This window comes from Pseudomonas nabeulensis (genome assembly GCF_004682045.1).
Taxonomy (GTDB): Bacteria; Pseudomonadota; Gammaproteobacteria; order Pseudomonadales; family Pseudomonadaceae; genus Aquipseudomonas; species Aquipseudomonas nabeulensis.
Map to the genome: position 1 here is coordinate 1 of NZ_QUZT01000054.1, position 49,445 is coordinate 49,445.

The 49,445-nt window shown below is 59.9% G+C and carries 43 protein-coding genes; 22 read left to right on the top strand and 21 right to left on the bottom strand.

Features of this window, described 5'->3' with window-relative positions; all coding sequences use genetic code 11:
* Positions 1-115 precede the first annotated feature (115 nt).
* Positions 116-1,315 carry a tyrosine--tRNA ligase gene (gene tyrS, locus DYL61_RS23330; protein WP_135310282.1) on the bottom strand — a complete coding sequence of 400 codons (1,200 nt, stop codon included), beginning with the start codon at positions 1,313-1,315 and terminating at the stop codon, positions 116-118.
* Between the two features lie 208 nt (positions 1,316-1,523).
* On the opposite strand from tyrS, the gene DYL61_RS23340 reads away from it, so the two are divergent.
* Together DYL61_RS23340 and DYL61_RS23345 are read left to right on the top strand one after the other, a co-directional pair.
* The gene (locus tag DYL61_RS23340) at positions 1,524-2,942 is read left to right on the top strand and encodes a peptidoglycan DD-metalloendopeptidase family protein (RefSeq protein ID WP_135310283.1); all 1,419 of its coding nucleotides are present in this window, start codon (positions 1,524-1,526) and stop codon (positions 2,940-2,942) included.
* Between the two features lie 3 nt (positions 2,943-2,945).
* Positions 2,946-4,037 (top strand): anhydro-N-acetylmuramic acid kinase, encoded by a 1,092-nt coding sequence (locus DYL61_RS23345; RefSeq protein ID WP_135310284.1) that lies wholly within the window; start codon positions 2,946-2,948, stop codon positions 4,035-4,037.
* A gap of 65 nt (positions 4,038-4,102) precedes the next feature.
* Here DYL61_RS23345 and erpA read toward each other — a convergent pair whose 3' ends face one another.
* Positions 4,103-4,453, bottom strand: a complete 351-nt coding sequence (gene erpA / locus DYL61_RS23350) for an iron-sulfur cluster insertion protein ErpA (RefSeq protein WP_003176443.1) — start codon at positions 4,451-4,453, stop codon at positions 4,103-4,105.
* A gap of 165 nt (positions 4,454-4,618) precedes the next feature.
* Positions 4,619-5,653 (bottom strand): N-acetyl-gamma-glutamyl-phosphate reductase, encoded by a 1,035-nt coding sequence (gene argC / locus DYL61_RS23355; RefSeq protein ID WP_010206935.1) that lies wholly within the window; start codon positions 5,651-5,653, stop codon positions 4,619-4,621.
* Between the two features lie 135 nt (positions 5,654-5,788).
* On the opposite strand from argC, the gene hemJ reads away from it, so the two are divergent.
* The 6 genes from hemJ to coq7 all read left to right on the top strand — a co-directional run bounded on the left by hemJ (position 5,789) and on the right by coq7 (position 10,194).
* The gene (gene hemJ / locus DYL61_RS23360) at positions 5,789-6,217 is read left to right on the top strand and encodes a protoporphyrinogen oxidase HemJ (RefSeq protein WP_135310285.1); all 429 of its coding nucleotides are present in this window, start codon (positions 5,789-5,791) and stop codon (positions 6,215-6,217) included.
* Positions 6,218-6,241: 24 nt separating this feature from the next.
* Positions 6,242-7,204 carry an NAD(P)H-dependent flavin oxidoreductase gene (locus DYL61_RS23365; RefSeq protein ID WP_105698125.1) on the top strand — a complete coding sequence of 321 codons (963 nt, stop codon included), beginning with the start codon at positions 6,242-6,244 and terminating at the stop codon, positions 7,202-7,204.
* 69 nt (positions 7,205-7,273) lie between these two features.
* The gene (locus DYL61_RS23370) at positions 7,274-8,227 is read left to right on the top strand and encodes a DUF805 domain-containing protein (RefSeq protein WP_135310286.1); all 954 of its coding nucleotides are present in this window, start codon (positions 7,274-7,276) and stop codon (positions 8,225-8,227) included.
* Positions 8,228-8,287: 60 nt separating this feature from the next.
* Entirely contained in the window at positions 8,288-9,076 is a 789-nt protein-coding gene (locus DYL61_RS23375) for an SDR family NAD(P)-dependent oxidoreductase (RefSeq protein WP_135310287.1), read from the top strand.
* A 46-nt stretch (positions 9,077-9,122) separates the two neighbouring features.
* Complete coding sequence (locus DYL61_RS23380) at positions 9,123-9,461, top strand: histidine triad nucleotide-binding protein (protein ID WP_135310288.1); 339 nt, start codon at positions 9,123-9,125, stop codon at positions 9,459-9,461.
* Between the two features lie 85 nt (positions 9,462-9,546).
* Entirely contained in the window at positions 9,547-10,194 is a 648-nt protein-coding gene (gene coq7, locus DYL61_RS23385; protein WP_135310289.1) for a 2-polyprenyl-3-methyl-6-methoxy-1,4-benzoquinone monooxygenase, read from the top strand.
* A gap of 49 nt (positions 10,195-10,243) precedes the next feature.
* Here coq7 and DYL61_RS23390 read toward each other — a convergent pair whose 3' ends face one another.
* Positions 10,244-10,666: an OsmC family protein gene (locus DYL61_RS23390; protein WP_003194686.1), complete on the bottom strand. Its 423-nt coding sequence runs from the start codon at positions 10,664-10,666 to the stop codon at positions 10,244-10,246.
* A 246-nt stretch (positions 10,667-10,912) separates the two neighbouring features.
* On the opposite strand from DYL61_RS23390, the gene crp reads away from it, so the two are divergent.
* Entirely contained in the window at positions 10,913-11,557 is a 645-nt protein-coding gene (gene crp, locus DYL61_RS23395; RefSeq protein ID WP_105698129.1) for a cAMP-activated global transcriptional regulator CRP, read from the top strand.
* On the opposite strand, the gene DYL61_RS23400 is transcribed toward crp, so the two are convergent.
* The 12 genes from DYL61_RS23400 to DYL61_RS23455 form a co-directional block, all read right to left on the bottom strand.
* Positions 11,554-12,249 (bottom strand): lipoate--protein ligase family protein, encoded by a 696-nt coding sequence (locus tag DYL61_RS23400; protein ID WP_135310290.1) that lies wholly within the window; start codon positions 12,247-12,249, stop codon positions 11,554-11,556. The genes crp and DYL61_RS23400 overlap by 4 nt on opposite strands.
* Positions 12,250-12,409: 160 nt before the next feature.
* On the bottom strand, positions 12,410-13,246 hold the full coding sequence (gene trpC, locus DYL61_RS23405; protein ID WP_135310291.1) for an indole-3-glycerol phosphate synthase TrpC: 837 nt from the start codon (positions 13,244-13,246) through the stop codon (positions 12,410-12,412).
* Positions 13,243-14,292, bottom strand: a complete 1,050-nt coding sequence (gene trpD / locus DYL61_RS23410) for an anthranilate phosphoribosyltransferase (protein WP_105698132.1) — start codon at positions 14,290-14,292, stop codon at positions 13,243-13,245. Before trpD ends, trpC begins: the two co-directional genes overlap by 4 nt.
* Before the next feature lie 9 nt (positions 14,293-14,301).
* Entirely contained in the window at positions 14,302-14,895 is a 594-nt protein-coding gene (locus tag DYL61_RS23415; protein WP_135310292.1) for an aminodeoxychorismate/anthranilate synthase component II, read from the bottom strand.
* Between the two features lie 10 nt (positions 14,896-14,905).
* Positions 14,906-16,387, bottom strand: coding sequence for an anthranilate synthase component I (gene trpE, locus DYL61_RS23420; protein WP_135310293.1), 1,482 nt, complete (start codon positions 16,385-16,387; stop codon positions 14,906-14,908).
* A gap of 67 nt (positions 16,388-16,454) precedes the next feature.
* The gene (locus tag DYL61_RS23425; RefSeq protein ID WP_135310294.1) at positions 16,455-17,273 is read right to left on the bottom strand and encodes a phosphoglycolate phosphatase; all 819 of its coding nucleotides are present in this window, start codon (positions 17,271-17,273) and stop codon (positions 16,455-16,457) included.
* On the bottom strand, positions 17,270-17,944 hold the full coding sequence (gene rpe / locus DYL61_RS23430) for a ribulose-phosphate 3-epimerase (protein WP_105698136.1): 675 nt from the start codon (positions 17,942-17,944) through the stop codon (positions 17,270-17,272). The genes DYL61_RS23425 and rpe overlap by 4 nt, the downstream gene beginning before the upstream one ends.
* 84 nt (positions 17,945-18,028) lie before the next feature.
* Positions 18,029-19,177, bottom strand: coding sequence for an iron-containing alcohol dehydrogenase (locus DYL61_RS23435; protein ID WP_135310295.1), 1,149 nt, complete (start codon positions 19,175-19,177; stop codon positions 18,029-18,031).
* Between the two features lie 201 nt (positions 19,178-19,378).
* The gene (locus DYL61_RS23440) at positions 19,379-20,203 is read right to left on the bottom strand and encodes an ABC transporter permease (RefSeq protein ID WP_135310296.1); all 825 of its coding nucleotides are present in this window, start codon (positions 20,201-20,203) and stop codon (positions 19,379-19,381) included.
* 12 nt (positions 20,204-20,215) lie between these two features.
* Complete coding sequence (locus DYL61_RS23445) at positions 20,216-21,463, bottom strand: ABC transporter permease (RefSeq protein ID WP_135310297.1); 1,248 nt, start codon at positions 21,461-21,463, stop codon at positions 20,216-20,218.
* A 152-nt stretch (positions 21,464-21,615) separates the two neighbouring features.
* Positions 21,616-22,656, bottom strand: coding sequence for an ABC transporter substrate-binding protein (locus tag DYL61_RS23450; RefSeq protein ID WP_135310298.1), 1,041 nt, complete (start codon positions 22,654-22,656; stop codon positions 21,616-21,618).
* Between the two features lie 44 nt (positions 22,657-22,700).
* On the bottom strand, positions 22,701-23,813 hold the full coding sequence (locus tag DYL61_RS23455; protein WP_058424775.1) for an ABC transporter ATP-binding protein: 1,113 nt from the start codon (positions 23,811-23,813) through the stop codon (positions 22,701-22,703).
* Between the two features lie 318 nt (positions 23,814-24,131).
* Between DYL61_RS23455 and DYL61_RS23460 the strand changes: the two genes are divergently transcribed.
* Entirely contained in the window at positions 24,132-28,790 is a 4,659-nt protein-coding gene (locus DYL61_RS23460; RefSeq protein ID WP_135310299.1) for a dermonecrotic toxin domain-containing protein, read from the top strand.
* A gap of 18 nt (positions 28,791-28,808) precedes the next feature.
* Here the strand turns inward: DYL61_RS23460 and DYL61_RS23465 are convergent, their stop codons facing one another.
* Both DYL61_RS23465 and DYL61_RS23470 read right to left on the bottom strand, forming a co-directional pair.
* Complete coding sequence (locus DYL61_RS23465; protein WP_135310300.1) at positions 28,809-29,438, bottom strand: response regulator; 630 nt, start codon at positions 29,436-29,438, stop codon at positions 28,809-28,811.
* Positions 29,439-29,456: 18 nt separating this feature from the next.
* Positions 29,457-31,451, bottom strand: coding sequence for a sensor histidine kinase (locus DYL61_RS23470; protein WP_135310301.1), 1,995 nt, complete (start codon positions 31,449-31,451; stop codon positions 29,457-29,459).
* Between the two features lie 77 nt (positions 31,452-31,528).
* Between DYL61_RS23470 and DYL61_RS23475 the strand changes: the two genes are divergently transcribed.
* Entirely contained in the window at positions 31,529-32,503 is a 975-nt protein-coding gene (locus DYL61_RS23475; protein ID WP_135310302.1) for a DUF3530 family protein, read from the top strand.
* 147 nt (positions 32,504-32,650) lie between these two features.
* Here the strand turns inward: DYL61_RS23475 and DYL61_RS23480 are convergent, their stop codons facing one another.
* The 3 genes from DYL61_RS23480 to DYL61_RS23490 are packed head-to-tail and all read right to left on the bottom strand — an operon-like array spanning position 32,651 to position 35,116.
* Positions 32,651-33,418 (bottom strand): TerB family tellurite resistance protein, encoded by a 768-nt coding sequence (locus DYL61_RS23480; protein WP_135310303.1) that lies wholly within the window; start codon positions 33,416-33,418, stop codon positions 32,651-32,653.
* A 1-nt stretch (position 33,419) separates the two neighbouring features.
* Positions 33,420-34,094, bottom strand: coding sequence for an N-acetylmuramate alpha-1-phosphate uridylyltransferase MurU (gene murU / locus DYL61_RS23485; protein WP_135310304.1), 675 nt, complete (start codon positions 34,092-34,094; stop codon positions 33,420-33,422).
* Entirely contained in the window at positions 34,091-35,116 is a 1,026-nt protein-coding gene (locus DYL61_RS23490) for an aminoglycoside phosphotransferase family protein (RefSeq protein WP_135310305.1), read from the bottom strand. Before DYL61_RS23490 ends, murU begins: the two co-directional genes overlap by 4 nt.
* Positions 35,117-35,246: 130 nt before the next feature.
* Here DYL61_RS23490 and DYL61_RS23495 point away from each other — a divergent pair, with 130 nt between their 5' ends.
* From DYL61_RS23495 to DYL61_RS23545, 11 genes are all read left to right on the top strand, one after another.
* Entirely contained in the window at positions 35,247-38,060 is a 2,814-nt protein-coding gene (locus DYL61_RS23495) for an LPS-assembly protein LptD (protein ID WP_135310306.1), read from the top strand.
* On the top strand, positions 38,041-39,375 hold the full coding sequence (locus DYL61_RS23500) for a peptidylprolyl isomerase (RefSeq protein WP_135310307.1): 1,335 nt from the start codon (positions 38,041-38,043) through the stop codon (positions 39,373-39,375). The genes DYL61_RS23495 and DYL61_RS23500 overlap by 20 nt, the downstream gene beginning before the upstream one ends.
* Positions 39,372-40,361, top strand: a complete 990-nt coding sequence (gene pdxA / locus DYL61_RS23505) for a 4-hydroxythreonine-4-phosphate dehydrogenase PdxA (protein ID WP_135310308.1) — start codon at positions 39,372-39,374, stop codon at positions 40,359-40,361. The genes DYL61_RS23500 and pdxA overlap by 4 nt, the downstream gene beginning before the upstream one ends.
* Entirely contained in the window at positions 40,358-41,170 is an 813-nt protein-coding gene (gene rsmA, locus DYL61_RS23510; RefSeq protein ID WP_105698150.1) for a 16S rRNA (adenine(1518)-N(6)/adenine(1519)-N(6))-dimethyltransferase RsmA, read from the top strand. Before pdxA ends, rsmA begins: the two co-directional genes overlap by 4 nt.
* Positions 41,171-41,267: 97 nt before the next feature.
* Entirely contained in the window at positions 41,268-41,648 is a 381-nt protein-coding gene (gene apaG, locus DYL61_RS23515) for a Co2+/Mg2+ efflux protein ApaG (protein WP_061434361.1), read from the top strand.
* Positions 41,648-42,496: a symmetrical bis(5'-nucleosyl)-tetraphosphatase gene (locus tag DYL61_RS23520; protein WP_135310309.1), complete on the top strand. Its 849-nt coding sequence runs from the start codon at positions 41,648-41,650 to the stop codon at positions 42,494-42,496. The genes apaG and DYL61_RS23520 overlap by 1 nt, the downstream gene beginning before the upstream one ends.
* A gap of 8 nt (positions 42,497-42,504) precedes the next feature.
* Positions 42,505-42,834: a thiosulfate sulfurtransferase GlpE gene (gene glpE / locus DYL61_RS23525; protein WP_135310310.1), complete on the top strand. Its 330-nt coding sequence runs from the start codon at positions 42,505-42,507 to the stop codon at positions 42,832-42,834.
* 285 nt (positions 42,835-43,119) lie between these two features.
* Positions 43,120-45,042, top strand: a complete 1,923-nt coding sequence (locus DYL61_RS23530) for a PrkA family serine protein kinase (protein ID WP_105698153.1) — start codon at positions 43,120-43,122, stop codon at positions 45,040-45,042.
* A 114-nt stretch (positions 45,043-45,156) separates the two neighbouring features.
* Positions 45,157-46,428 carry a YeaH/YhbH family protein gene (locus DYL61_RS23535; RefSeq protein ID WP_105698154.1) on the top strand — a complete coding sequence of 424 codons (1,272 nt, stop codon included), beginning with the start codon at positions 45,157-45,159 and terminating at the stop codon, positions 46,426-46,428.
* Positions 46,425-47,990 carry a SpoVR family protein gene (locus DYL61_RS23540; protein WP_135310311.1) on the top strand — a complete coding sequence of 522 codons (1,566 nt, stop codon included), beginning with the start codon at positions 46,425-46,427 and terminating at the stop codon, positions 47,988-47,990. Before DYL61_RS23535 ends, DYL61_RS23540 begins: the two co-directional genes overlap by 4 nt.
* Positions 47,991-48,053: 63 nt before the next feature.
* Positions 48,054-49,283, top strand: a complete 1,230-nt coding sequence (locus DYL61_RS23545; RefSeq protein ID WP_135310312.1) for a multifunctional CCA addition/repair protein — start codon at positions 48,054-48,056, stop codon at positions 49,281-49,283.
* Positions 49,284-49,445: the final 162 nt, after the last annotated feature.

The window sequence follows — 49,445 nt, forward strand, 5'->3', positions numbered from 1 at the left end:
AAACAACTCATTGTCGAAAACTGCGTAACTCATTGTTTACCAAGGAGTTTTCCGTTTCGACTGCGCCGGAAGTGGGGCGAATTATAGACAGTTACAATTCGCCGTCAACACTTATTTACTCGGATTTAAGCGTAATACGCGCAAACGCCTTTTTCCCTGCCTGGTACACATGCGTAGCGCCCAGTTCGCATATAAAGGTGCGATCAACAACCTCACCATCTACACGCACGCCGCCAGACCCAAGAAGGTCGCGAGCAACCGCAGAGTTCTTCACCAAACCGGCCTTATTAAGAACAGCAGCAATCGGCATCGCCTCGGCCGCAGCCAATTCAATCTCCGGCAAGTCATCCGGCAGCTCGCCGTCCTTCATACGATTGCCCGCAGCGCGGTGAGCGCTGGCCGCAGCCTCTTCACCATGGAAGCGCGCAACAATCTCTTCAGCCAGCTTAATCTTCACGTCACGCGGATTGGCGCCGGCCTCGACATCCGCACGCAGCGCATTGATTTCGTCCATCGAGCGGAAGCTCAACAGCTCGAAGTAACGCCACATCAATGCATCAGGAATGGAAACCAGCTTGCCGTACATGACACCCGGCGCCTCCTGGATCCCCACGTAGTTACCCAAAGACTTGGACATCTTCTTGACGCCATCCAACCCTTCCAGCAGAGGCATGGTCAGAATGCACTGGGCTTCTTGCCCATACGCACGCTGCAGCTCACGACCCATCAGCAGGTTGAACTTCTGATCAGTACCGCCCAGCTCAACATCCGCACGCAGAGCCACCGAGTCATAACCCTGAACCAATGGGTAGAGGAACTCGTGAATCGCGATTGGCTGATTGGTGGAGTAGCGCTTATCGAAGTCATCGCGCTCAAGCATACGAGCCACGGTGTACTGGGACGTCAGGCGAATAAAGTCCGCCGGCCCCATCTTATCCATCCAGGTGGAGTTAAACGCCACTTCGGTCTTGGCCGGATCGAGGATCTTGAACACCTGCGTCTTGTAGGTCTCAGCGTTATCGAGCACTTGCTCGCGAGTCAAAGGCGGACGCGTAGCACTTTTGCCGCTCGGATCACCGATCATCCCGGTGAAGTCACCTATAAGGAAGATGACCTGATGCCCCAACTCCTGGAACTGACGCAGCTTATTAATAAGCACGGTATGACCCAGGTGCAGATCCGGCGCCGTCGGATCAAAGCCGGCTTTAATACGTAGGGGTTGGCCACGCTTGAGCTTTTCGACCAGCTCCGCCTCGACCAACAATTCTTCCGCACCACGTTTTATCAGCGCTAGCTGCTCTTCAACCGACTTCATAACAGACCCGCAAGGCTCAGATTCAAAAGGGAACCAACCATACAAGATCAGGGACTAATTACAAGTTTTGCCCTGCGCACGGACACCGTTCAGCAAGCCCAGCGTTCGCGAGCTTGCACCACAGATGATTTGGTTATATTTTATACAGTTATTTCATCTTCATCATGTCATTCATCTTTTCCATTTCATCTTCAAAGTCAAAATTACTATGACCACAGAACCGTCTAAAGCGCCGCCGCTTTACCCGAAGACCCACTTGCTCGCCGCAAGTGGTATCGCCGCCCTTCTCAGCCTGGCACTCCTGGTATTCCCTTCCAGTGACGTAGAGGCCAAACGAACATCCCTGAGCCTTGACCTGGAAAGTCCAGTTGAACAACTGACACAAGATCAAGACGCTTCCGACGCGCAACAAGCCACAAATGCGCCAACCGAATCACCCTTCGCCCAGATAGAAAGCAGCCCCGAAGACACCCGGCAAGCAGCACAAGATCAATCTGCGCCTGCTGCCGACGTGGCCAAGAGCCCTCTGCACCGCGAAGTGATAGTGGCCAAGGGCGACACACTGTCGACACTGTTCGAAAAGGTCGGACTGCCCGCCACGACCGTTAACGATGTGCTGGCCAGTGACAAGCAAGCCAAACAATTCACTCAACTCAAGCATGGTCAAAAACTTGAGTTCGAATTCACCCCCGACGGCCAACTGAACAACCTGCACAGCAATCTCAACGATCTCGAGAGCATCACGCTGACCAAAGGCGCGAAGGGGTTCGCCTTCAACCGTGTCACCACCAAGCCGGTGATGCGTTCCGCCTATGCACACGGCGTGATCAACAGCTCCCTGTCGCAATCCGCAGCTCGCGCCGGCTTGTCCCACAGCATGACGATGGACATGGCCAGCGTGTTCGGCTACGACATCGACTTCGCCCAGGACATCCGTCAAGGCGACGAATTCGATGTGATCTACGAACAGAAAGTCGCCAACGGCAAAGTCGTCGGCACCGGCGCCATCCTGTCCGCTCGTTTCACCAACCGCGGCAAGACCTACACCGCCGTGCGCTACACCAACAAACAAGGCAACAGCAGCTACTACACCGCCGACGGCAATAGCATGCGTAAAGCCTTTATCCGCACCCCGGTCGATTTCGCGCGTATTAGCTCGCGTTTCTCCATGGGTCGCAAGCATCCAATTCTGAACAAAATCCGCGCCCACAAAGGCGTCGACTATGCAGCGCCTCGCGGTACGCCAATCAAGGCCGCCGGTGACGGCAAAGTCCTGTTGGCCGGGCGTCGCGGCGGCTACGGCAACACCGTGATCATCCAGCACGGCAACACCTACCGCACGCTGTATGGCCACATGCAAGGCTTCGCCAAAGGCGTGAAGACCGGCGGCACCGTGAAACAAGGCCAGGTCATCGGCTACATCGGCACCACCGGCCTGTCCACCGGCCCGCACTTGCACTATGAGTTCCAGGTGAATGGCGTACACGTCGACCCACTGGGTCAGAAACTGCCGATGGCCGACCCAATCGCCAAGGCCGAGCGTGCACGCTTCATGCAACAGAGCCAACCGCTGATGGCGCGCATGGATCAAGAGCGCACCACCCTGCTGGCTTCGGCGAAGCGTTAAGCCATGCCGCTCTATATAGGTGTGATGTCCGGTACCAGCCTCGATGGCCTGGACATCGCCCTGATCGAACAGAACCCGGCGATCAAGCTGATCGCCACTCACTACATCCCCATGCCAGAGACCCTGCGCACCGAACTGCTTGCCCTGTGCGCCAGCGGCCCCGATGAGATCGCCCGCTCGGCAATCGCCCAACACAACTGGGTCAGCCTTGCGGCACAAGGCATTCACGCCTTGCTTGCTCAACAAGACCTCAAGCCCCAGGACATCCGCGCGATTGGCAGCCACGGCCAGACCATCCGCCACGAACCTGCCCGGGGCTTCACTGTGCAGATCGGCAATCCAGCCCTGCTGACCGAGCTGACAGGCATCACCGTGGTCAGCGACTTCCGCAGCCGCGATGTTGCCGCCGGCGGTCAAGGCGCCCCCCTGGTTCCCGCCTTTCACGAAGCATTGTTTGGCGAAAGCACCGGTAACCGTGCCGTATTGAACGTCGGAGGTTTCAGCAACCTCAGCCTGATCGAGACCGGCAAGCCTGTCGCTGGATTCGACTGTGGCCCAGGCAATGTCCTGCTCGATGCCTGGATTCACCAACAACGCGGCGAACACTTTGATCGCGATGGCCAGTGGGCCGCCAGCGGCAGGGTTGAACCCCTGCTGCTCAACGCTTTACTCAGTGACCCGTTCTTCGAAACAAAAGGCCCAAAGAGCACCGGACGCGAAGTCTTTAACCTGCATTGGCTAACGCAACACCTTGGCCGCTTGCCAGCGTTCGCCCCGCAGGACATCCAGGCGACTCTGCTCGAATTAACCGCAAAGACTGTCATCGAGTCCCTGCAAACAGCCCAACCCCAGACTGAAACACTGCTGGTCTGCGGCGGCGGTGCGCACAACGCCGCGCTGATGCATCGCTTAGCGGCGCTGCTGCCAGCAACCCACGTCAGCAGCACCTCAACCTACGGCGTAGACCCCGACTGGGTCGAGGCCATGGCTTTCGCCTGGCTGGCCCATTGCTGCCTCGAAGGCATCGCCGCCAACCGCCCTAGCGTCACCGGCGCACGCGGGCTTCGGATATTGGGCGCGATCTACCCGGCTTAAGTCCCAGACAGCAAAACGCCGCTTGCCCTATCAAGGTCAAGCGGCGTTTTTGTACCTACAACCGATCAGATCGAGAACGAAGACCCGCAACCACAGGTGGTGGTGGCATTTGGGTTCTTGATCACGAAGCGCGAACCTTCCAGACCTTCCTGGTAATCCACCTCGGCACCCGCCAGGTATTGGAAACTCATCGGGTCCACGACCAGGCTCACGCCCTCGCGCTCGACGATGGTGTCGTCGTCGGCCACATCTTCATCGAAGGTAAAACCGTACTGAAACCCTGAACAACCGCCGCCCGTAACGAATACGCGCAGCTTCAAGCGATCATTACCCTCTTCATCGACCAGGCTCTTCACCTTGTGCGCAGCACCGTGGGTGAATTGCAAAGCCGTGGGGGTGAAGGATTCAACGCTCATGCTGATTATCTCCCGGCGTATCGCCGCCATATGCGTAATGGCGGGCATTATCCGCTTCTCCTAGAAAAGCGGTCAACTATTGTTACGGTATATCAATCTGCGCAGCGGCCATTAAAAACGCAAAAGGCCCGATCAACGGGCCTTTTACCTAGCCATCCAACAGCGTTAAGGCAGCATGCCCGCGTGGGACAGACCCAGCTTCTCATCCAGGCCAAACAGGATGTTCATATTCTGCACCGCCTGGCCCGACGCGCCCTTGACCAGGTTATCGATCACCGACAACACCACCACCAGATCGCCATCCTGCGGACGGTGCACCGCAATACGGCACACGTTGGCGCCACGCACACTGCGAGTTTCCGGGTGGCTACCGGCCGGCATCACGTCGACGAACGGTTCGTTGGCGTAGCGCTTTTCGAACAACGCTTGCAGGTCGACCGAACGGTCAACCACGGTGGCGTACAGCGTGGAGTGAATGCCACGGATCATCGGTGTCAGGTGCGGCACGAAGGTCAGACCGACGTCCTTACCGGCGGCACGACGCAGCCCTTGGCGGATTTCCGGCAAGTGACGATGCCCTTTTACGGCATAGGCCTTCATGCTTTCCGACGTCTCGGAGTACAGCGAACCGACTGCCGCGCCGCGACCGGCACCGCTGACACCCGACTTGCAGTCCGCGATCAGGCGCGAAGCATCTGCCAAGCCTGCTTCCAGCAATGGCAGGAAACCCAATTGAGTAGCCGTTGGATAGCAACCCGGCACGGCGATCAAACGCGCTTGCTTGATCTGCTCACGATTGACTTCCGGCAGGCCGTAGACCGCCTCCTCCAACAACTCCGGCGCACCGTGTGGTTGGCCGTACCACTTGGCCCATTCATCGGCATCTTGCAGGCGGAAGTCCGCCGACAGGTCGATGACCTTGGTGCCGGCGGCCAGCAACTCGCCGGCCAGCGCGTGGGCAACACCGTGAGGCGTGGCAAAGAACACCACATCGCAGGCACCCAGGGTCTTGATGTCCGGAACGCTGAATGCCAGGCCGTCGTAGTGGCCTCGCAGGTTCGGGTACATATCGGCCACGGCTAGCCCGGCCTCGGATCGGGAAGTGATGACCACCACCTCTGCTTGCGGATGCTGTGCCAACAGACGCAGCAATTCGACACCGGTGTAACCCGTGCCGCCGACGATACCGACCTTGACCATAAACCTGCCCTCAACGAACCCACTGGAAAGCCGTCGATAATAGGGGCCGTATCGTCCTGCGACAACCGTCAACGTGACGTACGGGCGCATGAGCCACTACTATCTCGGCTACCGTGAACCTGGGAATAACTAAAAATGCTTTATCTATGGGTCAAAGCCTTCCATATCATCAGCATCGTCTGCTGGTTTGCCGGGCTGTTCTACCTGCCGCGCCTGTTCGTCTACCACGCACAAAGCGAGGACACGGTCAGCAAGGAACGCTTCAGCATCATGGAGCGCAAGCTGTACCGCGGCATCATGGGGCCGGCGATGATTGCCGCGCTGATTTTCGGCGGCTGGCTGATCTACCTGAACCCGAGCATCTTTCAATCGGGCGGCTGGATCCACGCCAAGCTGACCCTGGTGGTGCTGCTGATCGGCTATCACCACATGTGCGGCGCGCAGGTAAAACGCTTCGCCCGTGGCGAAAACACCCGCAGCCATGTCTTTTATCGCTGGTTCAATGAAGTCCCGGTTCTGATATTGCTGGCTATCGTAATTTTGGTCGTGGTCAAACCGTTCTAACTTCAATCACACGGGGTACCTCCAATGTCGCTGCCCGCTTTGCTTGAACAACGTCTGCGCCTGCCTGTGGTGGCTGCGCCGATGTTCCTGATTTCCAACCCACAACTGGTCCTGGCGTGCTGTCGCAATGGGGTGGTCGGGAGTTTCCCGGCGCTCAACCAGCGCGAAAGCAGTGGCTTCAAGGCCTGGCTGGAAGAAATCGAAGCGGGCCTGGCGCAGCTGGACAACCCCGCGCCCTATGCTGTGAACCTGATCGTGCACAACAGCAACCCACGGCTTGAGGCCGACCTGGCGATTTGCGTCGAGCACAAGGTGCCTATCGTTATCACCAGCCTGGGGGCCGTCAAGGAATTGGTCGATGCCGTGCACAGCTACGGCGGACTGGTGTTTCATGACGTCACCACTCGGCGCCACGCCGAGAAAGCCGCCGAGGCGGGTGTAGACGGCTTGATCGCCGTGGCCGCCGGCGCCGGTGGCCATGCGGGTACGTGGAGCCCTTTCGCACTGATCGCCGAGATCCGCCAATTCTTCGACAAAACCCTGCTACTGGCCGGTTGCCTCAACCACGGGCACGAGATCCTTGCCGCCCAACTGCTGGGCGCCGACCTGGCCTACTTCGGCACACGGTTTATCGGCACCGCCGAAAGCCATGCCCCGGATGCGTATAAAGAGATGCTGCTCACATCGCGCGCCGCCGACATCGTGCACACTCCTGCTGTTTCCGGCGTGCCGGCCAGCTTTATGCGCCAAAGCCTGGAAAATGCCGGCTTCGACCTCGCCGCCCTGCAAGGCAAAGGCGAAGTCAACTTCGGTTCCAAGCTCAAGCCACTGAGCGACGAAGCCAAGGCCTGGAAGACTGTATGGTCCGCCGGCCAGGGTGTCGGCGAGATTGATGACTTGCCGAGCGTCGATGAACTCGTTGCCCGCCTGGATGCCGAATACCGCAAGGCACGCGAACAGGCGGTACACTTGCGCTGGCCACGCTGACCCCAACGCCAGGCCTGCCCTTTTAGCAGGCCTGCACCACCTCCCAGATTAAGTGACAAGGATGCCCGCATGAGCGACAGCCGTTTCAAGATTGTGTTTGATGGAGCCTTGCTCCCGGGGGTCGAAAGCACCACTGCCAAACTGAACCTCGCGGAACTGTTCAAGAGTGACGTCGAGGCGATCGAGAAGCTCTTTACCGGCCGCCCGGTCGCGCTTAAACGCGATCTGTCCCGTCCGGATGCCGAAACTTACCTGTCCGCACTGAAAAACGCCGGTGTGGACGCACGTATCGAAGCCGAACAACCCGTGGCTTTCAGCCTTGCCGAAACCCACGAAACCAGTTCCAACGCCGCCCAACCTGCGAGTTCCCCTTATGCACCCCCACGCTCGGTTGTCGGGGATGACCTGCCGGAGTATTCGACGCTCAACGTCTTCACGATCAACGGTCGTATCGGGCGCCTGCGCTACCTGGCCTGGACACTGGTATTGACCGTCGCGATGCTCGTCGCAGGCGGCATCATTGCCACAGCGGGCTTCGCAGTCGCCACTGCCTCGCCAACAGCCGGCATGATTCTCGGCTCACTGCTCGGTCTGGCGCTGTGCATTGCGATCGTCGTGGTCAGCGTGCAAATCGGCGTGCAACGCCTGCACGACCTGGGTTGGTCTGGCTGGCTGTATCTGCTGAACCTGGTTCCTCTGGTAAACAGCATTTTCCCACTGCTGTTGCTGGTACTGCCGGGCAACCCAGGTGCCAATCAATACGGCGCACCACCCCCGCGCAACTCCACTGCGGTAAAAGTGCTCGCTTCCCTGTGGCTGGCGTTTATTCCACTGATGCTCATTATCGTGGTTACCCTGGGCATGAACGGCTACCTGAATCAGCTCGAGGCCAACGTAGACAGCAGCTACGAAAGCAGCTCCCTCACCTCTGACGACGACACCGAGCAAAGCACGACCGTCTATGAAGACGACGCGCAAAGTGCTGACGAGGCGGCCGAACCTGTAGACTCTCCAGAACAGTAAAGAAACGTGCGCCGCCTGTGATGCCCCATCACAGGCGGCGGCGTTGCGATGGAGAAAGGCATGACCCGTTACGCTCTGATCACCGGTGCCTCCAGCGGCATTGGCTTGGCCATGGCCGAAGCACTGGCCCGCCGCGGCCGCAGCTTGATTCTGGTGGCCCGCCAGCGTGATCAGTTGGAAAGCATTGCAATCGAATTGACTCAACGCTTCGGCGTCGAGGTGCTTTTTCGTGCCTGCGACCTGGGCGAGCCGCTGCGCTTGTCCGGGTTCCTGCTGGAACTTGAAGAAGGCGAGCGGCAAATCGACCTGCTGGTCAATTGCGCCGGCATCGGCACCAGCGGGCCGTTCCTCGCTCAGGACTGGATGACTGAACAAGACCTGATCGAAGTCAACATCCTGGCCCTGACCCGCATGTGTCATGCCATTGGCAACACAATGGCCCTGCACGGCGGAGGGCAGATCCTGAACGTGGCATCCGTCGCGGCATTCCAGCCGGGCCCGTGGATGAGCAGCTACTACGCCAGCAAGGCCTATGTGCTGCACTTCTCCGAAGGTTTGCGCGAAGAATTGAAAAGCTGTGGCATCAAGGTCTCGGTACTCTGCCCTGGCCCGACGCGCACAGCGTTCTTCGGCACCGCCCAAATGGACACCGCCAAGCTCGCGCGCAGCGACAAGCTGATGAGCCCCGAGGAAGTGGCGCTCCACACCGTACGCGCCCTGGAAAAAAACAAAGCCATCATCATTCCCGGTCGCCGTAACCGCTGGATCACCTTCAGCCCGCGTTTCAGCCCACGCTGGCTGACCCGCAAGATCGCCGGTGCCATCAACAAGGCCTATTGCCCACGCTGAGCGCCTGAGTACACTCACCCTGCACTTTCATAATGGAGAAACAGCTGTGGATACTCTGTTCACCAAAATCATCAACCGGGAAATACCTGCGGATATCATCTACGAAGATGACCAGATTCTGGCCTTCAAGGACATCCACCCGGCAGCGCCCGTGCATTTTCTGGTCATTCCGAAGAAACATATCGCTACCCTCAATGACCTGACCGAAGAAGATAAAGCCCTGGCCGGCCATATCTTGTTCACGGCCCAGCGTTTGGCGCTGGAGCAAGGTTGTGAAGAGGGTTTCCGTTTGGTGATGAACTGCAATCCGAAAGGCGGCCAGACCGTTTATCACATCCATATGCATGTGCTGGGTCAGCGTCAGATGAACTGGCCGCCGGGCTGATGCCCTGGGGGCAAATTGACTCAGCGCAAACGCTTCACCTTCTCTTGCGGTAAACTGGCCGCCGAGATTCTTCCCGGAGGTCAGCATGACTACCCAACGTCACTACTCGCCAATTGACCGTCTGTTGCTGCAAGCCGATATGGCCATGCGCACGCTGCTGCCGTTCAGCGGCCAGCCGTATCGCCCCTCGCCCGCCATCGTGCAGCCCGAAGTACAGATGAACGAGACCGACACCCGCCACGTCGCCGGTTTGATGCGCATCAACCATACCGGTGAAGTCTGTGCCCAGGCGCTGTACCAAGGCCAGGCGCTGACCGCCAAGCTGCCGCAGGTGCGTGCGGCGATGGAGCATGCCGCCGAGGAAGAGATTGACCACCTGGCCTGGTGCGAACAACGCATCCGCCAACTGGGCAGCCACCCGAGCGTACTGAACCCACTGTTCTATGGTTTGTCGTTCGGTATTGGCGCGGCTGCCGGCCTGATCAGCGACAAGGTCAGCCTGGGGTTTGTCGCCGCCACCGAGCATCAAGTGTGCAAGCACCTGGATGAGCACTTGGAACAACTGCCGGCCGAGGACGAAAAGTCCCGGGCGATTCTTGAGCAGATGCGCATCGACGAGGAGCATCACGCCGAAAGTGCACTGGATGCCGGTGGTTTCCGCTTCCCGGCACCGGTGAGGTTCGGCATGAGCGTGCTGGCCAAGGTCATGACCAAAAGCACTTACCGCATCTAAAAAAAGGGCGCTTTGAAAGCGCCCTTTTTTTTGGCCAACGGTTTATCGATCAGCCCAACTCGATGATCTCGTAATCATGGGTGATGACCACACCGGCAGCGCCCAGCATGATCGACGCCGAGCAGTACTTCTCAGCCGACAGCTCGATGGCACGCTTGACCTGGGCTTCTTTCAGCGCCCGCCCCTTCACCACGAAATGCATGTGGATCTTGGTAAACACCTTCGGATCTTCTGTAGCGCGTTCGGCTTCGAGGAATGCCTCGCAGCTTTCGACCGCCTGGCGGGATTTTTTCAGGATGCTGACCACGTCGAAATTGCTGCAACCGCCTACACCAAGCAGGAGCATTTCCATCGGACGTACGCCCAGGTTACGGCCACCGGCTTCCGGCGGACCGTCCATGACCACAACATGGCCACTGCCCGACTCACCGAGGAACATGGCTTCGCCCGCCCATTGGATGCGTGCCTTCATCGCCTAGACTCCACTGCTAAAAAAGGGTCGCCAGCTTAGCACAGGGGCTGATCGCCACAGCGTTTCCCACATAAGCGGATCAACAAACGGTTTAAGCAACAAATGCGCTGATCGAGTCAGAATGCGTCTGGTAAGCTGACGCCAAATCAATGGCGTATTGCTACCATTCATATAACGTGTATCAATGCCGATACCGACACATATAAAAACTCCGACCCCTTCGCGCTGTTTCTTCGGGACACAACCATGGTTGCCCTTACTCCCACACCCAAGATCAAGAATCTCGACAAGTTGCTGATGCATTGCCAACGCCGGCGCTACCCGGCCAAGCACAACATCATCTGCGCCGGCGAGCGCTCTGAAACGCTGTACTTCATCATCAAAGGCTCGGTCACTATCCTGATCGAGGATGAAGATGGCCGCGAGATGATCATCGCCTACCTGAACACCGGGGATTTCTTTGGGGAGTTGGGGCTGTTCGAACAACCAGGCAAGGAGCAGGAACGCAGTGCCTGGGTACGCGCCAAGGTCGAGTGCGAAGTGGCCGAAATCAGTTACACCAAGTTCCGCGAACTGGCCCAGCACGATCCGGATATCCTCTATGCCCTGAGCGGCCAGATCGCCCAGCGCCTGCGGGACACCACGCGCAAGGTCGGCGACCTCGCATTCTTTGATGTGACCGGTCGTGTTGCCCGTTGCCTGCTGGAGCTGTGCAAGCAACCAGATGCGATGACTCATCCCGACGGCATGCAGATCAAGGTCACACGCCAGGAAATCGGGCGCATTGTCGGCTGTTCACGGGAAATGGTCGGTCGTGTGCTCAAGGACCTGGAAGAGCGCAACCTGGTCCACGTCAAAGGCAAGACGATGGTGGTGTTCGGAACACGTTAAACGGGCAGAAAGCTCGCCAGCATCTGACGGTACAAGGTGTCCAGCCGGCTGAGCGCATCCGGCACGGGGAAGGCTTCGTGCAGTGCGATATGACTTTCAGCACGAACGCGCTGATCAAGGCCGCACGCCTCATTGAAGCGATTGACCGCCGCGATCAGCGCTTCACGGTCGTTATCCAGCAACAAAGCACCGTGCACCAACCCCACCGGGCGGCCACCACTTTGGCGCCAGCGCTGGGCGGTGCCGACCATTTTGCGGCCGTTGAGATTGACGTTGTAGCGACCGTCGCAGAACGCGCCGTCGATTTCGCCGACAGAGGCGTCGCCGCCCAACTCGATCAACAAATCGCAGATCGGCTGGCATAACCGCAAGTAGCCGGTTTCGATACGGTTCTGGTCGCCTTCGCTGCGTGGGGGAGCGTAGACCAGCGCGATGTTGACCGTGGCACTTGATTGCGGCACGGGTTCACCGCCGGTTTCGCGCAATAACACAGGCCAACCCGCGGCGGCGGAGATTTGGCTGGCGGTTTCGAATGCTGGAAGACGACTCAACCGGCGCGGCATGACCAAGGCTTGGTCGTTGGGTTGCCAGAACAGCAGGCCGTATTCCTGCTCACCGGCGCAGACAGCCGCCAACAAGGCTTGCTCGGCGGCAAGGCCAGTTTCAACAGTCATCCTTACTGGCTGAGTCATTGAACACCTACCTATCTGAATGTACACAAAACCAAATGTGGGAGGGGGCTTGCCCCCGATTGCAGTGGATCAGTCAACACAACTGCTGCTGATACACCGCTATCGGGGGCAAGCCCCCTCCCACATTTTGACCCTATTTCAAATACTGACCGTGTTTCAGTCAGTCTAATGTCGAACCGCTGACTGCCACGCCACGCTCCGGGAAGAACAGGCGCTGCAACTCCGCGCCCGGGTTCTCCGCCCGCATAAACGTCTCGCCCACCAGGAACGAATACACCCCACTGATTTCCATCAGTTCCACATCGGCGCGGTTGACGATGCCACTCTCGGTAATCACCAAGCGGTCACGCGGAATACGCGGCAGCAGGTCGAGGGTGTTTTCCAGGCTGACTTCGAACGTGTGCAGGTTGCGGTTGTTGACCCCGACCAGCGGCGTGTCGAGGGTTTTCAGTGCACGCTCCAGCTCATCGCCGTCGTGCACTTCCACCAACACGTCCAGGCCAACGCTTTTGGCCACGGCCGCCAGCTCGGCCATCTTCACGTCATCCAGTGCGGAGACGATCAGCAACACGCAATCGGCGCCCAGGGCGCGGGCTTCGACGATCTGATACGGGTCGACCATGAAGTCCTTGCGGATCACCGGCAACTTGCACGCGGCGCGGGCTTGTTGCAGGAACAGGTCGGAGCCCTGGAAGTAGTCGATATCGGTCAATACGGAGAGACAAGTCGCGCCGCCCTTTTCATAACTGACGGCAATGTCCGCTGGCACGAAGTTCTCGCGGATCACACCTTTGCTCGGCGAAGCTTTCTTCACCTCAGCGATCACCGCCGGCTGCTTGAGCTTGGCCTGGGCGATCAGGGCATTGGCGAAGCCACGCGGGGCGTCGGCAAGCTTCGCCTGGCTTTCCAACTCGGCGAGGCTGACCCGGGTGCGGCGTTCAGCGACTTCTTCGGCCTTGCGGGCCAGGATCTTTTCCAGAACGGTCGGCACACTCATCCTTCATTCTCCATCTTGAATACGGCGGTGAATGCTCCCAGCTCTTCGAGCTTTTCGCGAGCCAGACCGGTGTGCAGCGCATCGTGGGCCAATTCGACACCTTCCTTCAGACTATAGGCATGATCGGCTGCGTAAAGTGCCGCACCAGCATTCAGAACAATCATTTCTGCTGCTTTTTGGCCGTTCTCGGTCTTGCGACGGCCCAGGGCATCACGGATCAGTTCAAGGGAGGCCGCAGGACTTTCGACCGCCAGGCCGTGCAGGCTCTGGCTCTTCATGCCCAAATCTTCCGGTTCGACCCAATACTCGGTGACCTGATCGTTTTTCAGCTCCGCCACAAAGGTCGGCGCGGCAAGGCTGAATTCATCCAGGCCGTCTTTGGAATGCACCACCAGCACATGCTTGCTGCCCAAACGTTGCAGCACTTCGGCCAACGGTCGGCACAGCGCCTGGCTGAACACGCCGACCACCTGGTGTTTCACACCGGCCGGATTCGTAAGCGGGCCGAGCATGTTGAACAGGGTACGCAGGCCCAGGTCTTTACGCGGGCCGGCGGCGTACTTCATGGCGCTGTGGTGGGTTTGTGCAAACATGAAGCCGATGCCGACGTTGTCGATGCAACGCGCCACTTGTACCGGCGTCAGGTTCAGGTAGATGCCAGCCGCTTCCAGCAAGTCGGCGCTGCCGCTCTTGCCGGACACCGCGCGGTTGCCGTGCTTGGCTACGGTGCAACCCGCCGCCGCGACAACAAAGGAAGAAGCCGTCGACACGTTGAAGATGTTCGCACCGTCACCGCCGGTGCCCACCACATCCACCACGCCGTCGAGGGTCTTGAGCTCGACCTTGTCCGCCAGCTCACGCATCACTGAGACGGCACCGACGATTTCGTCGATGCTCTCGCTCTTCATGCGCATGGCCATCATGAACGCGCCGATCTGCGCGTCGGTGCATTGACCGGTCATGATCTCGCGCATCACATCGCTCATTTCAGCGGTGCTCAGGTCCAGGTGGCCGACGATACGGCTCAGGGCAGTCTTGATATCCATGGAAAGTCCTTAGCGCGTGCCGCCGCTCTGCTTGAGAAAGTTAGCGAACAGCTCGTAGCCCTGCTCGGTCAGGATCGATTCAGGGTGGAATTGCACCCCTTCGATATTCAGTGTCTTGTGGCGCAGGCCCATGATCTCATCGACCGAGCCGTCTTCCAGCTGAGTCCAGGCGGTCAACTCCAGGCATTCCGGCAAGGTTTCACGCTTGACCACCAGCGAGTGGTAGCGGGTCACCGTCACCGGCAGGTTCAGGCCCTCGAACACGCCCACGTTGTGATGGAACACCGGGCTGGTCTTGCCGTGCATCACTTGGCGCGCACGCACCACGTCACCGCCAAAGGCCTGGCCGATGGACTGGTGGCCCAGGCACACGCCCAGGATCGGCAGCTTGCCGGCGAAATATTGGATCGCTTCGAGGGAGATACCCGCCTCGGTCGGCGTGCAGGGCCCTGGCGAAACCACGATGCGTTCCGGGTTCAGGGCAGCGATTTCGGCCACGGTCATTTCATCGTTGCGCACCACCTTGACCTCGGCACCCAGCTCGCCCAGGTACTGCACAACGTTGTAGGTAAAGGAATCGTAGTTATCAATCATCAGCAACATGGGGGAAACCTCAGGAATTGGGGGTCTGTTCAGCCAGCGCAACGGCGCGGAACATCGCGCGGCGCTTGTTCAGGGTTTCTTCCCATTCGAGGGCCGGCACCGAGTCGGCGACGATCCCGCCACCGGCCTGCACGTGCAGCTCCCCGTCCTTGATCACGGCGGTGCGGATTGCAATCGCCGTGTCCATGTTGCCGTTCCAGGCGAAATACCCCACGGCGCCGCCGTAGACACCACGCTTGACCGGCTCCAGCTCGTCGATGATTTCCATCGCACGGATCTTCGGCGCGCCCGACAAGGTGCCCGCCGGCAGAATCGCCCGCAGTGCGTCCATCGCGGTCAGGCCAGCTTTCAGCTCGCCGGTGACGTTGGACACGATGTGCATCACGTTGGAGTAACGCTCAATGACCATCTTCTCGGTGAGTTTCACCGAACCGATTTCCGAGACGCGTCCGGTGTCATTACGACCCAGGTCGATCAGCATCAAGTGCTCGGCGATTTCCTTGTCGTCACTGAGCAGGTCTTGTTCCAGCGCCAGATCTTCTTCTTCGGTCGCGCCACGTGGGCGAGTCCCGGCAATCGGGCGCACGGTGATCAGATTGTCTTCTACCCGCACCAGCACTTCCGGTGAACTGCCCACCACGTGGAAGTCGCCAAAGTTGAAGAAGTACATGTACGGCGTCGGGTTGAAGCAGCGCAGCGCACGGTACAGATCGATCGGCGCAGCCTTGAAGTCGATGGACATCCGCTGCGACGGCACCACCTGCATGCAGTCACCGGCGAGGATGTATTCCTTGATGGTGTCGACGGCGCGCTCGTAGTCATCCTGGGTAAAGCTTGAACGAAAGATCGGGTCGGCGGCCGGTGGACGGCTAAGGTCCAGGCCGCGACGCGGGGTGATCGGCTGGCGCAGTTTTTCCAGCAAGGCCTGGAGGCTGGCCTGGCCTTGCTCGAACGCGTCCGCCCGGGACGGGTCGGCGAGGACAATCGCGTGCATCTTGCCGGCGAGGTTGTCGAAGACGACGACCGCATCGGAGACCATCAGCAGAATGTCCGGCACGCCCAGCGGGTCCGGGTTCGGGCATTTGCCCAAGCGTTTTTCCACATAGCGCACGCAGTCGTAGCCGAAATACCCCACCAGGCCACCGTTGAAGCGCGGCAGGCCAGGAATGGTCGGCACGTTGTAGCGCGCCTTGAAGGTTTCGACAAAGGCCAGCGGGTCTTCTACGTCGTGGCTTTCGATCTCGACGCCGTCATGGGTGATGCTCACGTGGTGGTCGTGAACCCGCATGACGGTGCGGCACGGCAGGCCGATGATCGAATAACGGCCCCATTTCTCGCCGCCCTGTACCGACTCCAACAGGTAGGAGTTGGGCTCGTCAGCCAGTTTCAGATAGATCGACAGCGGCGTGTCGAAGTCGGCCAGGGTTTCGCAGGCCAGGGGAATACGGTTATAGCCGGCAGCGGCCAAACGCAGGAATTCTTCGCGGATCATGTGTGCCTCGTGGCTTGAGGGTCTAACAGTCAGGTATGCAAACGTGCCGCAGCGCGGCCAGGATCAGTCAGGCGCGCCAACGCCAGCGGGCCAGGGCCTTGATGACTTTCATCCAGAGTTTGCGAGTGACCACCACGATGGAATTTCCAGAAGGGGACGGATCGGTGTCGGGCAACGTTATCTCAGCGCCCGTTCCCAAGCAACCGGGGATTAACAACCGCAGGTCATCAATCACCAGCGCCGGCGACTCTTCGGCGATGGGACGGCCATGGTTATAGCCGTAACTCAAGGCCACACACTGCACGCCAGCGGCCTTGGCGGCCTGCACGTCACTGCGTGAATCGCCGATAAACAACGACTGCGAAGCCGGGATATTGGCCATTTTCATCACGAAAAACAGCGCCGCCGGGTCAGGTTTTTTCTGCGGCAGGGTATCGCCGCCGATGATCCAGCGGAAATACCGGCCGATTTTCATCTGGTCCAACAGCGGCGCGACGAAGCGCTCCGGCTTGTTGGTGATCAGGGCCATTTCCACGCCCTGCTTGCTCAGCCACTTGAGGGTGTCGCGCACGCCAGGGTAGACCACGGTCAGTTCGTGGCCGTCTTCATAGGCGGCGTTGAACAGTTCCAGGGCGTGTTCGGCCTCCACTTCATCGACACCCTCAGCGTCGATGTTGTTGGCCAGGGCCCGGCGCACCAGCATGTGCACGCCGTTACCCACCCACTCACGCACCGCTTCGATCCCCGCCGGCTTGCGCCCCAGCTTGAGCAGCATCTCGTCCACCGCCGCCGCCAGGTCGGGCACCGAGTCGATCAAGGTACCGTCCAGATCGAACATCACCAGCCGTGGCAATTTGCCGGGGAACAGCTGCTCAAAGCCACTCATGGACGTGCCAGCGCCAGCTCGGCGCGCATCTTGTCGATGACGTCCTGGTAGTTCGGCGCGTTGAAGATGGCCGAGCCTGCCACAAAGGTGTCGGCGCCAGCCGCGGCGATTTCACGGATGTTGTTGACGTTGACCCCACCGTCGATTTCCAAACGGATATCACGGCCCGAGGCATCGATCAGCGCACGGGCTTCACGCAGCTTGTTCAGCGTGCCGGGAATGAACTTCTGCCCGCCGAAGCCTGGGTTGACGCTCATCAGCAAGATCATGTCGACCTTGTCCATCACGTACTCGAGCACGCTCAACGGAGTGGCCGGGTTGAACACCAGGCCCGCCTTGCAGCCGCCTTCGCGGATCAGTTGCAGGGTACGATCCACGTGCAGCGTGGCTTCCGGGTGGAAGGTGATGTAGGTCGCGCCGGCTTCGATGAAGTCACCGACGATGCGGTCAACCGGGCTGACCATCAGGTGCGCATCGATCGGCGCAGTGATGCCGTACTTGCGCAATGCCGCACACACCATCGGACCGATGGTCAGGTTGGGCACGTAGTGGTTGTCCATGACATCGAAGTGCACGAAGTCGGCACCGGCGGCCAACACCTTGTCCACTTCTTCACCCAGGCGGGCGAAGTCGGCGGAGAGAATCGATGGAGCAATGACGAAGGGCTGCATGACGCACCTTTTTTGAGCTAAATCACGATGGCGCGCATTGTATACCGCATGCTTTGCTGCGCGCACCGTGACCTAGCTCAATGGCTAGTACGCGGCCCGGTAGATTTTCTCGATATCCGTCGCGCTGAGCTTGCGCGGGTTGTTGCGCATCAGGCGCTCGATGCCCGCCGCTTCCGTGGCCATGGCCGGGATGGCGTCCTCGGGAACCCCGAAGCTGCGCAGGCCCACTGGAATCTCGACTGCGGCGCACAGTCGCGTCATGGCCTCCACGGCACGGTCGGCGGCATCGACTGCACTCAGCCCGGTGACATTAACCCCCATGGCCTGTGCAATGTCTTGCATACGCTCAACGCACGCCAGCTTGTTCCAGTGCATCACATAGGGCAGCAACAGCGCATTGCTCACCCCATGGGCGATATTGAAGCGCCCACCCAGCGGGTACGCCAACGCATGCACCGCGCCGACTCCGGCATTGCCGAAGGCCATGCCGGCCATCAGGCTGGCGGTGGCCATGTCGTCACGGGCTTGCAGGTTGGCCGGGTTGGCGTAGGCCTTGGGCAGCGCGTTGGCGATCAGCTTGATTGCGCCAATGGCCAAGGCGTCGGTGATTGGCGAGGCATTCAGCGACAGGTAGGACTCAATGGCATGCACCAGCGCATCCACGCCGCTGGCAGCGGTGACACTGCGCGGGCAGGTCAGGGTCATTTGCGGGCTGATCAGCGCCACATCCGGCAGCAGATAGTCGCTGACGATACCTTTTTTCAGCTGCGCGACCTTGTCGGAGAGGATCGCCACATTGGTCACTTCCGAACCGGTGCCGGCGGTGGTGGGGATGGCGATCAGCGGCGGGCCCTTGCGCGGCACCTGGTCGACACCGAACAAATCCGCGAGGGCGCCGTGGTAACCGGCATAGGCCGCCACGCTCTTGGCGATATCGATAGCACTGCCGCCGCCCACGCCTATCAGGCCATCATGCCCGCCCTCGCGGTAGACGCGCATGCAGTCTTCAACGATGGCGATTTCCGGATCGGGCAGGACGCGGTCGAAAATCTCATAGGTGCGTCCACCCAAATGCTCGAGCGCCAGCGCCACAGTGCCGGACTTGACCAGGGCAGCGTCGGTGACGATCAGTGGGTTATCCACATCCAGGCGGGTGAGTTCGGCGGCCAGTTGTTCGATGGCGCCTTGGCCGGTCAGCAGTTTGTGGGCGATCTTGAATGAGGAAGTACTCATGTGCGCGGCCTCTTGTTAGGTGATGGGCTGGCACAAGAGTAGCTTCCTGTAGCGTGTTGTCAGCCATTCAGCCTCTGAATACACACAAAACCATGTGGGAGGGGGCTTGCCCCCGATGGCAGTGGGTCAGTCAATGGATATTTGGCTGATACACCGCTATCGGGGGCAAGCCCGCTCCCACATTTTGACCTCCAACAGGCTTTAGACCTGGGCGGTGCGCAGTTTTTCACTACGGCCACGCAGCCATTCCAGGGTCAGCAACAAGAGCACCGAGAACGCAATCAACAACGTCGCGGCAGCGGCGATGGTTGGGCTGAGGTTTTCGCGAATGCCGCTGAACATCTGGCGCGGCAACGTCGCTTGCTCAGGCCCGGCGAGAAACAGCGTCACCACCACCTCATCGAACGACGTGGCAAAGGCAAACAACGCCCCGGAAATCACCCCCGGCGCAATCAGCGGCAAGGTCACCCGGCGAAATGCCGTCAGTGGCGAAGCCCCAAGGCTGGCCGCCGCCCGCACCAGGTTGTGGTTAAACCCCTGCAAGGTGGCCGACACGGTGATGATCACAAACGGCACACCCAGCACCGCATGCACCACGATCAGCGAGAAGAAGCTGTTGCCCAGCCCCAACGGCGCAAAGAACAGGTAACTGGCCACGCCAATGATCACCACCGGCACCACCATCGGCGAAATCACCAAGGCCATCACCAGCGCCTTGCCGGGGAAATCGGCGCGGGTCAGGCCAATCGCCGCCAGGGTGCCAAACACCATGGCCAGCAGCGTGGCTGCCGGGGCGACGATGATGCTGTTCTTCAGGGCGCGCATCCATTCGGCGGAGGCAAAGAAATCCTGATACCAATGCAGCGAGAAGCCCTGCAACGGGTACACCAGGAAACTGCCGCTGTTAAACGACAGCGGGATGATCACCAGCACCGGCAGAATCAGGAACAGCAGGATCAAGCCGCAGAGAATCCGCAAGCTGTAGAACCACACCCGCTCAATGGGCGACATATAAGGGCTCAGCATCGCAAGGTCTCCTTAGCTCAGGCGCAGGCGGCTGGCGCCCACCAGCCGGTTATAGATCAGGTACAGCACCACGGTGGCCAGCAACAGCAAGCCGCCCAATGCCGTGGCCATGCCCCAGTTGATGCTGGTGTTGGTATAGAAGGCCACGAAGTAGCTGACCATCTGGTCGTTCGGGCTGCCCAGCAGCGCCGGGGTGATGTAGTAACCAATCGCCAGGATAAACACCAATAGGCAACCGGCCCCCACACCGGCGTAGGTCTGCGGGAAGTACACCCGCCAGAAACTGGTGAACGGGTGGCAGCCCAGGGAAATCGCGGCGCGCATATAGGTGGGCGAGATGCCTTTCATCACGCTGTAGATCGGCAGAATCATGAACGGCAGCAGGATATGCACCATGGAGATGTAGACCCCGGTACGGTTGAACACCAGTTCCAGCGGCTTATCGATCAAGCCCATGCCCATCAGTGCGCTGTTGATCAGGCCGCCGGATTGCAACAAAACGATCCACGCCGCCACCCGCACCAGGATCGAGGTCCAGAACGGCAGCAGCACCAAAATCATCAGCAGGTTGCTTTTGCGCGCTGGCAGGTTGGCCAACAGGTACGCCAACGGGTAGGCCAGCAACAGACAGACAAAGGTGATCACCAGGCCCATCCAGAACGTACGGGCAAAGATATCCAGGTAGATCGCCTGGTCCGGCGTGGCCGGCGCCACTTCGCCGAGGTCGTCGATGCGGTGATCGACGGCCGCCAGCAGATAGAACGGCGTCAGGCTGCTGGTATTGCGCCGGATCGCCTGCCAGTACGCGGGGTCGCCCCAGCGTTCGTCGAGGTTTTCCAGCGCTTCTTTATACGAGGCCGGCGCTTCGGTAAACGGCAGCGCCCGCGCGGTTTTGGTCAGCAGGCTGCGATAGCCGGCCAGTTCCATGTTCAAGCGTTTGGACAGGTCGCCCAGGGTCTGGTTTTTGCGGGCTTCACCCAAGTCCTCACTGAGGGCCTGGTACACCGGCTCGCCTGGCAGGCCACGCCCATCCCAGGCCGTCACCGCCACCACGGTACGCGGCAAGCCGCCCACCACTTCCGGGTTGCCGACGCTCTTGAACAGCAGCGCAACGATAGGCACCAGGAACACCAGCACCAGAAACAACACCAGCGGCGCAATCAAGGCCTGGGCCTTCCAGCGGTTGACCCGCTCGGCACGCGCCAGGCGCTGCTTGAGGGTGGGGCTATTGACCCCGTTCGAGGGAACGGCGATGGCCATGGCAAACTCCGGAAATCTGAAAAGTGACTACACGCCTACGCCGAGCTCTAACTTGTAGTGAGCGGGCTTGCCCCGCGCTGCGGTGTACCAGATACATCACTTTTACCTGACACACCGTAGCGCGGGGCAAGCCCGCTCACTACATAAACCCATTACTTGGCAGCCCACGCGTTGAAGCGTTGCTCCAACTGCTCGCCGTTATCCGCCCAGAAGCTCACGTCGATCTGCACCTGGTTGGCGATGTTTTCCGGGGTGGTCGGCATGTCCTTGAGGATGTCTTTGGCCAGCAACGGTACGGCCTGGGTATTGGCCGGGCCGTAGGCGATGTTTTCGGAGTAGGTCTTCTGCTGCTGCGGCTGTACCGAGAAGGCGATGAATTTCTTCGCCGCTTCCGCACGGTCCTTGGCCAGGCCTTTCGGGATGGCCCATGCATCGAAGTCGTAGATGCCGCCGTTCCACACCACTTTCAGGTTGCTTTCTTTCTGCACGGCGGCAATGCGGCCGTTGTACGCAGAGCTCATCACCACGTCACCCGAGGCGAGGTACTGCGGCGGTTGTGCACCGGCCTCCCACCATTGGATCGACGGTTTCAGCTCGTCGAGTTTCTTGAACGCACGGTCCTGGCCATCTTTGCCCGCCAGCACTGTGTAGACGTCCTTCGGCGCTACGCCGTCGGCCATCAGGGCGAACTCCAGGGTGTACTTGGCGCCTTTACGCAGGCCGCGCTTGCCCGGGAATTTCTTGGTGTCCCAGAAATCCGCCCAGCTGGTAGGCGCCGTGGTCAGCTTGTCGGCGTTGTAGGCCAGCACAGTGGACCACACGAAGAAGCCCACGCCGCACGGCTGGATCGCGCCCTTCACGTAGTTGGCGTTGTCGCCGAACAGTTTCGGGTCCAGGGGTTCGAACATGTCTTCGTCGCAGCCACGGGACAGCTCCGGCGATTCCACCTCGACCAGGTCCCAGGACACGCTCTTGGTGTCGACCATGGCCTTGACCTTGGCCATTTCGCCGTTGTACTCGCCCGCAACGATTTTGCCATTGCCGGCGCTTTCCCACGGTGCATAGAAGGCCTTGACCTGTGCCGCCTTGTTCGCGCCACCGAAGGACACGACGGTCAGGTCCGGGCCGGCCATGGCGTGGGTTGCGCCGATCAAGCCAATGGCCAGGGCGGAAAATTTCAGGGATCTCAACATTGTTGTTCTCTCCACGTGCAGGGTTGGTGAAGCCATGGGGGCGATCAATTCGCCTCTAGAAGTGGGTCGAGTGCGCGAACGTGCTCGACTTGCCAGCCAATCGGAACCACGTCGCCGACCGCCAGCGCTGGGTCCAGCTCGGCAATCGGTTGTTTCACAAAGAAATCGGTCTTGCCGCAGACTTCCAGGCGCACCCGCACGTGGTCGCCCAGGTAGATGAATTCCGCCACCCGCCCGGAGAAGCGGTTGACGCAGCTTTCGCTGGAGCCATTAAGGCTCACGCGCTCCGGACGCACCGACAGGGTCACCGGGCCGCCGACCTGGCCGACGTTCACCGCCAGCGCCTCGACTTTCTCGCCTCGCGCCAGCTCCACCACGCAACGCTCGCCGGTATGGCTGTGCAGGCGGCCGTTGAGGCGATTGTTCTCGCCGATAAAGTTGGCGACGAAGGTGTTCTTCGGCTCTTCGTACAGCGTGCGCGGGGCGGCGATCTGTTGGATTTCGCCCTGATGGAACACCGCCACGCGGTCAGACATGGTCAGCGCTTCGCCCTGGTCATGGGTCACGTACACCACCGTCACGCCGAGGCGTTGGTGCAGGTGCTTGATCTCCATCTGCATGTGTTCACGCAGTTGCTTGTCGAGGGCGCCGAGGGGTTCGTCCATCAGTACCAACTGGGGTTCAAACACCAGCGCACGGGCCAAGGCCACCCGTTGTTGCTGGCCGCCGGACAGTTGCGCCGGATAACGCTGGGCGAACGCGTCGAGCTGGACCATGCTCAGCACGCGCTTGACCCGCTCGCTGATGTCGGTCTTGCTCAAACCCCGCACCGACAGCGGGAACGCCAGGTTCTCGGCGACGGTCATGTGGGGGAACAGCGCGTAATTCTGGAACACCATACCGATGTCGCGCTTGTGCGGCGGCACATTGTTGATGGAGCGCCCGGCCAACTGGATTTCGCCGGCGGTCGGCGTCTCAAAGCCGGCGAGCATCATCAGGCTGGTGGTCTTGCCCGACCCGGAAGGCCCGAGCAAGGTGAGAAACTCGCCTTTGCGAATCTCCAGGTTGAGGTCTTTGACGATCAGGTTCTCGCCGTCGTAGCTCTTCTGCACGCCACGAAAGCTGACCAGCACATCATTTGAATCCACCTCGCTCATACCCGCACCTTTGTGTTTTGGACTGCTGTGGCACAAGCGTAGTCCAGGCGCGAGGCCCCGGAAATCGGGGGCTCGGAGAGAATGACATCAGTCGGATGGAAGGTTTGGGGTAGGGATCGCCCTACACGGATGACGCGTATGGGTAAGTACAACGGCCAACTCGGTGCCACAAGCGCCACTTACGGGGAAACCCACGCCCCTCACCCTGTCGTTAATGGACAGTAAAGCAGCACGCGATAAGTAATGACCGCGGCTACCTGATGCGTTGGCGATATATCTGATGCTTGCAACCATCGATTCAAGGAACAAGGAGTTCTCATGTCGAGCAGCCCTCTCGCATCACCGACACAGGAGCACGCCATCAGTGCTCAATTCGCTTCTCGCCCAACTCTGGAGGACGTGGTCTGGCAGCTGCTGAGCGAAGCCATACTCAAAAAATACCCAACGATCAAACTGGATCGCTCCCTGACCAGAGTCGGTTTTCCGATTGCCCCTGCTCAGTTGGAGTTGAAATCATTGTTGAATCTGGTGCTGGATTTTCTCGACGGCGCAGACGCACCGAACTTTGACAATGTTGAGGGCACAAGTGCGCGCCTGGTCGATGAGTACCTGATCATCAAGATCAACCCGCGCGAGGCTCCGGATGCCTACCCCGACATGGCGCTGATCAAACAGATAATCGTCGAACTGCCCTGGGCCCTGACCGCCACCTTTCAAAATGAGCTGGCGACCTATTGGAGCGAAATAACGGATACGGGCATCAGCCGCTGGCAGTGGCTCAGTGACCGACTGATGGAGAATTTGCGTATCAGCCTCATCGAACAGGACGGGCTGAATGACTTTGAACGCGAGACCCTGGATCAACTCGTTCGTTACGCGGACAAGGCGCAACGCCAGAGTGTATTTGCAGATGCCGCTGTACATGCTTATTGCCCGGAACTGGTCTTTACCTACGGCGAACAGGTCACCCGTCAATTGAGCCCGGCACTTCTGCTGGAGCGCTCGGTCGGGGATCAAACCTGTGTATTGCTCGGTAACACATCGGGGGTCTGCGAACGCTTTGCTTCGGTTGATACGTTTGTTCAAACCTGGGGCAAGCGAATGGCGGCCGATTTCGACATTGATAAAATCACACTCAATCGTTATGAGCCTGACGGCAACATCTTCGACAGCCATGCCGCAGCCCTGCTAAACCAACAGTTGGAAAACCTTCAAGCACTGGAGATTCCTGCGCGCCCAGGCAGCGAGCGGCTGAGCACTCGGTTTCAACACATCACCGACCCTGGCTATTACTTTATTAACCCGACTCGAACGCCGCATCCCGTACTGGCCAAACTGCGCGGGCAATTGCCAGACTGGCTGCAACAGGCATCCGCAGTCGACCGCATTGCTTACCGACAGCATAGTCTTGCACTGGCAAGCGCCAAGAAGCGCAGCCACGGACGCACGTTCCTCAGCGGCATCACCGACATTCGCACCTTCACCAACAAAGCGCTGCTTGAGCAAATGAAGGTCGACGAGCAACGCCTCGGCAATAGGTCTGCCGAAGGGGCCAAGGTCGGGCAATTGCAGCCCGAAGACGTGCAACTGACGTTTATCAAGGCGGCAGGCCAACTGGAAACCTCCGGACTAATTGATAGAACAACCCTGACGTTGACGGACCTGGCGATCAAAAACCTGGTTGGGCAACCCGGGAATTTGGTCTCCATCACGCACCGCAATGGTGTGCCGATGCCGGACTGGCTGACCCCGGACTACATCACATCCAGAGGAGGATTGATCGAGCAGGTGGATATTGGCAAAACCTATCCACAAATGCTCCGGATGAATCTGCTCGGTGACAATCCGAGCATTACTGAGCGGGAAATGTACTTCGCGCAACAAACTACGGCACAGTTACCGTTACTGGCTCTGGAACTGAAACTCAAAGCGCAAAACGGACTGACTGAGCGAGGTGTGCAGTACGTTAGTGCACTGCTGCATGAAAACCCCCAAAGACGCTACGTGGACGGCCATGCAGTCGTGATTCGGGAACTCGCCCTGGTACGCAAGCCCGGAGCATCAGCGGATGTCGTCGCCAACATGTTCATCATCGAAGCACAAGACATCACCGTCGGCCCGCACCTCCTGTACTGCCCCCTGTATGCAGACCCGCTACACGAGTTCGCCACCCGCGCCTTATTACTTTCGGCACTGGCCCATCCGGGTGAACTTCAGGCCAGCGTTCTCACGTGGTTATCCGACGCAGCGAGGGCCATCTACGATAACGGCGGTTTCCATGAGCCCCATTTCGTACGATTCGGAAAAGGCAGTGATTTCGCGGTCATTGAAAAACCCCAGCCGGCCGCGCTCGCGACTGACAATACCAATAGCGAGCTGCAACTGCTTTATTCCAACGGCAAGCTGATGCAATACCTGTATGGCAGCAACGCGCGAGCGCTGGTCGATCAGGCGAATAACGATTCGACGTCTAATCGCGAAAGCCGATGGGCGGCGCTGATGGAAGGTGCCGGGTTGATGTTCAGCACGCTCCTGCTGCCCATTTTGCGTGGGCCTGCCATGCTGACTGGCTGGCTGATAGCGCTGATGGGCAGTGCCTCACATGATATCCCTGCGCTCAACAGCCCGGACCCGATCACTCGGGAACTGGCGCTGGTCGACATGTTGCTGAACGTAAGCATGGTGTTGCTCCAGCTCTCCTCCCCCAAGCGGCAACCAAAGCCTCTCGCCAAAGACATCCAACCTGAAGCCTTACAAGCTCCCGGACCACGCCGCGCGCCCGAGCAATGGCCTCAATCAACACCGCTCGAGGTGCGCGAAGGCACTGTGACACTGGACAGCGATGCATTGAGCGTGGGCAACGCCCCCTTCGATTTCAGTTTTTCGAGCGCTCGCGCACGCCTGACGCCGAGCCAGGCCGCACGCTTGGCAAGCTTGCGGGTGCCGCGCCCGGCTGACTTGCCCCCTGCGGTTTCAAGCGGGCCGCGCAAAGGGCTCTACGAGAGGCAAGGCAATTGGTACGCCCAAGTGGGTGGGCATTGGTACCGCGTGGAAACACGAGCGGACAACAGCGTCGTCATCGTTTTCCCTGCCGATGCCAGCGTTTCCGGCCCATTGCTGCAAACTGATGGTGCAGGTCAATGGTCACTGGACTTGAATCTGCGACTGCGAGGTGGCATGCCACGCGGTCGAATAGAGGCCGCGCGACAGCTCAAGGCGAAACGAAAAGCAGAGTTGTATGACCAATACATAAAACTGCGCGGGGATGAGCGGACATTACAAAATGAGGCAGATAGCACACAAAGAGCGATGGAGAGCACTCCCAACTCCGCCACGCGTGGCGAATTCGTCAAGGCGCTGAACGCTCAGAATCAACGCTATATCCAACTATTTGAGACCCTCGCGGAGCGTCGCGACCTGCAGGAGCCCATCTCCCCCAATGACCTAAGCCGCTACTTGACCAACACCATTCAAAATGCCCGCAAGTTATCAATCATGTTTAGTGAAGAACGTTTGGCATTGCGCAAGGCGCATCCGGAGTTTTTTACTCAAAGCGAAGCGGCGGCCCGGCAGATCCTGGCACAAAAAGACCGTTATGCGCAGTTCACCAAGCAACTGATCGACATCAATGAACAACAAATAGAGGCACTTGAATGCCAGGACCGCTACCTACTGGAACTGGACCGGCTGGGCCCACCCGGCGCCAGCGCCTATGAGAGACTTACCACCGACCGTAGCGGCGAAATAACGGTGCTGGGCGTGAGGTATCTGCAACTGCAAAGCCTAAAGTTCTCACTGTTCAAAAATCTGGCGGACTTCCCCGATGAACTTTCGGACATCCTCGATCCACTGGGCGCCCAGGTCCATACACACGCCGAGCTGGAACGCCTGGAGCTGCCTCCCAATGACCGATTGCAGGTACTTGAAAGTCTAAACCAACGTTATGGTCAAGCCGTCGACGCCTTGGAAGGCCAAGCCATTGTTCAAGCCGATGCCCTTGAGATGGGTTATTTCAAACGCGTCCAGAAGCTGATTGAAACGTTCTACCTCGATACCACCCGAGAACTGGCCACCGCCATCAAACCCGATGCCCAGCCCCAGACTCGCCCACCCAAACAGCCGTTAGTGAGACAAGGAAAACCAGCGAAAAAGGTCATAAAGACCCGCACGCACGGCACGCTGATCGGGGAATTCAAACCTGCGAACACCGATCTGGCGATAGACCATGTCGAAGTCCGGTCCGAGCCAGAGCAAAAATTGCTGGCCACCTATACGCTTCACGACGAGGTGTGGGATGAAGTCCGATCAGTGACACCAACGCAGGCACCGGCCCTTGTCACTCGTGCACTAAAGATCGTCAGTGCCGCTGCTCGCAGACATCTGGGTGAGCTTGATCAAGTGCTCGTTCGAGAGCAGCACTACGCTGAAGTGTCTCACTTTCCGGTAGAGATAGAAGAAAGCCTGCAACGCGAAGCTGGCCGCTATAGAAATCTCGCTTCAGAGCTCAAGCGGGCGCTTGAACGCGATAAAAAAACAGATGACGATTTGCTCGGTAAATTGGAAAACGCCGCCCTTGCACTCGACCAGGAAGCACAATTGCTGCGTATTCGCACCTCTCTGGCATTACCACCGACCCACGCGAACCTGGCTTACCTGCTAGAAATGAAACAGGTCCATGTAGCCAGGCTGAACAACCGCGTGGCAATGAGAGGCGAGCGCAAAGACTTCATCCAGGAGTACGCCATCAATAACAACAGTAAAGGCACTCCGGTGTGGTACGCCCACTTTCACTACACCAATGCCAATACACCGAAGCAGTCCTACAGCGTGGCGCACCTGAAATCCATTCAACAGCGCAAGGAAAGCTACTACTCACTCCTGGCCAAGTCCTCCGGCCACCAACGCACCGTAGAGATACATCGCGGGGTCATCGGAAAAGCGCTGGCGGAGCGCTGGTTTCTTCCGCTGGCACCCTGACAGACGGCGTGACGGGACTCAAAGCAGCTTGTGCTCCATGGCGTACTTCACCAGTTCCGCCAGCGAGGTGATATTGAGCTTTTGCATCAAGCGTGCCTTGTGGGTACTGATGGTTTTACTGCTCAGGGCCAGTTGCTGGGCGATGTCATTGACGTTGGCGCCCTGGGCCAGGCGCTCGAATACAGAGAATTCACGCTCGGACAGCAACGAATGCAACGGTCGCGCATCGGTCAGGCCCACTTCGAAGACCATGCGGTCCGCCAGGTCCGGGTCGATGTAACGCCCACCCGCCGCGACCTTGCGAATCGCCGTGAGCAGCAGCGCCGGGTCGCTGTCCTTGGTGGCGTAACCGGCGGCGCCGACCTTCAAGGCGCGGGCAGCCATTTGTGCTTCGTCGTGCATCGACAGCACCAGGATCGCCGGCGGATTGCTCAGGGCACGAATCCGCGCGATGGCTTCCAGGCCGTTGACGCCGGGCATGGAGATATCCAGCAACACCACCTCGCAGGGCACGTGACGCAGGGTTTCCAGCAACTGCTCGCCATTGCTCGCCTCGCCGACCACTTGCAGGTCTTTGGCCAGGCCGATCAGTTGCTTGATGCCTTCACGAACGATGGTGTGGTCTTCGGTTACCAATACGCGGATCACAGGGACTTCCTCTTGGTGTTATGCATCCAGCGGCACCGTGACGCTCAGGGTGGTGCCCTCCCCCAACTCGCTGTGCAAGCTCAATTGCCCGCCCATGATCAGCACGCGCTCGCGCATGCCCACCAGGCCAAACGATACCGCGCGCCCCTGGGCCTGGACGAAACCGACACCGTCATCGCTGATGCTCAATCGCAGACTCGTGCCCTCTACCGTCAAGGTCAGCTCGACCGTATGCGCCTGGGCATGGCGCATCACGTTGGTCAGCGCCTCCTGCAAAATGCGGAACAGGCCGATGGCCTTGGCGTCGCTCAGGGCCGGCAGGTTATCCGGAACCTGGACCAGGCAGGGAATGTGAGTGCGAGCTTCGAAGCGCCGTGCCTGCCATTCGATGGCTGAGGCGATGCCGGCGTCGAGAATCGGTGGGCGCAGTGCGGTGGCCACATCGCGCACCAGCTGGAACAGTTGGGCGATCAGGCGCTTCATGCTATTCAAGCGTTCGTGCAGTCCGGGGTCCAGTTGTGCGTAGGCCAGTTCGCACATGGAGGTTTCCAGCTTGAGCACGGTGAGCATCTGCCCGAGTTCGTCGTGCACCTCGCGGGCGATGCGGGCTTTTTCTTCTTCGCGGACGGTTTCCAAGTGGGCGGACAGCTCGCGCAGCTGCGCCTCACTTTGCAGCAGCGCCGCCACATAGCGACGCCGCTCGGTGACGTCGGTGAGGTAGACCACCAGGTATTCGCCCTCGGCAAAGCGCAGGAAACTCAGGGAGACATCGGTAGGCAGGAAACTGCCGTCGGCGCGGCGGCAATCGGTGGCGAAGTGCTGCGGGCCGTCTTCACTGGCACGGGCGCGCTTCCACAGGTTGAGCCAGCGATCCATGTCCAGGGTTGGGTCGAGGTCGGCCAGCGGGCGCTCGATCAACGCGTCGGGGCTGTAGCCGAGCATGGTTTCAGCGGCGCGATTGGCATAGCGCACATGGCTGTCCCAGTTCACCCATAGGATGCCGACGGTACTTTGGTCGATGGAAAACTGCGTCAACCGCAGCGCTTCGGCACCGGCGGCGCGGGCCGCACTCTCTTCGCGAGCGGCAAGCAGGTCATGCTCCAGCGTCCGTTGCTGGCGGCGTTGCCAGAACACAATCGCCAAACTGGCGAGCAGGAACAGGCCCAGCAGTACACAGAGGTTTTGCCACAGGCCAGGGGATTCGCTCAGCCGTGGGTATTTGGGTTGCAGCCAGCGGTTGTGCAACTGGTCCAGGTCGCGAGCGGGAATGGCGCGCAGGGCACTCTCCATGATGCCGGCCAGTTCCGGCCAATCGCGGCGCGTGGCCACCCGCAATAATTGCGGCAGGCCGATATCTCCCACCACCGCCAGCCCGGCAAACTCCGCCTCGCCGGACAAGCGGCTCAGTTGCGCCTCGTCCACCACGGCATACCGCGCCTGTTGGCTCACCAGCAATTGCAAGGCCTGGCGCTCCATGGGCACGCCTTGCAGGTTGAGGTTGGGGTAGGTGCTGCGCAGGTAGTCGGCCACGGCGCTGGGCATGCGCACGGCAACGCGGGACTGCTCATCGAGCTTTTCCAGCTCCACCGCACCGCCGCCGTCGCGGATGCCGACGATATGCTGGGGCACGCGCATATAGGGGTCGGTGAATAGCCACAAGCGCAAGCCGGCTGGAGTTTGTTGCAGGCCGGGGGCCATGTCGATCTCGCCGTCGCGCAGGGCCGCGTCCAGTTGCTCCTGGCTGGGGAAGTTGCGCCAGGTCAGCTCAATGTTCAGCGCCTTGGCCAGCCACTGCATCAGCTCCACATTGGCCCCGGACAGGCGCTGCAAGCGTCGGTCGTACTGCGCGAAAGGTGCTTGCAACACCAGGCCTACCCGCAACTCCGGGTGCCGGGCCAACCATTCGCGTTGCTGCGCATTGAGCTGCGCCTGTGACGGCGCAGGCGTCGTCGCCGCATTCGCCATCAAGGCAAACCATAAACAGCCGATAACCAGCAGACAGCGAAACCCCATGATCCACGTCTCACATCACTGACAAATACTGACCAACCCATTAGGCTGCTGGAACCACTTCTGGCCGGGAATTAACAATGCCCTTTATTCACCGCTCAGCACTGCCAGCATTGTGCCTGTCGCTGCTGTTTACCAGTGCCTTTTCTGTACAGGCCGAAGACGCACCGGCGCCGGCCGCCGAAAAACCCGTCGAACGCCAGCCGTTGCCGGAGCGCAGCCAGGAAGAAGCCAGCGCCCTGGAACGCAAGATTCCGCAGCAGGAGCAGCAACAACTGCAGGCCGGCAGCGATTCATTCCTCGCCCTGTGGAAGCCCGCCAACAGCGCCGAGCCTGAGGGCGTGGCAATTATTGTACCGGGCAGCGGCGAAAATGCTGACTGGCCGCAAGCAATCGGCCCCTTGCGGCGCAAATTGCCGGACGCCAATTGGGGCACCCTGAGCCTGTCGCTGCCGGATGTGAGCGTGGACACCCTGCCGCCGCGCGTGATGGAAGCGCCGCAAGCCACGGTCGACACCAGCAGCAAAGATGCCAGCACCGCCGACAACCCCATCGAACAAGCCGCCAGCGCCGAAGCCGAAGGCACCGACCCGGCAGTGGTGCCCGGCGCGGACGAACAGGACAAAACCGATGCTTCGCGCATCTTCGCCCGCATCGATGCGGCGGTAGCCTTCGCCCAAACCCAGAGCGCACGCAGCGTGGTGTTGGTCGGACACGGCACCGGTGCTTGGTGGGCCGCACGGTACTTGAGCGAGAAGCAGCCGTCTCAGGTGCAGAAGTTGGTCATTGTCGCCGCGCAAACACCTGCCGGGCGTCAACCGGATGTGCAGCAACTGGCGCCCGGCTTGAAGTTGCCGACGGCTGACGTGTTCTATCAAGACAACGCCCAAGCCCGCAAAAACGCCCAGGCCCGTGCCCAGGCGGCCAAGCGGTTGAAGAATGATGGGTATAAGCAGGTGTCGTTGAAGACCCTGCCGGGCAACAGTGCTGCCGAGCAGGAGCAGTTGTATCGCAGGATTCGTGGGTGGTTGAGCCCGCAGGCGGCGACAGACTGATCGCACAGTTCAAAAACACTGTAGAACCCCTGTGGGAGGGGGCTTGCTCCCGATAACAGAGTGTCAGTCGGTGTATCTATCACTGACCCACCGCGATCGGGAGCAAGCCCCCTCCCACATTGAATTGGGTTTGCACATCAAAATCAGTCAGCGGAAGTCCCGGCGCTCGCGAATCAACGCATACGCATTGTGCAGTTCACGCGTGCGCTCGGTGGCCTCACGCACCTGCGCGGGGCTCGCACCGCTGCCGGCAACCTTGTCCGGGTGATGACGGCTGAGCAGCCGGCGATAAGCCCGCTTGATCACCTCAGGCTCAGTAGTCGCCGTCACCCCCAGCAAGCGCAACGCATCCTGGTAACTACCGCCGCGATTGACCAGCGGCTTGCGCTCCGGCGTGTAGTCCGTCGCCAACGCCTTGAGCTGCAATGGCGTCCAGCCCAGCCACTTGCCCCACCGCTCGATCAAATCACGCTCGGCATCGCTTGCCCGACCATCCGCCCAGGCCATCCGCCAGCATGCACGCAACACCCCTTCCGCTGCATGAGGTTGAGCCTTGAGCACGCGCAAATAACTGCGCACGCGGTCGGAGCCGGACTTGCCACGATTGAACGCCGCAATCGCACGACGCTGGGCCGATTCGCTCATGTCCAGCGAGCGCATTTCCTGGCGTGCCTGTTGGATATGCCCGTCCGCCACCCGGCCATTGCTCTTGGCCAGGCGCCCCAGCAGCACGAACAACAACTCGTCATTGCGCAACGCCGGACGACCGCCCAACCGCTCGCGCAACTGCGCCCAGCTGTGCAGTTGCAGGCGCCGATCCAGCGCCTGCCCCAGCAGCGCACCCAACAAGGCCCCCGGAATACTGGCAATGGCAAAGCCTGCCCCGGCGCCGATCAGCGTCCCTGGCCACAGCATGTTACTGCTCCGTTCCCAGCAAGGTTTCGACTTGCGCCAGGCGTTCCAGCGTGCCGACATCAATCCAGCGTCCCGCCATGTGCTCTCCCGTTACCAGATCCTGGGCCATCGCCGCGCGCAACAACGGCGCCAACTTGAAGGCCCCCGCGCTGCAACCCGCGAACAATTTGGGGTCGAGCACTGAAATGCCACTGAAGGTCAGGTTATCGGCACCGGGCGCCGCATCATGAAGCAAACCCTGATCAAGGTAGAAATCACCGCCCGACGGATGGTGCGCCGGGTTGTCGACCATCACCAAGTGAGCCAGACCGTGCAGCGGTCGCTTGAGCTGGGTGAAGTCGTAGTCGGTCCAGATATCGCCATTGACCACCAGGAACGGCTCGTCGCCCAACAATGGCAACGCCTGGAAAATCCCGCCGCCGGTCTCCAGCGGCTCACCTTCCGGCGAATAGCGAATGCGCAAGCCGAACTGCGCACCGTCGCCCAGATAGCTCTCGATCTGCTGGCCCAGCCAGGCATGGTTGATCACGATATCGGTGAAGCCGGCCTTCGCCAGCGCCTCCAAGTGATACTCGATCAACCGTTTGCCGCCGGCCTGCACCAGCGGCTTGGGCGTATGCAGGGTGAGCGGGCGCATCCGCTCACCTTTGCCGGCGGCCAGGATCATGGCCTTCATACGTTGGCCTCGGCGGATGAGCGCAGGCTGGTCAGCAATTCGGCCAACTCGCTCAACTCCGGACGCTCGGCCAGCACCGCTTCTATATAAGCAAAGAAGCGCGGCACGTCGGCCAGGTAGCGGGGCTTGCCGTCACGGTGACAGATACGCGCAAAGATGCCGATGACCTTCAGATGGCGTTGCACGCCCATCAGGTCGCTGGCGCGCAGGAAGTCATCGAAATCCGCTTGCACCGGGATGCCGGCCTGGCCCGCACGCTCCCAATAGCCGCGTTGCCATTCCCGCACACGGGCCTGGGGCCAGCTGAGGAACGCATCCTTGAACAAGCAGGTGATGTCATAGGTCACCGGGCCGTAGACCGCATCCTGGAAATCCAGCACGCCGGGGTTCGGCTCACTGATCATCAGGTTGCGCGGCATGTAGTCGCGGTGCACCAGCACTTTGGGTTGGGCCAGGGCGCTGTCGATCAGGCGGTCGCTGGCACGCTGCCAGAGGGTTTGCTGGTGTGTATCCAACTCGATACCCAAATGCCGGCGCACGTACCACTCGGGAAACAACTCCAGCTCACGGCGCAGCAAGGCAACGTCGTAGCTGGGCAGCGGCACGTCCATCGGCAATTGCTGGAAGGCCAGCAAAGCGTCAATGGCATCGGCAAATAATTGATCGGCGTTTTGCTCGTCAATCACGTCCAGGTAGGTTTTTGTGCCCAGGTCATTGAGCAAAAGAAAGCCGCGCGGTAAATCTTCTGCATAAATTTTTGGAACATTTATGCCCGACTTTGCCAGCAAATGGGCGATATCGACGAAAGGTTTGCAGTTTTCCTGGGGGGGGGGTGCGTCCATTACCACGAACGTACGGCCACCCCCTTCCCAACGGAAATAGCGCCTGAAACTCGCGTCGCTGCTGGCCGCGGTCAATGTGGCCGGGGGTACGGCACCCCAGCCCTGTGCGTTGAACAGGATTGGCAATTGCTCATCCAGCCAGACTTGCAGCTGTTGTAAACGTAGATCTTGGTCGGGCATTACAAGGGTCTCCGACGGCCCTAGCCGTCAAGCGGGTCATGCTTTATTATCACGCATCTTTTTCAGACCATCGAGAGTCGTGCGGCCCACACCGCGGGCAGATGGCACGCAGGAAGCCCGGACTAATAAGATGGCATTGAAATCCCCCGCGTTTCGTAGAAAATTTCCGTTGCTGGTAACCGGCAGTCTGCTGGCCATGCAACCTTTCGCCACCTCATTCGTGGTCGCCGCGGAACAGTATGACTGCTCAGTCTCTGCTTCGGGTGCCTGGGATTGCGCGCCAAAAACCGCCGCAGCCCCGTTGCCACCACGTCCGGTGCATGACGGCGCGGCCGTCAGCTCGGGCAACAGCACGGCGCAAACCGATGCTGACGGCCAAGCCGACAGCGGGCCGAAGACCGTACTGGTCACCGAGTCCAAGGGCCGTGGCCTGCGTTCGCGCAGTGCTGACTACAGCCACCTGGACTGGGTTCCACGCGATAAGCTGACCGCTGCCCAACTGGCTGAGACCGGTCCTTATTGCGGCGGTGCGTACATCGAGCCGACGCGTCCAGGCATGAATGACAAGACGAACAAGAGCGATGCGCCGACCTTCATCGGTGCCAAGGCCTCTCGTTACGAGCAGGAATCACAAGTGGCGACACTGGCCGGTGACGTTGTCATGCGCCAGGGCAGCATGCAGCTTGAGGCTCAAGAGGCCAGCCTGTACCAAACCGAAAACCGCGGCGAGCTGAACGGCGACGTGCGCTTGCGCGACAACGGTGCCCTGATCGTCGGCGACCACGCCCAGGTCCAACTGGACACCGGCGCGGCGCAGATCGACAACGCCGAGTACGTGCTGCACAAGTCGCGCATCCGCGGTAACGCGCTGTACGCCAAGCGTGCCGAGAACGCGATCATCCGTCTCAAGGACGGTACGTACACCACCTGCGAGCCAGACAGCAACGCCTGGCAGCTCAAGGGCAACAACATCACGTTGAACCCGGCCACCGGTTTCGGTACGGCCACCAACGCGACGTTGCGGGTCAAGAACATCCCGATCCTGTACACCCCTTACATCTATTTCCCGATCGACGACCGTCGTCAATCCGGTTTCCTGCCGCCAAGTTTCAGCACCGGCAGCGAAACGGGCTTTACCCTCGTTACGCCGTACTACTTCAACCTGGCGCCAAACTACGACGCCACGTTGTACCCGCAATACATGACCAAGCGCGGCATGATGGTGGAAGGCGAGTTCCGCTACCTCACCAAGTCCAGCGAAGGCCAGTTCGGCGGCGGCTACCTGAACGACGACAACGACGAACGCAAGCAGCAGACCGACTACGAAAAAACCCGCTACATGCTCAACTGGCAACACCGTGGCGGGTTGGATTCGCGTGTATTGACCCAGGTCGACTACACCACGATCAGCGATCCGTACTACTTCCAGGACCTCAAGTCCTATCAGGAAGGCGTGGAGAGCAGCGATTACGTCAACCAACAGGGTTCCGTGACCTATCGCGGCGACAGCTTCCAGGCGCGCTTGAACCTGCAGGCCTACCAGTTGGCGACGATTTCGCAGATCACCCCGTATGATCGCCTGCCGCAGATTACCTTCAACGGCATGCTGCCTTACCACCCAGGCGGTTTGGACTTCACCTATGACACAGAAGCCGTGCGCTTTGAGCGCAGCCTGGAAAACGGCACCTTTACCGATGAGAACGGCCTGGTCTCTCCTCGCCTCGACACCTACGTGACCGGTTTGACCCGTGCAAACGGTACACGCCTGAACGTAGCGCCAGCCGTCGAATACCCGATGAACACCACCTATGGTTTCATCACGCCGAAGCTCAAGTACGTCTATACCAAGTACGATCTTGATCTCGACAGTATTGGCAAGAACGACATCATTGCAGCACAGGCTGCAGCGACGGCCGCTGGCACCCGATATGCCGGCGGCACTTTCAAAAGCTCTCAGGATCGTGCAATCCCGGTTGCTAGCATCGACAGCGGCCTGTACTTCGACCGCAACACCAACTGGTTCGGCACCAACTATCGCCAGACCCTTGAGCCGCGTGCGTTCTACCTGTACGTACCGAACAAGGACCAGAGCGATATCCCGGTATTCGACACCAGCGAGTACTCGTTTAGCTACGCATCGCTGTTCCGCGACAACCGCTTCGCCGGTTCCGACCGCATCGGTGACGAGAACAAGCTGTCCCTCGGCTTGACCAGCCGCTGGATCGAAGACAACGGCTTCGAACGTCAGCGTGTTTCCGTGGGTCAGGCGCTGTACTTCAAGGATCGTGAAGTTCAACTGCCGGGCGTCCTCGCGGCCGATCGTGCCGATGCACAATCCGATGTATCGCCAATCGCCCTGGACTACGAGTTCCGTTTCAACCGCGACTGGCGCGCCACTGCCGATTACAACTGGGACACTGAGGAACACACGCCTCGTTCCGGCAGCGCGATGCTGCACTACCAGCCGGAAGACAACCCGAACAAGATCATCAACGTCGGTTATCGCTATCGTAACGACCAAGTGGTCTATAACCAGTTGACCGGCAAATGGCAGTTCGGTGGTGACTACGGCACGCCGGGCCAAGAGAACTACGTGAAGGATTACTACAAAATCCAGCAGCACGACTTCTCGATGATGTGGCCGATCGTTCCACAGTGGAACCTGATCACCCGCTGGCAGTATGACTATGCCCGCAACCGTACCCTGGAAGCCTTTGGTGGCTTCGAGTACGACAACTGCTGCTGGAAACTGCGCGTCATCAACCGTTACTGGGTTTCCAACGACGAATACAGCCAGATCGCCCCGCTTAACGAAAAGGGTGACCACGGGCTCTTCTTCCAGATCGTCCTCAAAGGACTCGGCGGCCTGACCGGCGCCAAGGTAGAGAGCTTCCTCGACAAAGGCATTGAAGGTTATCGTGAACGTGAAGACCAAGCTTTCTGATTGTCTGCGCCCGCTAGTGCTGGGCGCGCTGTTCCTGGGTACCGCATCGGCGCACGCTGCGGTTCAAGAACTGGATAAGGTAGTGGCCATCGTCGATAACGACGTGATCATGCAGAGCCAACTGGACCAACGCGTCAAGGAAGTCCAGCAAACCATCGCCAAGCGTGGCGGTGGCGTGCCGCCGACCAGCGTGCTGGACCAACAGGTGCTGGAGCGCCTGATCGTCGAAAACCTGCAACTGCAGATCGGTGATCGTTCCGGCATCCGTATTTCGGACGAAGAACTGAACCAGGCCGTGGGCACCATCGCCCAGCGCAACAACATGAGCATTGACCAGTTCCGCGCGGCCCTGGCCCACGACGGCTTGTCCTATGAGGACGCCCGTGACCAGATCCGCCGTGAAATGATCATCAGCCGTGTGCGTCAGCGCCGCGTGGCCGAGCGGGTTCAGGTGTCCGAGCAGGAAGTGAAGAACTTCCTGGCGTCGGACCTGGGCAAGATGCAGCTTTCCGAAGAGCTGCACCTGGCCAATATCCTGATCGCCACGCCAGACAGCGCAACATCCGAACAGCTCAATGCGGCAGCGGCAAAAACCCAGGCCGTCTATGACCGCCTCAAGGCCGGTGCGGACTTTGCCCAGACAGCGATTGCCGTGTCCGGCAGTGACAACGCCCTCGAAGGCGGCGATATGGGCTGGCGTAAAGCCGCTCAATTGCCACCTCCGTTCGACCGCGAGCTGAGCGCCATGGAAGTGGGTGGTATCACCCAGCCTGCGCGTACACCGGGTGGTTTCATCATCCTGAAGCTCCTGGAAAAACGTGGCGGCGAGACTTCGCTCAAGGATGAGGTGCACGTTCGCCACATCCTGGTCAAACCAAGCGAAATCCGCACCGAAGCCCAAACCAAGGAACTGGCCCAGAAGATCTATGACCGCATCGAAAGCGGTGAAGACTTCGCCACCCTGGCCAAGAGCTTCTCGGAAGACCCAGGTTCTGCCCTCAACGGCGGCGACCTGAACTGGATCGATCCGAAGGCACTGGTGCCGGAGTTCCAGCAAGTCATGGCCGCCACTCCGCAAGGCGTGCTGTCCAAGCCGTTCAAGACCCAATATGGCTGGCATGTGCTGGAAGTCCTTGGCCGTCGCGCCACCGACAACACCGCCCAGGCCCGCGAGCAACAAGCCCTGAACGTCCTGCGTAACCGCAAATACGACGAAGAGCTGCAAACCTGGCTGCGTCAGATCCGTGACGAAGCCTACGTAGAGAACAAGCTGCCAGGCGCCGAGCAAACAGGCACCGACCAGGCAGCTCAGTGAAACCCCAGCGTTTCGCGGTAACACCCGGCGAGCCGGCCGGCATTGGTCCCGACCTGTGCCTGCTGCTCGCCTCGCAAGCCCAGCCACACCCCCTGATTGCCATTACCAGCCGCGACCTGCTCCTTGAGCGGGCCGCGCAGTTGGGCGTGGCCGTCGGTTTGATCGAGGTGTCGCCAGGCCGCTGGCCCGACCTGCCCGCCCCTGCCGGCAGCCTGTATGTGTGGGACACCCCTCTGTACGCCAAGGTCGTTGCCGGGCAATTGGACAAAGCCAATGCGGCGTTCGTGCTGGAAACCCTGACCCGCGCCGGACAAGGCTGCATCGACGGTGATTTTGCCGGCATGATCACCGCCCCGGTGCACAAGGGCGTGATCAACGAATCGGGCATCGCCTTCTCCGGGCATACCGAATTCCTGGCTGAACTGACCCACACCGAACAAGTTGTGATGATGCTGGCCACACGCGGCCTGCGCGTTGCCCTGGTGACGACACACCTGCCGCTGCGCGAGATTGCCGACGCGATTACCGTCGAGCGCCTGGAGCGCGTAACGCGCATCCTGCACGCCGACCTGCAACAGAAATTCGGCATCGCCCAACCGCGCATCCTGGTCTGCGGGCTCAACCCCCACGCCGGTGAGGGCGGTCACCTGGGCCATGAAGAAATCGACATCATCGAACCCACCCTGGAGCGTCTGCGCCAAGAAGGCATGGACCTGCGCGGCCCACTGCCTGCGGACACTCTGTTTACCCCCAAATATCTGGAGCACTGCGATGCAGTGCTGGCGATGTACCATGACCAGGGGCTGCCGGTGCTTAAATACAAAGGCTTCGGCGCCGCCGTCAACGTGACACTGGGCCTGCCGATCATCCGCACTTCCGTCGACCATGGCACCGCCCTGGACCTGGCGGGCAGCGGCAAGATCGATACCGGCAGCCTGCACGTGGCCCTGGAAACCGCCTATCAGATGGCCGAGACCCGTATATGACTGAGCATTACCAACACCGGGCGCGCAAGCGCTTCGGGCAAAACTTCCTGCACGACGCTGGCGTGATCGACCGCATCCTGCGCTCCATCCATGCCAAGCCCGAAGACCGCCTGCTGGAAATCGGCCCGGGCCAGGGCGCGCTGACCCAAGGCCTGCTGGCCAGCGGTGGCCAATTGGACGTGGTGGAGTTGGACAAGGACCTGATCCCGATCCTCAACCAGCAGTTCGCTGGCAAGCCCAACTTCAACCTGCATCAAGGCGATGCGCTGAAGTTCGACTTCAATACCCTCAACGCCGCGCCTAACAGCCTGCGTGTGGTGGGTAACCTGCCGTACAACATCTCCACCCCGTTGATCTTCCACCTGCTGAACAACGCCGGGATCATCCGCGACATGCACTTCATGCTGCAAAAAGAAGTCGTGGAGCGCCTGGCGGCTGGGCCTGGTGGGGGTGATTGGGGCCGTCTGTCGATCATGGTTCAGTATCACTGCCGCGTAGAACATCTGTTCAACGTCGGCCCTGGTGCGTTCAACCCGCCGCCGAAGGTCGACTCGGCCATCGTGCGCCTGGTGCCCCACGCCGTGCTGCCGCACCCGGCCAAGGATCACAAGCTGCTGGAGCGCATCGTGCGCGAAGCCTTCAACCAGCGCCGCAAGACCCTGCGCAATACGCTCAAGGCCCTGCTGAGCAACGCCGAAATCGAAGCCGCCGGTGTCGACGGCAGCCTGCGCCCCGAGCAACTGGACCTCGCCGCGTTCGTGCGCCTGGCCGACCAACTGGCTATCCAGCCCGCGCCAGCCGCAGACTGATACCTTCGGGCATGGCCAGACACATGTCTGGCCTAGTGCCCACCTCTTGGCCTAGACTGACCCGCATCTGCTGTCCTCCGCTTTTAAGGCCTCTTGCATGTCCGATCCTCGCTACCAGATCGACGTCAGCGTCGTCACCCGCTTCCTGGCGGACCAATCCCAACCCGAACACAACCGCTTCGCCTTTGCCTACACCATTACGGTGAAAAACAACGGGCTGGTGCCAGCCAAGCTGTTATCACGCCATTGGGTGATCACCGACGGTGACGGTCAGGTCGAAGAGGTTCGTGGCGCGGGCGTCGTGGGGCAGCAACCGCTGATCGACAGCGGCGCCAGCCATACCTATAGCAGTGGCACGGTGATGACCTCCAAGGTCGGCACCATGCAAGGCTCGTATCAAATGAAAGCCACCGACGGCCAGTTGTTCGACGCCATCATCGCGCCCTTCCGCCTCGCCGTGCCCGGAGCCCTGCACTGATGGCGACGTACGCGGTCGGTGACCTGCAAGGCTGTCTGGAACCCCTCAAATGCTTGCTTGAACGCGTCGCCTTCGACCCGGCGCACGACCGCCTGTGGCTGGTCGGTGACCTGGTCAACCGCGGCCCCGAATCCCTGGCGACCCTGCGCTACCTCTATAGCCTGCGTGATTCGCTGGTGTGCGTGCTAGGCAACCACGACCTGCACCTGCTGGCCGCCGGCAATAACATCGAACGCCTGAAAAAAGGCGACACCCTGCGGGAAATCCTGGAAGCGCCAGACCGTGCCGAATTGCTCGACTGGTTGCGCCGTCAAAAGCTCATGCATTACGACGAGGCCCGAAACATGGCCCTGGTGCATGCCGGCATCCCGCCCCAGTGGACACTGAAAAAAGCCCTCAAGTGCGCCGCCGAAGTCGAAAGCGTGCTGGCTGATGACGGGCTGTACACCACTTACCTCGACGGCATGTACGGCAACGAACCGGTGAAGTGGGACAACGACCTCAGCGGTGTCACGCGCCTGCGGGTGATCACCAATTACTTCACCCGCATGCGTTTCTGCACCGCCGAAGGCAAGCTGGACCTCAAGAGCAAGGAAGGCGCCGACACCGCCCTGCCCGGCTACAAGCCGTGGTTTGCCCATAAAGACCGCAAGACCCGCGACACCCGGATCATCTTCGGCCATTGGGCCGCGCTTGAAGGCAATTGTGATGAGCCCGGCGTGTTCGCCCTCGACACCGGTTGCGTGTGGGGCGGCGCCATGACCCTGATGAACATCGACACTGGCGAGCGCCTTAGCTGCCAGTGTGAATCCCCCCTTTCCGTTACGCCGCCGGCCGCCAAGCCCTAGGAGCCCCCATGAGCGAATTCAAACGTATCCCTCCCGAACAAGCCCAGGCCCTGCGCGAGCAAGGTGCCGTGGTGGTCGATATCCGCGACCAGCCGACTTACATCGCCGCGCATATCAGCGGCGCACAGCATTTGGACAACCACAACATTGCCGATTTCATCCGCGCCGCCGACCTCGATGCGCCAGTGATCGTGGCCTGCTACCACGGCAACTCCAGCCAGAGCGCAGCGGCGTACCTGATCAGCCAGGGCTTCTCCGACGTCTATAGCCTCGACGGGGGCTTTGAGCTGTGGCGTACGACTTTTCCTGCGGAAATTTCCTCAGGCGATTCGCAATAATTTTTTTCACTCCCCGCTATCCCGCGTGACGCTTGGGCTCGCGCCGTTTCTGACGAACGGCGCAGCCAAACTAATTACGCATCGCGCCTTGACCTCCCGGATTCCGAACTATCCTTAAGCGCAGGCCATCCGAATCAGGGGAGAGCCGGTACACCGGCGTGCGGGTCATCGGTAGCGTTTCAGGGTGTTCTGGGGGGAAAACGGCCATTGGCGTTCGTCAATGACTGCCAGCATCGACTGATTGATCCGGCGTCGGCTCCACGTATCGAGCGAGGTGACGACGTCATGAGTATCTTTAGCCACTTCCAACAACGCTTCGAGTCCACGCAGCAAGAAGAACTCACGCTTCAAGAGTATCTCGAGCTGTGCAAAAAGGACCGCAGTACCTACGCGTCCGCCGCCGAACGTTTGCTGCTGGCGATTGGCGAGCCGGAGCTGGTAGACACCTCCAATAACTCGCGCCTGTCGCGAATATTTTCCAACAAGGTGATCCGCCGCTATCCGGCCTTTGAAGACTTCCATGGAATGGAAGAATGCATTGACCAGATCGTCTCCTACTTCCGCCATGCCGCCCAAGGCCTGGAAGAGAAGAAACAGATCCTCTACCTGCTCGGCCCCGTCGGCGGCGGTAAATCGTCCCTGGCCGAAAAACTCAAACAACTGATCGAGAAAGTGCCCTTCTACGCCATCAAGGGCTCGCCGGTGTTCGAGTCGCCTTTGGGTCTGTTCAACGCCACCGAAGATGGCGCGATCCTCGAAGAAGACTTCGGCATCCCACGCCGCTACCTCAATACCATCATGTCGCCCTGGGCCACCAAGCGCCTGGCCGAGTTTGGTGGTGACATCAGTCAGTTCCGCGTGGTCAAGCTCTACCCGTCGATCCTCAACCAGATCGGCGTGGCCAAGACCGAACCGGGCGACGAGAACAACCAGGACATCTCGGCGCTGGTGGGCAAGGTCGATATCCGCAAACTGGAAGAATTCCCACAGAACGACGCCGACGCCTACAGCTACTCGGGCGCACTGTGCCGGGCCAACCAGGGCCTGATGGAGTTCGTGGAGATGTTCAAGGCACCGATCAAGGTGCTGCACCCATTGCTCACCGCGACCCAGGAAGGCAACTACAACAGTACCGAAGGCTTGGGCGCGATTCCGTTCACCGGGATCCTGCTGGCTCACTCCAACGAATCGGAATGGCATACCTTCCGCAACAACAAAAACAACGAAGCCTTCATCGACCGGATCTACATCGTCAAGGTGCCGTACTGCCTGCGAGTCAGCGATGAAATCAAGATCTACGACAAGCTGTTGTTCAACAGCTCCCTGGCCAAGGCCCATTGCGCACCCGACACCCTGAAGATGCTCGCCCAGTTCACGGTGCTGTCGCGCCTCAAGGAGCCGGAAAACTCGAACATCTACTCGAAGATGCGCGTGTACGACGGCGAAAACCTCAAGGACACCGATCCCAAGGCCAAGTCGATCCAGGAATACCGCGACAGTGCGGGTGTGGATGAGGGCATGAACGGGCTGTCGACGCGCTTTGCATTCAAGATCCTGTCCAAGGTCTTCAACTTCGACCCTCACGAAATCGCCGCCAACCCGGTGCACCTGCTGTATGTGCTGGAACAGCAGATCGAACAGGAACAATTCCAGGCCGAAACCCGCGAACGTTACCTGCGCTTCCTCAAGGAATACCTGGCACCGCGCTATATCGAGTTCATCGGCAAGGAAATCCAGACCGCATACCTGGAGTCCTACAGCGAATACGGCCAGAACATCTTCGACCGCTACGTGCTGTACGCCGATTTCTGGATCCAGGACCAGGAATACCGCGACCCGGAAACCGGCGAAATCCTCAACCGCGTGGCCCTCAACGAGGAACTGGAGAAAATAGAGAAACCGGCCGGCATCAGCAATCCGAAGGATTTCCGCAACGAGATCGTCAACTTCGTGCTGCGCGCCCGCGCCAACAACAACGGCAAGAACCCTACCTGGCTCAGCTACGAAAAGCTGCGGGTGGTCATCGAGAAGAAGATGTTCTCCAACACCGAGGACCTGCTGCCGGTCATCAGCTTCAACGCCAAGGCCAGCAAGGAGGATCAGCAAAAACACAACGACTTCGTCACACGAATGGTCGAGCGTGGCTACACCGACAAACAGGTACGGCTGCTCTCCGAGTGGTACCTGCGGGTTCGCAAATCGCAGTAAGGCAGCCACAGGCGCACGCTGCCGGGCCATTGGCCTGGCAGCTGACCGCTGGTCTTTAAGCTTCCAGCTCGCTGTTTGAAGCTTGTAACGTGAAGCTGCCCGGAGGGCTCCCCTATGAGCTATGTGATCGACCGACGCCTCAATGGCAAGAACAAGAGCACGGTAAACCGCCAGCGTTTCCTGCGGCGTTACCGTGACCACATCAAAAAGGCCGTGGAAGAGGCCGTGAGCCGCCGTTCCATTACCGACATGGAGCATGGCGAGCAAATCAGTATTCCCGGACGCGACATCGATGAACCGGTGCTGCACCACGGCCGGGGCGGCAAGCAGACGGTCGTGCACCCCGGCAATAAAGAGTTCACCACTGGCGAACATATCCAGCGCCCCCAAGGCGGTGGCGGCGGAAAAGGCCCGGGCAAGGCCGGCAACTCCGGCGAGGGCATGGACGAGTTCGTGTTCCAGATCACCCAGGAAGAATTCCTCGAATTCATGTTTGAAGACCTGGAGCTGCCCAACCTGGTCAAGCGCAACCTCACCGGCACCGATACCTTCAAGACCGTGCGCGCCGGCATCAGCAACGAGGGCAACCCGTCTCGCATCAATATTATTCGAACCCTGCGCTCCGCCCATGCGCGGCGCATCGCCCTATCGGGCAGCAGCCGCGCCAAACTTAAGGTCGCCAAGGAAGAGCTGGCACGCTTGAAGCGCGAAGAGCCGGACAACTTCGGCGATATCCAGGAAATCGAGGCAGAAATCGAGAAACTCAGCGCCCGCATCCACCGCGTGCCTTTCCTCGACACCTTCGACTTGAAATACAACCTGCTGGTCAAGCAACCCAATCCCAGTTCAAAGGCGGTGATGTTCTGCCTGATGGACGTGTCCGGTTCCATGACCCAAGCCACCAAGGACATCGCCAAGCGCTTCTTTATCCTGCTGTACCTGTTCCTCAAGCGGAACTACGACAAGATCGACGTCGTGTTCATCCGCCATCACACCAGCGCTCGGGAAGTGGACGAAGAGGAGTTCTTTTATTCACGGGAAACCGGCGGCACCATCGTTTCCAGCGCGTTGAAGCTGATGCAGGAGATCATGGCCGAACGCTACCCAGCCAACGAGTGGAACATCTACGCCGCCCAGGCCTCGGACGGTGATAACTGGAACGATGACTCGCCCATCTGCCGCGACATTCTGATCAACCAGATCATGCCGTTCGTGCAGTACTACACTTACGTTGAAATCACCCCCCGTGAGCACCAGGCCCTGTGGTTCGAATACGAGCGCATCGGCGAAGCCTTTGCCGACACGTTCGCCCAGCAGCAACTGGTCTCGGCCGGCGATATCTACCCGGTCTTCCGTGAACTCTTCCAGCGCAGGTTAGTGACATGACCGCCAAAAAAGAGCAAAGACGCCAACCCATTTCCACGGGGTCCGAGTGGACCTTTGAACTGATCCAGGCCTATGACCGGGAAATCAGCCGCATCGCGGCGGGTTACGCGCTGGACACCTACCCCAACCAGATCGAAGTGATCACCGCCGAGCAAATGATGGATGCCTACGCTTCGGTGGGCATGCCCCTGGGTTATCACCATTGGTCCTACGGCAAGCACTTCCTCAGCACCGAGAAATCCTACAGCCGGGGCCAGATGGGCCTGGCCTACGAGATCGTGATCAACTCCGACCCTTGCATCGCCTACCTGATGGAAGAAAACACCATCTGCATGCAGGCACTGGTGGTGGCGCATGCGTGCTATGGGCATAACAGCTTCTTCAAGGGCAATTACCTGTTCCGCACCTGGACCGACGCCAGCTCGATCATCGATTACCTGGTATTCGCCAAGCAGTACATCATGCAGTGCGAGGAGCGCCACGGCATCGATGCAGTGGAAGACCTGCTTGATTCCTGCCACGCGCTGATGAACTACGGAGTGGACCGCTACAAACGCCCCTACCCGATCTCTGCCGAGGAAGAACGCCTGCGCCAAAAGGAGCGCGAGGAGCATCTGCAGAAGCAGATCAACGACCTGTGGCGCACCATTCCGAAAAAAGCCGGAAAGAATAGCGATAAGGACAATGCGCGCTTCCCCGCCGAACCTCAGGAAAACATCCTGTATTTCCTGGAAAAACACGCGCCACTGCTGGAGCCTTGGCAGCGGGAAATCGTGCGCATTGTGCGCAAGATCGCTCAGTACTTTTATCCACAGCGCCAGACTCAAGTCATGAACGAAGGCTGGGCGACGTTCTGGCACTACACCCTGATGAACGACTTGTACGACGAAGGCCTGGTCACCGACGGTTTCATGATGGAGTTCCTGACTTCCCATACCAGCGTGGTGTTCCAGCCTGGCTTCGACAGCCCGTACTACAGCGGTATCAACCCCTACGCGCTGGGCTTTGCCATGTACCGGGATATCCGGCGCATGTGCGAACACCCCACCGAGGAAGACCGGCGCTGGTTCCCGGAAATCGCCGGCAGCGATTGGCTGTCTACCATCAAGTTCGCCATGAGCAGCTTCAAGGATGAAAGCTTCATCCTGCAATACCTGTCACCCCAGGTGATTCGCGACCTGAAGCTGTTCAGCATCCTCGACGACGACCTCAAGGATGACTTGGTGGTACCCGCTATCCACGATGAGCCTGGCTATCGCACCATTCGCGAAACCCTGGCGGCGCAATACAACCTGGGCAATCGAGAGCCCAATGTGCAGATCTACAGTATCGACGTACGTGGCGACCGTTCGCTGACCCTGCGTCACCAGCAACACGACCGCAAACCTCTGGGCGACTCCACCGACGAAGTGCTCAAGCACCTGCATCGACTGTGGGGGTTCGATATCCACCTGGAGACCCTGCAGGGTGATCAAGTGATGAAAACCCATCACGTGCCACCGCGTAGCGATCACGGCGACAACGACTACGGCCGCCTGGACATGGCTGTCGTTCACCTCTGAAACAGCAAAGCCTCCATTGGTCAGGCACAGGCGGTATCCTGTGCCGCTAATGGAGGCTTTTTCATGAAAATCTACAAAGTCGGCGGCGCTGTGCGGGATCGCCTTTTAGGCATTCCTGTCACCGATATAGACCGTGTTGTCGTGGGTGCAACCGCCGAAGAGATGCTCGCGAAGGGCTACAAGCCAGTCGGCGCTGACTTCCCGGTATTCCTGGACCCAAAAAACGGCGACGAATACGCCTTGGCGCGCACCGAACGCAAAAGCGGGCGGGGCTACGGCGGCTTTGTGTTCCACGCCAGCCCAGAAGTGACGCTGGAAGAAGACCTGATTCGTCGTGACCTGACCATCAACGCGATGGCGGAAGATGATGACGGTAACCTTACCGATCCGTATCACGGCCAGCAGGACTTGGCCGCGCGCATTCTGCGCCACGTTTCCCCGGCGTTCGCCGAAGATCCGTTGCGAGTACTCCGCGTTGCCCGCTTTGCTGCGCGCTACGCACACCTCGGCTTTAGCGTCGCTGCAGACACGCTGGAGCTGATGCGCCAACTCAGCGAATCCGGCGAACTTGAGGCGCTGACGCCAGAACGCAGCTGGAAAGAAATCTCCCGCGCACTGATGGAAGATCAGCCACAGGTGTTTATCCAGGTGCTACGCGACTGCGGCACCCTTAAAACCCTGATCCCAGAAGTGGATGCACTGTTTGGCGTGCCGCAACCCGCAGCCCATCACCCGGAGATCGACACGGGTGTGCACACCTTGAGCGTGCTGGAACAGGCCGCCCTGCACAAGCAACCGCTGACCGTGCGCTGGGCCTGCCTGCTGCATGACCTGGGCAAGGGCCTGACACCTGTGGATAAGTTGCCGCAGCATATCGCCCACGAACATACGGGGTTGAAGCTGGTCAAGGCGGTCAACGAACGCTTCAAGGTGCCCAAGGATTGCCAGGAATTGGCGCTGCTGGTTTGCCAATATCACACCCACGGCCATCGCGCCCTGGAGTTGAAAGCCTCGACATTGTTGGACCTGCTGCAAAGTTTTGACGTGTACCGTCGCCCGCAGCGCTTTGAAGAGTTTGTGGCCGCCTGCGAAATGGACGCCCGAGGACGCAAGGGTTTTGAGCAGCGCAGTTATCCACAGGCGGATTATTTACGCGGGGCCGCACGCGTCGCACGCGAAGTTGCGGTGGCACCACTGCTGGAGAAAGGCTTCAAAGGCCCGGAGCTGGGCGAAGCGCTCAAGCGTGAGCGGCTTAAGGCGCTTAAAGCCTACAAGGAACAGCGCAACGCCTAGCAGGCGAGCTTCTACAATTCTGTTCAGTTGAGCGCAAACCTGTGGGAGCGGGCTTGCCCGCGAAGACGTCGGCCCAGCAAACATTGATGCTGACTGACCCACCGCTTTCGCGGGCAAGCCCTAATGCCAGTCAGTTAAGGAAACAGCAAGTGAGCGGCTTTC

Coding starts and splice junctions, on each gene's coding strand:
- tyrS (WP_135310282.1), bottom strand. CDS start 1,315: ATGAAGTCGGTTGAAGAGCAGCTAGCGCTGATAAAACGTGGTGCGGAA.
- DYL61_RS23340 (WP_135310283.1), top strand. CDS start 1,524: ATGACCACAGAACCGTCTAAAGCGCCGCCGCTTTACCCGAAGACCCAC.
- DYL61_RS23345 (WP_135310284.1), top strand. CDS start 2,946: ATGCCGCTCTATATAGGTGTGATGTCCGGTACCAGCCTCGATGGCCTG.
- erpA (WP_003176443.1), bottom strand. CDS start 4,453: ATGAGCGTTGAATCCTTCACCCCCACGGCTTTGCAATTCACCCACGGT.
- argC (WP_010206935.1), bottom strand. CDS start 5,653: ATGGTCAAGGTCGGTATCGTCGGCGGCACGGGTTACACCGGTGTCGAA.
- hemJ (WP_135310285.1), top strand. CDS start 5,789: ATGCTTTATCTATGGGTCAAAGCCTTCCATATCATCAGCATCGTCTGC.
- DYL61_RS23365 (WP_105698125.1), top strand. CDS start 6,242: ATGTCGCTGCCCGCTTTGCTTGAACAACGTCTGCGCCTGCCTGTGGTG.
- DYL61_RS23370 (WP_135310286.1), top strand. CDS start 7,274: ATGAGCGACAGCCGTTTCAAGATTGTGTTTGATGGAGCCTTGCTCCCG.
- DYL61_RS23375 (WP_135310287.1), top strand. CDS start 8,288: ATGACCCGTTACGCTCTGATCACCGGTGCCTCCAGCGGCATTGGCTTG.
- coq7 (WP_135310289.1), top strand. CDS start 9,547: ATGACTACCCAACGTCACTACTCGCCAATTGACCGTCTGTTGCTGCAA.
- DYL61_RS23390 (WP_003194686.1), bottom strand. CDS start 10,666: ATGAAGGCACGCATCCAATGGGCGGGCGAAGCCATGTTCCTCGGTGAG.
- crp (WP_105698129.1), top strand. CDS start 10,913: ATGGTTGCCCTTACTCCCACACCCAAGATCAAGAATCTCGACAAGTTG.
- DYL61_RS23400 (WP_135310290.1), bottom strand. CDS start 12,249: ATGACTCAGCCAGTAAGGATGACTGTTGAAACTGGCCTTGCCGCCGAG.
- trpC (WP_135310291.1), bottom strand. CDS start 13,246: ATGAGTGTGCCGACCGTTCTGGAAAAGATCCTGGCCCGCAAGGCCGAA.
- trpD (WP_105698132.1), bottom strand. CDS start 14,292: ATGGATATCAAGACTGCCCTGAGCCGTATCGTCGGCCACCTGGACCTG.
- DYL61_RS23415 (WP_135310292.1), bottom strand. CDS start 14,895: ATGTTGCTGATGATTGATAACTACGATTCCTTTACCTACAACGTTGTG.
- trpE (WP_135310293.1), bottom strand. CDS start 16,387: ATGATCCGCGAAGAATTCCTGCGTTTGGCCGCTGCCGGCTATAACCGT.
- DYL61_RS23425 (WP_135310294.1), bottom strand. CDS start 17,273: ATGAGTGGCTTTGAGCAGCTGTTCCCCGGCAAATTGCCACGGCTGGTG.
- rpe (WP_105698136.1), bottom strand. CDS start 17,944: ATGCAGCCCTTCGTCATTGCTCCATCGATTCTCTCCGCCGACTTCGCC.
- DYL61_RS23435 (WP_135310295.1), bottom strand. CDS start 19,177: ATGAGTACTTCCTCATTCAAGATCGCCCACAAACTGCTGACCGGCCAA.
- DYL61_RS23440 (WP_135310296.1), bottom strand. CDS start 20,203: ATGCTGAGCCCTTATATGTCGCCCATTGAGCGGGTGTGGTTCTACAGC.
- DYL61_RS23445 (WP_135310297.1), bottom strand. CDS start 21,463: ATGGCCATCGCCGTTCCCTCGAACGGGGTCAATAGCCCCACCCTCAAG.
- DYL61_RS23450 (WP_135310298.1), bottom strand. CDS start 22,656: ATGTTGAGATCCCTGAAATTTTCCGCCCTGGCCATTGGCTTGATCGGC.
- DYL61_RS23455 (WP_058424775.1), bottom strand. CDS start 23,813: ATGAGCGAGGTGGATTCAAATGATGTGCTGGTCAGCTTTCGTGGCGTG.
- DYL61_RS23460 (WP_135310299.1), top strand. CDS start 24,132: ATGTCGAGCAGCCCTCTCGCATCACCGACACAGGAGCACGCCATCAGT.
- DYL61_RS23470 (WP_135310301.1), bottom strand. CDS start 31,451: ATGGGGTTTCGCTGTCTGCTGGTTATCGGCTGTTTATGGTTTGCCTTG.
- DYL61_RS23475 (WP_135310302.1), top strand. CDS start 31,529: ATGCCCTTTATTCACCGCTCAGCACTGCCAGCATTGTGCCTGTCGCTG.
- DYL61_RS23480 (WP_135310303.1), bottom strand. CDS start 33,418: ATGCTGTGGCCAGGGACGCTGATCGGCGCCGGGGCAGGCTTTGCCATT.
- murU (WP_135310304.1), bottom strand. CDS start 34,094: ATGAAGGCCATGATCCTGGCCGCCGGCAAAGGTGAGCGGATGCGCCCG.
- DYL61_RS23490 (WP_135310305.1), bottom strand. CDS start 35,116: ATGCCCGACCAAGATCTACGTTTACAACAGCTGCAAGTCTGGCTGGAT.
- DYL61_RS23495 (WP_135310306.1), top strand. CDS start 35,247: ATGGCATTGAAATCCCCCGCGTTTCGTAGAAAATTTCCGTTGCTGGTA.
- rsmA (WP_105698150.1), top strand. CDS start 40,358: ATGACTGAGCATTACCAACACCGGGCGCGCAAGCGCTTCGGGCAAAAC.
- apaG (WP_061434361.1), top strand. CDS start 41,268: ATGTCCGATCCTCGCTACCAGATCGACGTCAGCGTCGTCACCCGCTTC.
- DYL61_RS23520 (WP_135310309.1), top strand. CDS start 41,648: ATGGCGACGTACGCGGTCGGTGACCTGCAAGGCTGTCTGGAACCCCTC.
- glpE (WP_135310310.1), top strand. CDS start 42,505: ATGAGCGAATTCAAACGTATCCCTCCCGAACAAGCCCAGGCCCTGCGC.
- DYL61_RS23530 (WP_105698153.1), top strand. CDS start 43,120: ATGAGTATCTTTAGCCACTTCCAACAACGCTTCGAGTCCACGCAGCAA.
- DYL61_RS23535 (WP_105698154.1), top strand. CDS start 45,157: ATGAGCTATGTGATCGACCGACGCCTCAATGGCAAGAACAAGAGCACG.
- DYL61_RS23540 (WP_135310311.1), top strand. CDS start 46,425: ATGACCGCCAAAAAAGAGCAAAGACGCCAACCCATTTCCACGGGGTCC.
- DYL61_RS23545 (WP_135310312.1), top strand. CDS start 48,054: ATGAAAATCTACAAAGTCGGCGGCGCTGTGCGGGATCGCCTTTTAGGC.